The sequence below is a fragment of the Microbulbifer mixtoriginis (SeqCode) genome (assembly GCF_052468275.1).
Genome location: NZ_CP174341.1, coordinates 237,843 through 295,513 on the forward strand (window position 1 = coordinate 237,843; position 57,671 = coordinate 295,513).

52 protein-coding genes (2 of these 52 cut by a window edge) are annotated in these 57,671 nt (G+C 52.2%); 22 read left to right on the forward strand and 30 right to left on the reverse strand.

Going from position 1 to position 57,671, the window contains the following annotated elements; genetic code table 11:
• The 5 genes from alaE to ppc all read left to right on the forward strand — a co-directional run.
• A protein-coding gene (gene alaE / locus ACJJIC_RS01125) for an L-alanine exporter AlaE (RefSeq protein ID WP_252084304.1) crosses the window boundary here: on the forward strand, positions 1-335 show its 3' portion. 160 nt of this gene lie to the left of the window's left edge; only the last 335 of its 495 coding nucleotides appear in the window; its start codon lies off the left edge, out of view; its stop codon occupies positions 333-335.
• Positions 336-374: 39 nt separating this feature from the next.
• Positions 375-1,076: an aspartate/glutamate racemase family protein gene (locus ACJJIC_RS01130; protein WP_445357815.1), complete on the forward strand. Its 702-nt coding sequence runs from the start codon at positions 375-377 to the stop codon at positions 1,074-1,076.
• Between the two features lie 385 nt (positions 1,077-1,461).
• Entirely contained in the window at positions 1,462-2,835 is a 1,374-nt protein-coding gene (locus ACJJIC_RS01135) for an ATP-binding response regulator (protein WP_444908579.1), read from the forward strand.
• Between the two features lie 128 nt (positions 2,836-2,963).
• Complete coding sequence (locus ACJJIC_RS01140; protein WP_252084301.1) at positions 2,964-3,326, forward strand: DUF4870 family protein; 363 nt, start codon at positions 2,964-2,966, stop codon at positions 3,324-3,326.
• Between the two features lie 393 nt (positions 3,327-3,719).
• Positions 3,720-6,383 carry a phosphoenolpyruvate carboxylase gene (gene ppc / locus ACJJIC_RS01145; RefSeq protein WP_444908578.1) on the forward strand — a complete coding sequence of 888 codons (2,664 nt, stop codon included), beginning with the start codon at positions 3,720-3,722 and terminating at the stop codon, positions 6,381-6,383.
• A gap of 273 nt (positions 6,384-6,656) precedes the next feature.
• Here the strand turns inward: ppc and ACJJIC_RS01150 are convergent, their stop codons facing one another.
• Positions 6,657-6,803, reverse strand: coding sequence for a hypothetical protein (locus ACJJIC_RS01150; RefSeq protein ID WP_444883591.1), 147 nt, complete (start codon positions 6,801-6,803; stop codon positions 6,657-6,659).
• A gap of 66 nt (positions 6,804-6,869) precedes the next feature.
• Between ACJJIC_RS01150 and ACJJIC_RS01155 the strand changes: the two genes are divergently transcribed.
• Positions 6,870-8,078, forward strand: a complete 1,209-nt coding sequence (locus ACJJIC_RS01155) for a nitroreductase family protein (protein WP_445357816.1) — start codon at positions 6,870-6,872, stop codon at positions 8,076-8,078.
• 152 nt (positions 8,079-8,230) lie between these two features.
• Here the strand turns inward: ACJJIC_RS01155 and ACJJIC_RS01160 are convergent, their stop codons facing one another.
• Positions 8,231-9,478: a DUF945 family protein gene (locus ACJJIC_RS01160; protein ID WP_444883589.1), complete on the reverse strand. Its 1,248-nt coding sequence runs from the start codon at positions 9,476-9,478 to the stop codon at positions 8,231-8,233.
• Positions 9,479-10,220: 742 nt separating this feature from the next.
• On the opposite strand from ACJJIC_RS01160, the gene ACJJIC_RS01165 reads away from it, so the two are divergent.
• The 3 genes from ACJJIC_RS01165 (at position 10,221) to ACJJIC_RS01175 (ending at position 11,994) form a co-directional block, all read left to right on the forward strand.
• Positions 10,221-10,640: a hypothetical protein gene (locus ACJJIC_RS01165; RefSeq protein WP_444908576.1), complete on the forward strand. Its 420-nt coding sequence runs from the start codon at positions 10,221-10,223 to the stop codon at positions 10,638-10,640.
• Positions 10,641-10,732: 92 nt separating this feature from the next.
• Positions 10,733-11,263: a GNAT family N-acetyltransferase gene (locus ACJJIC_RS01170; RefSeq protein ID WP_444908575.1), complete on the forward strand. Its 531-nt coding sequence runs from the start codon at positions 10,733-10,735 to the stop codon at positions 11,261-11,263.
• A gap of 134 nt (positions 11,264-11,397) precedes the next feature.
• A complete protein-coding gene (locus ACJJIC_RS01175; protein ID WP_444908574.1) occupies positions 11,398-11,994 on the forward strand; it encodes a DUF1287 domain-containing protein in 597 nt (198 codons plus the stop codon).
• 27 nt (positions 11,995-12,021) lie between these two features.
• Here the strand turns inward: ACJJIC_RS01175 and ACJJIC_RS01180 are convergent, their stop codons facing one another.
• The 3 genes from ACJJIC_RS01180 to ACJJIC_RS01190 form a co-directional block, all read right to left on the reverse strand.
• A complete protein-coding gene (locus tag ACJJIC_RS01180) occupies positions 12,022-12,876 on the reverse strand; it encodes an AraC family transcriptional regulator (RefSeq protein WP_444908573.1) in 855 nt (284 codons plus the stop codon).
• 80 nt (positions 12,877-12,956) lie between these two features.
• Entirely contained in the window at positions 12,957-13,259 is a 303-nt protein-coding gene (locus ACJJIC_RS01185) for a DUF1330 domain-containing protein (RefSeq protein WP_444908572.1), read from the reverse strand.
• A gap of 57 nt (positions 13,260-13,316) precedes the next feature.
• Positions 13,317-13,748 (reverse strand): DUF4345 domain-containing protein, encoded by a 432-nt coding sequence (locus tag ACJJIC_RS01190; protein ID WP_444908571.1) that lies wholly within the window; start codon positions 13,746-13,748, stop codon positions 13,317-13,319.
• A 209-nt stretch (positions 13,749-13,957) separates the two neighbouring features.
• Here ACJJIC_RS01190 and ACJJIC_RS01195 point away from each other — a divergent pair, with 209 nt between their 5' ends.
• The 3 genes from ACJJIC_RS01195 (at position 13,958) to ACJJIC_RS01205 (ending at position 17,490) form a co-directional block, all read left to right on the forward strand.
• A complete protein-coding gene (locus ACJJIC_RS01195) occupies positions 13,958-14,872 on the forward strand; it encodes an SDR family NAD(P)-dependent oxidoreductase (RefSeq protein ID WP_444908570.1) in 915 nt (304 codons plus the stop codon).
• A gap of 117 nt (positions 14,873-14,989) precedes the next feature.
• Positions 14,990-16,897, forward strand: coding sequence for a multicopper oxidase family protein (locus ACJJIC_RS01200; protein ID WP_444908569.1), 1,908 nt, complete (start codon positions 14,990-14,992; stop codon positions 16,895-16,897).
• Between the two features lie 182 nt (positions 16,898-17,079).
• Positions 17,080-17,490: a hypothetical protein gene (locus tag ACJJIC_RS01205; protein WP_444908568.1), complete on the forward strand. Its 411-nt coding sequence runs from the start codon at positions 17,080-17,082 to the stop codon at positions 17,488-17,490.
• Between the two features lie 172 nt (positions 17,491-17,662).
• Here the strand turns inward: ACJJIC_RS01205 and ACJJIC_RS01210 are convergent, their stop codons facing one another.
• From ACJJIC_RS01210 to ACJJIC_RS01245, 8 genes are all read right to left on the reverse strand, one after another.
• Positions 17,663-18,511, reverse strand: a complete 849-nt coding sequence (locus ACJJIC_RS01210) for a putative porin (RefSeq protein ID WP_444908567.1) — start codon at positions 18,509-18,511, stop codon at positions 17,663-17,665.
• Positions 18,512-19,379: 868 nt separating this feature from the next.
• The gene (locus ACJJIC_RS01215) at positions 19,380-20,279 is read right to left on the reverse strand and encodes a hydroxymethylglutaryl-CoA lyase (RefSeq protein ID WP_444908566.1); all 900 of its coding nucleotides are present in this window, start codon (positions 20,277-20,279) and stop codon (positions 19,380-19,382) included.
• Positions 20,279-22,279 carry an acetyl/propionyl/methylcrotonyl-CoA carboxylase subunit alpha gene (locus ACJJIC_RS01220; protein WP_445357817.1) on the reverse strand — a complete coding sequence of 667 codons (2,001 nt, stop codon included), beginning with the start codon at positions 22,277-22,279 and terminating at the stop codon, positions 20,279-20,281. The genes ACJJIC_RS01215 and ACJJIC_RS01220 overlap by 1 nt, the downstream gene beginning before the upstream one ends.
• A 4-nt stretch (positions 22,280-22,283) precedes the next feature.
• Positions 22,284-23,081: an enoyl-CoA hydratase/isomerase family protein gene (locus tag ACJJIC_RS01225; protein WP_444883578.1), complete on the reverse strand. Its 798-nt coding sequence runs from the start codon at positions 23,079-23,081 to the stop codon at positions 22,284-22,286.
• Positions 23,082-23,152: 71 nt separating this feature from the next.
• Complete coding sequence (locus ACJJIC_RS01230; protein WP_445357818.1) at positions 23,153-24,760, reverse strand: carboxyl transferase domain-containing protein; 1,608 nt, start codon at positions 24,758-24,760, stop codon at positions 23,153-23,155.
• Positions 24,761-24,876: 116 nt separating this feature from the next.
• Positions 24,877-26,046 carry an isovaleryl-CoA dehydrogenase gene (locus ACJJIC_RS01235; RefSeq protein WP_444908564.1) on the reverse strand — a complete coding sequence of 390 codons (1,170 nt, stop codon included), beginning with the start codon at positions 26,044-26,046 and terminating at the stop codon, positions 24,877-24,879.
• Positions 26,047-26,180: 134 nt separating this feature from the next.
• Entirely contained in the window at positions 26,181-26,597 is a 417-nt protein-coding gene (locus ACJJIC_RS01240; protein ID WP_444887854.1) for a MerR family transcriptional regulator, read from the reverse strand.
• A 129-nt stretch (positions 26,598-26,726) separates the two neighbouring features.
• On the reverse strand, positions 26,727-27,809 hold the full coding sequence (locus ACJJIC_RS01245; RefSeq protein ID WP_445357819.1) for a hypothetical protein: 1,083 nt from the start codon (positions 27,807-27,809) through the stop codon (positions 26,727-26,729).
• 240 nt (positions 27,810-28,049) lie between these two features.
• On the opposite strand from ACJJIC_RS01245, the gene serB reads away from it, so the two are divergent.
• Positions 28,050-29,204, forward strand: coding sequence for a phosphoserine phosphatase SerB (serB, locus tag ACJJIC_RS01250; protein WP_445357820.1), 1,155 nt, complete (start codon positions 28,050-28,052; stop codon positions 29,202-29,204).
• A gap of 125 nt (positions 29,205-29,329) precedes the next feature.
• Here serB and ACJJIC_RS01255 read toward each other — a convergent pair whose 3' ends face one another.
• Both ACJJIC_RS01255 and ACJJIC_RS01260 read right to left on the reverse strand, forming a co-directional pair.
• The gene (locus ACJJIC_RS01255) at positions 29,330-29,569 is read right to left on the reverse strand and encodes a hypothetical protein (RefSeq protein WP_445357821.1); all 240 of its coding nucleotides are present in this window, start codon (positions 29,567-29,569) and stop codon (positions 29,330-29,332) included.
• 144 nt (positions 29,570-29,713) lie between these two features.
• On the reverse strand, positions 29,714-31,657 hold the full coding sequence (locus ACJJIC_RS01260; protein WP_445357822.1) for a M1 family metallopeptidase: 1,944 nt from the start codon (positions 31,655-31,657) through the stop codon (positions 29,714-29,716).
• Between the two features lie 309 nt (positions 31,658-31,966).
• Between ACJJIC_RS01260 and ACJJIC_RS01265 the strand changes: the two genes are divergently transcribed.
• Complete coding sequence (locus ACJJIC_RS01265; RefSeq protein WP_445357823.1) at positions 31,967-33,628, forward strand: alkaline phosphatase D family protein; 1,662 nt, start codon at positions 31,967-31,969, stop codon at positions 33,626-33,628.
• Positions 33,629-33,693: 65 nt separating this feature from the next.
• Here ACJJIC_RS01265 and ACJJIC_RS01270 read toward each other — a convergent pair whose 3' ends face one another.
• Together ACJJIC_RS01270 and epmB are read right to left on the reverse strand one after the other, a co-directional pair.
• Positions 33,694-35,781 (reverse strand): EAL domain-containing protein, encoded by a 2,088-nt coding sequence (locus tag ACJJIC_RS01270; RefSeq protein WP_445357824.1) that lies wholly within the window; start codon positions 35,779-35,781, stop codon positions 33,694-33,696.
• A 311-nt stretch (positions 35,782-36,092) separates the two neighbouring features.
• The gene (gene epmB, locus ACJJIC_RS01275) at positions 36,093-37,145 is read right to left on the reverse strand and encodes an EF-P beta-lysylation protein EpmB (protein ID WP_445357825.1); all 1,053 of its coding nucleotides are present in this window, start codon (positions 37,143-37,145) and stop codon (positions 36,093-36,095) included.
• Positions 37,146-37,838: 693 nt separating this feature from the next.
• Between epmB and ACJJIC_RS01280 the strand changes: the two genes are divergently transcribed.
• The 4 genes from ACJJIC_RS01280 to epmA all read left to right on the forward strand — a co-directional run bounded on the left by ACJJIC_RS01280 (position 37,839) and on the right by epmA (position 41,429).
• Complete coding sequence (locus ACJJIC_RS01280) at positions 37,839-38,549, forward strand: iron-containing redox enzyme family protein (RefSeq protein WP_252084274.1); 711 nt, start codon at positions 37,839-37,841, stop codon at positions 38,547-38,549.
• 173 nt (positions 38,550-38,722) lie between these two features.
• Entirely contained in the window at positions 38,723-39,517 is a 795-nt protein-coding gene (locus ACJJIC_RS01285; protein ID WP_445357826.1) for an aldolase, read from the forward strand.
• A gap of 333 nt (positions 39,518-39,850) precedes the next feature.
• A complete protein-coding gene (gene efp / locus ACJJIC_RS01290) occupies positions 39,851-40,423 on the forward strand; it encodes an elongation factor P (RefSeq protein ID WP_252084272.1) in 573 nt (190 codons plus the stop codon).
• Between the two features lie 52 nt (positions 40,424-40,475).
• Complete coding sequence (epmA, locus tag ACJJIC_RS01295) at positions 40,476-41,429, forward strand: EF-P lysine aminoacylase EpmA (RefSeq protein WP_445357827.1); 954 nt, start codon at positions 40,476-40,478, stop codon at positions 41,427-41,429.
• A 41-nt stretch (positions 41,430-41,470) separates the two neighbouring features.
• Here epmA and ACJJIC_RS01300 read toward each other — a convergent pair whose 3' ends face one another.
• From ACJJIC_RS01300 to ACJJIC_RS01350, 11 genes are all read right to left on the reverse strand, one after another.
• On the reverse strand, positions 41,471-42,265 hold the full coding sequence (locus ACJJIC_RS01300) for a GNAT family N-acetyltransferase (protein WP_444883562.1): 795 nt from the start codon (positions 42,263-42,265) through the stop codon (positions 41,471-41,473).
• Positions 42,266-42,335: 70 nt separating this feature from the next.
• Positions 42,336-43,166 (reverse strand): serine O-acetyltransferase, encoded by an 831-nt coding sequence (gene cysE / locus ACJJIC_RS01305; protein ID WP_445357828.1) that lies wholly within the window; start codon positions 43,164-43,166, stop codon positions 42,336-42,338.
• A 1-nt stretch (position 43,167) separates the two neighbouring features.
• Positions 43,168-44,154, reverse strand: a complete 987-nt coding sequence (locus ACJJIC_RS01310; RefSeq protein WP_445357829.1) for an SrkA family protein kinase — start codon at positions 44,152-44,154, stop codon at positions 43,168-43,170.
• Positions 44,155-44,314: 160 nt separating this feature from the next.
• Positions 44,315-44,797, reverse strand: coding sequence for an ankyrin repeat domain-containing protein (locus ACJJIC_RS01315; protein ID WP_444908555.1), 483 nt, complete (start codon positions 44,795-44,797; stop codon positions 44,315-44,317).
• 55 nt (positions 44,798-44,852) lie between these two features.
• Positions 44,853-46,352 (reverse strand): catalase, encoded by a 1,500-nt coding sequence (locus ACJJIC_RS01320; RefSeq protein WP_445357830.1) that lies wholly within the window; start codon positions 46,350-46,352, stop codon positions 44,853-44,855.
• Between the two features lie 134 nt (positions 46,353-46,486).
• A complete protein-coding gene (locus ACJJIC_RS01325; RefSeq protein WP_445357831.1) occupies positions 46,487-46,885 on the reverse strand; it encodes a DUF6632 domain-containing protein in 399 nt (132 codons plus the stop codon).
• Between the two features lie 39 nt (positions 46,886-46,924).
• Complete coding sequence (locus ACJJIC_RS01330; RefSeq protein ID WP_444908553.1) at positions 46,925-47,302, reverse strand: VOC family protein; 378 nt, start codon at positions 47,300-47,302, stop codon at positions 46,925-46,927.
• Positions 47,303-47,495: 193 nt separating this feature from the next.
• Entirely contained in the window at positions 47,496-47,912 is a 417-nt protein-coding gene (locus tag ACJJIC_RS01335) for a RipA family octameric membrane protein (RefSeq protein WP_252084263.1), read from the reverse strand.
• A 143-nt stretch (positions 47,913-48,055) separates the two neighbouring features.
• Entirely contained in the window at positions 48,056-49,993 is a 1,938-nt protein-coding gene (acs, locus tag ACJJIC_RS01340; RefSeq protein ID WP_444883557.1) for an acetate--CoA ligase, read from the reverse strand.
• Between the two features lie 260 nt (positions 49,994-50,253).
• Entirely contained in the window at positions 50,254-50,619 is a 366-nt protein-coding gene (locus tag ACJJIC_RS01345; RefSeq protein ID WP_444908552.1) for a cupin domain-containing protein, read from the reverse strand.
• Between the two features lie 45 nt (positions 50,620-50,664).
• On the reverse strand, positions 50,665-51,159 hold the full coding sequence (locus ACJJIC_RS01350; RefSeq protein WP_444908551.1) for a 2-thiouracil desulfurase family protein: 495 nt from the start codon (positions 51,157-51,159) through the stop codon (positions 50,665-50,667).
• A gap of 178 nt (positions 51,160-51,337) precedes the next feature.
• Here ACJJIC_RS01350 and ACJJIC_RS01355 point away from each other — a divergent pair, with 178 nt between their 5' ends.
• On the forward strand, positions 51,338-52,255 hold the full coding sequence (locus tag ACJJIC_RS01355; RefSeq protein WP_444908550.1) for a polysaccharide deacetylase family protein: 918 nt from the start codon (positions 51,338-51,340) through the stop codon (positions 52,253-52,255).
• 44 nt (positions 52,256-52,299) lie between these two features.
• Here ACJJIC_RS01355 and panD read toward each other — a convergent pair whose 3' ends face one another.
• Both panD and panC read right to left on the reverse strand, forming a co-directional pair.
• Positions 52,300-52,686, reverse strand: coding sequence for an aspartate 1-decarboxylase (gene panD, locus ACJJIC_RS01360; protein WP_252084259.1), 387 nt, complete (start codon positions 52,684-52,686; stop codon positions 52,300-52,302).
• Positions 52,687-52,699: 13 nt separating this feature from the next.
• Entirely contained in the window at positions 52,700-53,548 is an 849-nt protein-coding gene (panC, locus tag ACJJIC_RS01365) for a pantoate--beta-alanine ligase (protein WP_445357870.1), read from the reverse strand.
• Between the two features lie 305 nt (positions 53,549-53,853).
• Here panC and ACJJIC_RS01370 point away from each other — a divergent pair, with 305 nt between their 5' ends.
• The 3 genes from ACJJIC_RS01370 to ACJJIC_RS01380 all read left to right on the forward strand — a co-directional run.
• Positions 53,854-54,540 carry a DUF6515 family protein gene (locus tag ACJJIC_RS01370; RefSeq protein ID WP_444908549.1) on the forward strand — a complete coding sequence of 229 codons (687 nt, stop codon included), beginning with the start codon at positions 53,854-53,856 and terminating at the stop codon, positions 54,538-54,540.
• A 232-nt stretch (positions 54,541-54,772) separates the two neighbouring features.
• A complete protein-coding gene (speA, locus tag ACJJIC_RS01375) occupies positions 54,773-56,695 on the forward strand; it encodes a biosynthetic arginine decarboxylase (RefSeq protein WP_444885946.1) in 1,923 nt (640 codons plus the stop codon).
• A 70-nt stretch (positions 56,696-56,765) separates the two neighbouring features.
• Positions 56,766-57,671 carry the 5' portion of a saccharopine dehydrogenase family protein gene (locus tag ACJJIC_RS01380; RefSeq protein ID WP_444908548.1) on the forward strand. Its footprint extends 288 nt past the window's final position, so 906 of the gene's 1,194 nt are visible here — the first part of the coding sequence; its start codon is at positions 56,766-56,768; the stop codon falls past the right edge of the window.

Below are 57,671 nucleotides of genomic sequence, written 5' to 3' on the forward strand. Positions count from 1 at the left end.
AGCACCTGAAAGTGCGTCTGATGGCGCTGGTGTTCAATACACTGATCGCTCGCCCCTTCAGCATGTACCGCAGCTGGATTGTGAACCGCTTTGGTGGCGGCGGTTTTGTAAATGCTTACCTGGTAGACACCTTTGTCTTCCTCAGTTTCCAGTTTCCCCTATATATGGCCAATATGCGCCTAGGCGGTGCCAGCTGGGACGAAATTGCCACAGCCAGCATCACTTTTATGCTGATCGCAGGCGCCTTGGGGCGGCCTTATGGAATTTATCTCGACTGGGTGCGCCGAGTGTGGATTAATACGCTGGTTCCCCTGCTGGGCAGACGCGCCATCTAAGGGGCACCAATACTCGATTGAGCATTACGAGAGAGGAGCATGACTGTGTTGACCGATAACGCCATTGAAAAAAGTTCTATGACCATTGGCGTGGTCGCCGGCACCCCCACAGACACCCGCTTTGGCCTGGATTTCCTCGCCGCGCGTCAGCTGCGTGGCGTCGGTATGTCTCTGTCAACATCGCCCCAGGAACAGACGCAACTGCAAGCGCTAGAGCGCGGCGCTCTCACCCAGCAGCTGATCGAAGCGATTGAACAGCTGCATCAGGCCGGCGCCGAAGCCGCCATGATCTACTGCAATTCCCTTTCCGGTGCGGTGGATATGGAAGCGGTCAAATCCACCTCGCCAATTGAGGTGGTTTCTCCCCTTGAGGTATACGCCGAACTCACCCAGCGCTACCGCAACTTTGGCCTGCTCGCCGCCAACTGCCAAAGTTGCGCCAATATTGAGCGCGAAATCCTCGAGCGCAACACAACCGCCAAGGTGATCGGCATCGGCAACCTGCAGATCGTCGAAGATATTGAGGATGGCCTCGCCGCCGAGATGATCGTGCGTCAGCACGCTTTGGATGATCTGGTCGCGGCTCTGGTGAAAAGCGGCGTGCAGATACTGATTCTGGGCTGCACACATTTCGATTATTTTTATCAGGAATTGCTCGCCCATTGCGATGGAATTCGCCTGTTTCTACCTTCTGAGCGCATGTTGCAGTTATTGCAGGAACGCCTACCTCAGGCCGCTTGAATCAACCCTGATATTTTTATTTTTTTGCGTATTTTATCGAGGAACGCTGTGCCACCGATCTCGGTAAAATACGTCAACCTCGTGCAAAACCTCCCGCTATATAAGCCTATGTAATAGCGTGCAATTCTTCAGCATCAAGCCCCCTCAAAAAAACCATACTCTGTTTTTGGCGCAATAACTCTTGGCTAATGGCGATAGCGTTCATGCCTCTGACCGGATTATCCACCGCTTAGCCTGCCAGTCCTATAAAAATATCTCTTGTACGCCGTGCCATATTGCAGTATCAAACGCTCTGATCTTTTCGGGAGTATCGATCAAAACCTACCGCGAAAATCACACTGCGGACTGCAGGATTTAGTCCGCCCTAACACAAGTGGTTATAAGGATGATAAAAGCCATTTCTTCTGGGGGATTGCCCTCTCGTCGTGTTTTTTTTCACGCTCTACTAGCCGGAGCACTACTGTGCGGCTCAGTATTTATCTCCACCACCGCACAAGCCATTGAATTAAATGCTCTGCAGCAACAAATTCCTATTTACTGGTTGATCGCGGCGCTGATTTTTACTGTGCTAATTTGTGCTTTTACACTCAATAGACAACTGAGTCTGCGCAAATTGCGTAAAGAGAGTGCAGAGCGTGTCGATAATATCAGCGCCGAAAACAGTAATTTGTTTCAGCAGGTGCATAGCCGCAACAGTGAATTTCTCGCCCTAGAGAAGCAACTCGAAGAAACTCGTGAAAGCCTCGAATTACTGCGCCAGGAAAAATCCGATCTGCTCACAATAGTACGTCACCAGTTGCACCACCCCCTGGATACATTGATGGGCACCCTCAACCTGATTGGACGCAGCGAGGACAACAATATCAAAGCGCTGGTTGAAATCGGCAAGCGCCAGTTAAACGCCGCTCTCAAATCTCTGGACGATTTACGTCAGATCGGCAAGGTGGAAACCGTGGAGCTGAAACTTCCCAAGGAAGTGCTCGGCAATACCGGCAGCGGCCTCGCCATCCTGTTGGTGGAAAATAATAAACACGAATCCCTGCAAGCGCCGCTGGAAGCCATGGGCCACCATGTACAAAGGGAATGTAACGGTATCGACGGCAGCAGCGCCGCCCTCCAAAAAAACTTTGACTTAATCCTGACCGACACCCATCTACCACTGATGGATGGCGTGGAGGCAGTACGAGAAATTCGCCGCGAACGGGGCAACGATTTACCCATTTTCGCCCTGCTGCAATCTGCCAAAACCGGCGATAAAGAGCGCTATCAGGCCCGAGGTTTTACTGGCGTACTTACCCACCCAATTGCCGATCGCCAGCTAATGCAGCTGATGCAATGGGCTTCACGGCGCACGCAGGGGACGTCACCACAACAAAAAAACCGCCCCACCCAGCTGCTCAACACCAGTGCTCTTTTACGCCAGCAGGACACTCTCGATCACCTGACCTTCGCCGAGCTACTCAGTGACCGCAGCGCCACCCTACCCAAACGAATCACTGCGCTCACCAGCGCCCTCACCGGCCGCCACTGGTTGGATGCAGAAAAACAGGCGCAGGATGTCGCCCGGGCAGCGGCACAGGTGGGGCTCGATAGCGTAGCCAGTCGTCTGCGCAGTCTCGCCGCCAACCTCTCCATCGACAGCGAACGCGAACACTGCCGTCAGCAGCGTACAGAATTACTGCAACTGATGCGGGAATCGGTGCGACAGCTGAAGGCATGGCGCGAGCGCAATGTGCACACCGAGTGGGCACTAAAATAATATGGGACGTTACGACACCCTGGGCTCTTCACCGACTGTCGTGTAAAAATACCATTCCAACGCAGTCAAGTTGAATTGCGCATTGGGGACCACACTATATTTTTCAGAGTCCACAAGAGAATAAAGTTATGTCAGAGCAGTACCCCACACGCTCCCAGGAGGCCCGCGAACAGAGTGGTCGAGATCTGGCCATCATGGTCTACCTGATCCAGGCCATCAGCCTATTTACCGCGGTTCCGTTTTTTGTTGGCGTACTGATTAACTATTTCAAGCGCAGCGATGTACGCGGCACCCTGGCGGAGTCCCATTTCCGCTGGCAGATTCGCACTTTCTGGTTCTGGTTGCTGTGGACTGTGGTTGGTTCTTTGACCTTTTGGGTTTTCGGTCTCGGCTATGTGATTCTCGCCGTAAACTGGATTTGGGTTATTTACCGGGTTATTCGCGGCTGGCTGCGCCTAGTCGATCGCCGCCCCGCCTATGACTACTACTAAAACCCGGCCCGCGTGAAAATCTCGCGCGGGCGCTTCTGCCCTGCGCAAATAGGGGATATTTAAAAATCCCATAAATTTTACGCCTTCCTAACCAATTTACTCTTCGCTTTTTCCAATTTAATTCCCCTCCTGATGACCTCCCGCCTAAAAAAATCTGGTCGAAAGCTCTCTCTAATAGCCGATAAAATACCTGGCATGATATTTATACCTGCTGGATTATAAATTTTCTAAAAACCAACCTTTATCGTAAGACTTTTCCTTTATTTATCATTATTTAAGTAAATTTCTTACTGAAAAAATCTTTTATTTTGGCAGCACAGCCTCCTTACGAAAAAATTATGCGAAGATAAAGCCCGGTACTTTCACCGGATATCGTTAGGGAGATAAAGGCTTGTGAGTCAGGATCAAAACACCCCGTTGCGGGAGGACGTCCGCCTACTCGGCGAGGAGCTCGGTTCGGTATTGCGCGAGCAAGCCGGTGATTCGCTATTTAATACTGTGGAAACCATCCGCCAGGCCGCAGTGGAAAGCCGCAGTAGCGGAGAGATGCAGGTGGATCGCTTACACCAGCTGCTGGACCCTCTCGACGACGATACATTGTTGGAAGTGGCGCGCGCCTTTAGCCAGTTTTTGAATCTCGCCAATATCGCCGAGCAACGCCATCGCGAACGCCTGCACCGGCAGCATCAGCGTTTTTCTGGCGACCCAGATACAGACCGCGGCCTGCGCCAGGTATTGGCAGAGCTAAAGAACATCAATCGCTCAACCGACGATATACACACCGCACTCAGGGATCTCTCCGTGGAGCTGGTCCTCACCGCCCATCCCACCGAGGTCACCCGTCGCACCCTGATCCGCAAGTACGACCACGTCGCCGATCTCCTCGCCGCATTGGACCGACCAGACCTTACCCAGGAAGAGAGCCGCGAGCTGCGACGTCATCTGCACGAGCAAATACTCTCTGCCTGGAGCACCGATGAAATCCGCCGTGAGAGGCCCACGCCGGTAGACGAAGCCAAGTGGGGCTTCGCCACCATTGAACAGTCCCTATGGCAGGCAGTACCCCAGACTATGCGCGCCATCGAGGAGGAACTAACCCTAGCGGGATTACCGCCACTGCCGGATAACTGGGTACCCATACGCTTCGCCTCCTGGATGGGTGGCGACCGCGACGGCAACCCCAATGTCACCGCAGCGGTAACCCGCAAGGTATTACTGCTGGCGCGCTGGATGGCTGCCGACCTTCTCTTGCGCGATGTGGAAAACCTGCTGGCCGATCTATCCATGCACAAGGCCAGCGAAGAATTACTGGCACAAACAGGCCCAAGCCATGAGCCCTACCGGCTCATACTCCGCCGGGTGCGCTACCGCTTGCGCAATACTCGCGCGCAACTGGAGGCCCGCATTAACGAACAGCAGGAACCAGCGGGTGCAGTATTTCACAGCGGTCAACAACTGCTCACTGAGCTGAACCTGATCGACCGCTCTCTGCGCGCGGTGGGGCTCTCGGCGATCGCCGATGGCCAGCTCAAAGACACCCTGCGCCGGCTCAATTGCTTCGGTATCACCCTGTTGCGCCTGGATATTCGTCAGGAATCCACCCGCCATATGGATGCCATCGACGCTATCACACGCTATCTGGGGCTGGGGAATTACGCCACCTGGGATGAGCAGAGCAAACTGGACTTCCTCCTGGCGGAGCTGGATAACCGCCGGCCATTAATCGATGAGGATTTCTACCATACGGATTTCTGCGATGGGGATGTGCGCGAGGTATTAGAAACCTGCAAGGTGGTTGCTGAGCAGGGCCACGAGGGGTTTGGTGCCTATGTGATTTCCATGGCGAAAAAGCCCTCCGATGTGTTGGCGGTCATGTTGCTGCAGAAAATTGCCGGGGTAAACCAACCTATGCGCGTGGTGCCATTGTTTGAAACCTTGGACGACCTCAATAATGCTGCCGACACCATGAGTACCCTGCTCAATATTCCCCAGTACAAACAGCGCGTGCTGGAGGGCCAGGAGGTAATGATCGGCTACTCAGACTCGGCCAAGGATGCCGGCTTCCTCGGCGCGGCCTGGGCACAGTTCAGTACTCAGGAGGCGCTCACCCAAATTTTCCGCAATCACGGCATTCCCCTAACCCTGTTCCACGGCCGTGGCGGCTCTATTTCCCGCGGCGGCTCTCCAACGCGCATGGCACTGTTGTCGCAGCCACCAGGCTCGGTGGCTGGGCGTATCCGCGTTACCGAGCAGGGAGAGATGATCCGCTTCAAATACGGCCGCCCCTCCGTTGCCGCCTACAATTTGGAGCAGTATGTGGCCGCCACACTGGAGGCTACCCTGATGCCACCGGCCCAGCCTCGCCCCGAGTGGCGCAATCAGATGGAACGCCTCACGGAAGTCTCGGTGCAGAGTTACCGCGAAGTGGTGCGTGACGACCCGGCTCTGGTGGCCTACCTGCGCACCGTCACCCCGGAGACGGAACTCCGCCGTCTGGCTCTCGGTAGTCGACCGGCGAAGCGCAAGCCCGGTGGCGGCGTAGAAACACTACGCGCCATTCCCTGGGTGTTCGCCTGGACCCAGATGCGCCTGATGCTACCCGCCTGGCTCGGCACCGGCACCGCACTCGAACAAGCCCTAAAACAGGCAGACGAAGCCGACACCCTGGGAGAAATGAGTCGTGAGTGGCCCTTCTTCCAGGGCGTGGTGGATATGCTGGAGATGGTTTTGGCGAAATCCGATACCCGTGTCGCCTCCTGGTATGAGGAACGCCTTACAGACAACAAGGAGCTGATAGAGCTGGGGGAAAGCCTGCGCGAACGCCTGGCTCATACAGTGAGTGCTTTGCAGCAACTCACCGGTCGCGAAAGTCTGTTGGACAATAACCCAGTGATGCGTTGGTCCATCCGCGTGCGCGATCCCTATACCGATCCACTGCATTTGCTTCAGGCCGAATTAATGGCGCGTCTGCGCGAGCGGGAGAATGACGCTGTGTTGGAGAGTGCCCTAATGGTAACGATCGCCGGTATCGCCGCAGGCATGCGCAATACCGGATAACCGTTGGCGGGCAGAGTCCCCCACTCTGCTCGCCTACACCCTCGCCCCTATAAAAAGCCTGATATATGGCCAATCAAATTAAATCGAGGCACTACCAGATACCAGGGCAACTCCTACACTGCACGATACACCACGCCCCCATACAATCGATAAGTGTCCATATACTCTTCTGCTAGAACCCGTAGATCGTTATTCAGATCTCCCGAAATACAGAATAACTCCAACGGGGTATCAGCCAGCTGATGATCTATCGTCCGTGTGAATAAACCAGTTTTACCGCCAAAGCCGCCGGAACAGCATCGCCTTATTAACACCTGCGATACTGGCCATGTCCCTAGTTGTACAGCACCCATAACCATGAGCCATCCATTCGCTGATAACTACTTTAAACAGCTTGGCTTCATCGATGGTGCACTGCATAGAATCTCCTTTTCGATATAAACAGGCGCATAATGCAAGTGGTCATTTGCATTACAGGAGATGCCGATGAGCGACCCTGAAACCACGGCTAGAACCCGCAAGTCAAAAGTCATTTACGCCAGCTTTGGACCCAACGAGCGGGCCATGGTCGACAAAGTGCATCCCCTTTGGCTTCGCCGCCTGTTTATTCGTCTTTTGGGTATAAAGTTGCAACTTCAATTTACTGGTTGGCTGCAGTACCTAATGCCTGTCCCAATCACTCTGAGCCTCTTCCTGTTGGTGGGACTCATATATCTAGTAGGTTTAACTGGACTGGCCAATATATTGATCTGGCTACCCTTGATACTAACGGCCATTATTCTTTTTGATATTGTGACTTGCCGTTTTTGTATCCGTTTGCCGGAACCGCTACCCAAAGCCCGCAGCCGAGAAGATATTTTCGCGCTGATACGTGACCGTAGATCGTGCCGCGCCTATCAAACCCGTCCCTTAATCCCCATCCATGAGCAAGCACTAAAAGCTCGTATTGCAATTCACCTACAGCAACCACGTCTCGGCAATGCACCGATACGTCTGGAGTGGGTCAAAGCACCCATCACTGTTTGGCCGGTGGTCAATGCCAGATATTTCCTCGTTGCAATAGCCCCAGCGGAATACAATCGAACGGCCATTCTTGATATCGGCAGAACCCTGCAAAAGATTGTTTTAGACGCTACGCGAATGGGTTTAGGGACTTGCTGGATTGGTCCCGGAGCAGATCACCGCAGTGTCAAAACCCACCTCCGCGAGCGCTTTGATAAGAAAAAGGATTCTATTATTTGTCTCTGCGCTGTGGGTTACGAAAGCTGGTACGCACCATTGTTTATCCGTTTTTTTAACAATCAGTTTCATAAGCGTCTGCCGCTGTCCGACCTGTTTTTCGTAGATAACGCCATGAAAGAAGCATTAAAAATAGATAAATCGCCCTGGGAGGCGTTTAATCGATGTTTTGAAAGTTGCCAGTGGGCACCGTCTTCCTATAACGGTCAAACCACACGCTGTATTGCCCACAAGAAAGGCTCTCAAGTGCGCCTTGATTTTTATGCGACAACATCTTCTAGATACTATGCCGCAGTGGCTACTGGCATCTGGTGCGCTAACTGGGAGGTGGGGTGTGAAGCTTTAGGAATACAAGGAGAGTTTCTAAGGTTGCCCCCAAAGGAAAGAAAAAACCTGCCGGACGATGTGCTGCCACCTCACTATGATATTAGCTGGCTCAGTACCCCTTTAATCTAACAGCAAGAGGATTTTTGCATTGTCCGGTCGATATAAATTAGGACGCAATGAGTACCCAAGATACCGTCTTGTTAAAAAATGGATTTACCGGAAAGAGAAAGGAACGATCACATCACTCCTTTCTCCAATCTAACCGTTAAGCCAATCAGATTTTAAAATTGTCCGGTCAGTGCCATTAGGAACAAATCTGGTGGCAACTGCTGGCCATTCACTTCCAGGCGCCCGCGATTCACCTCCAGGTGCATCTGCAGTTCATCGTTTTGCTCAATCAGCAAACCGTATTGTCGCAACATCATTGCCTGGCCTACCAGCGGCGACTGCAGCAACGCCGATTCTGCCGCGCTCAGGGTCATGCTGCCCACCAGAGGATTCAGCCATTGATTTAAAGCGCTGCCGTTGCGATGGCGCGGAGGTCGCTTCATTCCTTTCCAGTCAATATCCGCATCCACCAGAACCGGACCATTGCGAGATTCCACTACCAGCTGTTGTTGCAGGCGCAGGGGTGGACGCATATCACTCGCCCAATTGCGCTCCGCCACCGGCAGTAGTACACGTAAATAGTGGCCCAGATCGGCAGCCTTAATCTTAGGCAGGGTCATCTGTTGGCGCACAGAAGTAATAGGAGTGGCAGACTGCACACTGGGTAGCTGCAGATCACTCACCACTTTGAGGGTCTGCGCCGCGAGCATTTCTATATCCAGTTCCAGGCTAATATCCCGCAGTTCCGCCGGCCCCGAATCACGCTCGGCACGCAACAGTGACAGATATAGCTGTGCCTTACCGCCACGGCGGGGCTCTAACTGAAACTCTCCTTTAAGCGGTTCGGTAAATAATACTTCCACGCCATCGCGCATCTGGGTCAGGCTACCCAGATCGATTACCCCATCCAACACCGCGCCGCTATAATCTGTCGACACTGCAATCTCACCACCTGTAAATGCCAGCTGGCCAAAATCACCTGAACTTTTAAAGGGTTCCAGGCGCAGGGTATTGAGTACCCGGTTATCCGCTAAAACCAGGGTTTCCAAAACCAGGGGGCTGTTCTGCAAGCGGCCATAGATTCCCTCAAGCTGAGCGCGTAGCTGCGGGTTTAATTGCTCTAGATCTAGGCGGGTTTCGCTATAGATAACCCCCAAACGGGGCCCACCAGAAGTTAACAGCAATGGACCATGATGAATTTCAGTGTGCAGCTCAGTGGTGCCATTCTGTAGCGCCACCTCAGTATTGGTTTCAGCTCCAAACCAACCGCGTTGATAGCCGGTAGTGCTTCCCCCCTGCATCCTGCTCAGCTGCTGCTTCCAGACCTCCTCCACCTTGGGACCAATGAATCCTGGCGCCGCCAGGGCTGAAATTACCAGTAAAGCCAGTAGGATTAACAGAAGCCAACGCAAGAGTTTCATAAGAATCGATCTAACAACAGGATTTGCGCTGATGGTAGCAGATTATGAAGTTATTAGTGCGACAGCAGTAACAGGGCTGAACCTCTTTGCCTATTCCATAGCCCCAATGGGCGATTCCCTTTAGCAGGGGCCACGTTAAACAACCAGACATAACGGATTGCCAGGCTTGATATAAAATAACCCCTGAGCCTGTGAGTTAATGATAATACGGCACGAGTGTTCGCTATAAAAAATTAAAAGCTAAAAATATTCTCCCCTTTTATAAGTGCAATAACTCCCACAGATTCCAATAGCTAACTAACCCTCTATAACCCCAATATTTAGAGTACTTTGGCGCAGTCCTGCCGTATAATGGTATTCAAAGTTGTACCAATCAGAGAGATCTAATTTTGAAACCCGAGGTAACGTTACTAACCGTTAACGCTATAATCATCTGCGCCGCCTATCTCTATATCTACCCAAGGCATGCAGGCGCTGACCTTAACAAGATCATAATTAATGACCTCTTAGCAACCGGTATCGCACTACTGATCGCCGGCGCTCTCTTTTGGGATTCTGGATACAAGTTCAATATGCTGCTATTTACTGCTAACTGGTTTGGATTTTCTCTAATCAGCTTTTTACTAATTGAATTACCATTCTTTAAATGGTACTGGGATAAATACAGCGTTAGCTTGAGATAAGTTCTTTTGGCATCATAGCCAAGAAATGAGTAAATAAAGAAAAATATAGAGTACAGGGAATGAGCAACAAACAATTTTTATTAAGGGCGTTACAAATCTCTAGCATCTTTCTTTTAATCTTTTTAATGGCAATTCACTTACCCGAGGATCATCTCATTTGGAGATTGTTTCCTTTTATAACGGCTCTCATTGCCATAAATTACAACCGAAAAAAATTTCAGCAACCAATAATAGAAGATCCAGTTTCCTATGTAAGGTTTGATGGAGAGTTTATCTTCATTGGTGATCATTCAATTAAGAGATCAGAGATAAGGAAAGTTGCTGTCGACTCGGTTAAGGATCGCGGCTACTTTTCTCTCCCTTACAATCAGATATCTCCGGGAGAAATTCCAGAATTTACCTTTCCCTCCAGCAAAATAACCTCTTTTCGTGCACATCTGCAGAAAGAATTTGATACAAACGTGGAATTTATTACATAAAAAACTATGAGAAAACCGTTCCAAAATAACTGAACAATTTCATCAATTAATCGCCATTACTATCCTTACTTATCAAGAAGTAGATAATCACTATGAAAATACGTAAAGCCTCAAAGCATGATGTGCCCACCATCGCTAACATACATAGTGTCAGCTGGCAGGAAAATTATCGTAGCGTGCTTAGCAAACAGTACCTTGAAGATAGGATTCCAATGGAAAGGATGCGACTCTGGAAAGATCGCTTTGAGCACCCTAAATCCAATCAGCAGGTGTTTTTAGCTGAAGTAGAGGGCAATATCGCCGGCTTTATCTGTCTATACATGGATAATCACCCTGACTGGGGTACACACCTGGACAACTTACATGTACGCGAAGGCTACCACTCAATGGGAGTTGGCAAAGCGCTCTTTATAGAGGGCGCGCGCAGGGCTTATCAACAGGCTCCACATAGAGGCATGTGCCTTTTAGTCAACCAGGATAATATTAAAGCGCAATCCTTCTACCAAAAACTGGGCGGGAGACAAGTACAGGAAAGTATTTGGCATGCTCCCGATGGAAGTAAAGTACCAACTTATTGGTATATCTGGGAGCAACTAAACGAACTGGTCGATTTAGACCAATAAAGAATTCAATCTAGACATCATTGAATGCACATCCTCTGACCAATGCACAATAGATAGTATGGAAGAGATTTTTATCTATATTCTTTTTAGCAAAGTGAATCCACAGAGCAAGAAAAAAATAGAAGGATAATAAGGTGAAAAGGTTGATATTCTTTATTGGTATTATTTCATCCAGTAGCTATGCACAAAATATGACTTTGGCCGAAGCTGCTCTGGAGCGAACCTATCATAAGGTACGCTACGATCCTGCTTATGTGTCTATTCCCTATCCAAATGGAGATGTGCCGGCTGATACCGGTGTTTGTACCGACGTAGTGATTCGATCATATAGGAAGCTGGGGATCGATTTGCAAAAAGAAGTTCACGAGGATATATCGGGTCATTTTCAAGCCTACCCATCTAAACGCATTTGGGGACTTTCCAGGCCAGATAAAAATATTGATCACCGGCGAGTACCCAATCTACAGGCTTTTTTTACTCGCAAAGGGCAATCACTCTCAATAAGTAACAAGGCAGAGGATTATCTACCAGGGGACATCGTTACCTGGATGCTGCCCGGTAATTTACCACATATCGGTATTGTGACTGCGAAACGCTCTCTAAAGACCAACCGGTACTTGGTCGCACACAATATCGGGGCTGGACCCGTGCTGGAAGACATGCTGTTTTCCTTTAAAATTACCGGGCATTACCGATACAACGCCAGCCAAGCAACCGAAAAGATTGAGTAGCGAAAAAACTACGCTATTGCCAAGCGATTACGACCTTTCTTTGACCGGGATATGGAGAAACATTTCCGCTGTCGGGCTGGTAACCTGATATCTGGGTGGGTACAGCTCAAAGTCTGGCCTCTCAATATAGTCGTAATTGGACTTTGGCAACCAGCTTCCCCAAATATACTTCAATGTCTGTTCCAGGGTGGTAATAGATCCGCGGTGAACAAATTTTGCATATAGCTGCTCCGGTAGTTCCCGCGCCACCATTCCCTCGGGTACCTGAGTCAGGTCGGCAACCGGCGCACAGCAGACATACTTAAACTGAATTTCATCACCCGCTTCCTCATAACATTCATAGATACCAAAAGATTCATCGCTGATACGATTGGGGATTTTATCCCTGTAGGGCCGAAATGCAGACCAGAGCTTTGGCAAGCTGAGATTTTCATGGTCGTATTCCTGCGCTACCCCCACCAATTGCATCGCTGGCCGCGAAATAATTTGTGGCTCCATGGACAACTCATTTTGCAAGAGGTGCAGCATATGAGGGCTAAATTGATCCTTATACAACAACCGAAAAGGATCCTGCTGCTTTCGATACTGTGCCGGGGTTACGTTAAATAAAGCTTTAAACGCGCGAGTAAACGCTTCTTGGGAGTCAAATTGGCACTCCATGGCAAGCTCAAGAATACCAATATCTTCACTCAACAACCTCTTTGCGGCGACGGTCAATCGGCGCTTACGCAAATACTCTTTCGGTGAGTCCCCCACTAATGCCTTAAAAATACGGCTGAAGTGGTAGGTGGAGTAATGAGAGGCAGCGGCAATTTCGTGAACAGAAATTTTGTCATATAGATGCTGCTCTACGAAGTTAATACTTTTAAAAAATCGCTGCATGAGAGGCTCCTTTACTGCCAGTCTACGTTGGGGCGGTGAAATTTTCGAACAATACCTTCCCGGTTTAGTATGCCTTTAAATTAAATTCGCTCACTAGTGATAAAAAAGCGTAAATGGCTAAATGCCTTGTCCCTCAAAGGAATAATCGCCTGGTAGGCTGGATCATTAAAGAATGCATAGATCGCCTCCCGATCCGAAAAAGATACCACAACAAATGCCCTTGGTGACCGACCCCCGTCCAGGGCCTCTTCCACATCATAAGAGGCAATAGGCACCCCCCCATACTGTTGCATTAATTGCGGTGCCAGACCTATATACTGCTGAAGAGCCTGCGATTCCTGTAAGTTTGGTGAAGACTCTATATGTAAAAATACTGGTAACAAAGTAATAATCTCTTAAGTGTAAATAATTTTAGTTGCTTAACTAAGAGCTTCTAATGACTAACTTTGAGAGGCTACTCGCCTATACCAAAAAACCAGAAGTGGAACTATCGCAAGCTCAATAATCGTAGGCGGTAAGACCTGATCATCCACCAATCCAAATTCCAGAATATTGCTTAAGCGGCCCAGACCGCCAATGAAGAGGGATAAAGCCACGAAGTAAAACAATGCTTTATGTTTTTCGATATTGCTCAGGAAATACAGTAGAACCAACCCCTGGGCAAAGAAAACACCAAAGGCAAATCGATATTGATTATCCCCAAATCCTCTCAAGGGGCTATCCGGGCCAAAAATCATAGCACCACCACTCAGAGCAGCACTGCCATTCAGCCCTCCAAATGCACTGATACCACCGGGTACAAAACAGATCACCGCTAGCGCTACCACTAACAATTGGAAAATTTTTCTTTCTATAGAACTCGCCTGATTCATAGTGTCACCTTAGTTTGCCGTATTTGGAGTGATGACCTAATCATATTGGCCAGTAAGGCCCTATTTTTGATATTTCTTGCGGTCTTGGTATCCCACTAAGACAGCAAGAAATGTCAAAAGACGAGGCGCTTAACCGCTTATCTTTCTCTCCAACAGCCGGGTATATCCATATCCGGGCACCAGTTCCCAATATCCACAGAGACAGAAAGATGATTAAGAGTGTTTTGATTACCGGAGCGAATGCAGGCTTAGGCAGGGAGTGCGCCAAGCAACTGGCGGAATACCAGCAGATTAACAAGATCTATCTCGGCTGCCGCAATCTGCACAAAGCCAAGGAAGCCCAGGCCGAGCTGGTGTCGGAAACAGGCAGGAATATCTTCGAAGTATTGCTGATCGATGTCGCGGATCAACAAGCTGTGAAAGAGGCAGTTAAGAACCTGGACTCCCCAGTTGATGCGCTGGTTATGAATGCTGGCGGTACCGGGGGGAAAGAGTTTTACAACAAGACCCCTGAGGGAGTCACACAAATTTTCGCCGTCAACCTGCTTGGGCATGCTCTACTGACTAACGAGTTACTGAAAGCCAATAAATTAACGCAGGCTGCTATCTATGCCGGCTCCGAGGCCGCTCGCGGCGTAAAAGAGATGGGTATGAAGCGACCAGACCTGAAAAGCGCCTCTGTGGAGGAATTTATGCAGATCTGTGAAGGAAAGCTCTATGCCAGTACCAAAGACGCTACGGTACCCTATGGTCCGATAAAGTATATGGGCGCCCTATGGATGTCTTCCATGGCGCGGGAATTCCCCCATATCCGCTTCGTAACCATGAGTCCCGGGGCTACTATAGGCACAGAGGGCTTCAATACACTGTCGTTATTCAAGCAATATATGATGAAGGGCATGATGCAGATTATGCTGCTACTTGGCAAAGTCCACAAAGTAGAAATAGGCGCCAAGCGCTATATCGATGCCCTACTGGATACAAGATCCTTCCGCACAGGTATTTTTTACGGCAGTGAACGCGGATTGACTGGACCTCTTGGTGAACAGCGGAAGCTTTTCCCGGACCTGGACAATCCTACCTATCAAGACAATGCCAAAATGGCGATCAATCGCTTTATCTAGTGAAGGGTCGCATCAGGGAAGGGCCCTTTGCACCCTTCCCTGCCCCCAAGTTAACGCCACCGAAACCGCTTGTTTACCTATACTTGACTGTTAAATACTTACTGCTAAAAACAGCCAATGTTTCGGGTAATCTTTTCCCTGCTGTTGTTAATTCCCCTTGCCCTGACTGCTGCTGAAGATGTAGCTAAAGCAACTCCCCTGCGGCTGCTGGATCCAGCAACTGTGGATAAGTTCGTCAATGAACTGCCAATACCCGTAGAAATCCACCCTCAGGGCTCAGCCCCGCTTAAACTACCCGCCCGCCCCACTGAAGTTTGGATGGGGCTACGGGATAAGAAAGGCAAACGTTTAATGACAAAGGCCTGGGGTTTTGAATATGCAGGTCGCATCCACTCTCCTGGCCCTACTATTCGCGCCCGAGAAGGCCAACCGGTATTTGTACACTGGGCCAATGAGCTACCGGGTCCGCATCTATTTCCTGTGGATCGATCTATTCACCTCGCCGACGTAAAAGATCCAAAAGCTGTACCTATGATTATCCACCTTCACGGCGGGCATACAGAGTGGAAAAGTGACGGCAACCCCCTCGCTTGGTACACCCGCAATTATCGTGAGACGGGACCATTATTTGAGAAAAAGATTTACGAATACGACAACTCCCAGGATGCCGCCACTATCTGGTATCACGACCACACCCTGGGCATGACGCGCCTTAATGTTTACGCAGGTCTATTCGGTTTTTACCTGGTTGGCGATGACAATGAAGACCATCTGATACAGGAGAAGCTGCTCCCCGCAGAAGAGCGCACTTTTGTAGCCGCTATTACAGACAGCTTGTTTAGCTCCGATGGGCAGCTGTATTTTCCTGGCTGGAGGGACCAGCCTCCATCACCGGTTTCCCATGAGGTGGTTAAGGCCAATTGGCCCAATCCATCCCATCTCGACGAATTTTTTGGCAATTTTATTCTGGTAAACGGTATGACCTGGCCCAAAGTCAGTGTCACTCCACACGTCTATCGATTGCGATTACTCAACGCATCCAATACCCGCACACTGATACTCAGGATCGACGAAAATACACCCTTTGTACAAGTCGGCGGTGACGGCGGATTTCTCGATTACCCTGTAAAATTGAACGAGTTGATATTGGCACCTGCAGAGCGAGCAGATGTTTTAGTAGATTTCAGCGGTTATGAAGGACGTGAACTGACACTGCGGAACTTTGGGCCGGATGTCCCTTTTAAAGGATTTGTAGAGGCTAATGATCCAAAGAGTTCAATTCCACTTGTCTATAACCCGGATGGTAAACGCGTATTAAGCGATGGGCGCGGCGGCATCACACCAGCTACCGATCCAAATACTACAGGCCAGATCCTACAATTTCATATTGCTCCAACACCGATAAACGGCCCTTCTAATAAACAGAAATCAGAGATTCAAAATACCATTGGAGATTTAAAACTCAGCCTAAATACTCCCTTACGCGCCCCACTTAATAGGCTTAACCAAGCCAGCCATACACGACAACTTGCCACCTACCGGTTGGACGATCCCTACGGCCGCAATCTACTCATGTTAGGTCCAGTAAAGGAGGGCTCCCTATTTTTTGAAGACCCTACTACAGAAATAATCCAACACAACGCCGTTGAGATCTGGGAGATATACAACCCCACCGTATCGGCCCACCCTATTCATATTCACTTGGTGGAATTTCAGGTGCTGAACCGCCAGCCTTTTAAAGGAAAGCTAATCCCCAAACCACAGAAATTTATGCACACAGGTGAAGTATTTCAGGGAGCACGACTGGAGATAGAATCTCTACAGGGAAAACCTCTTCCACCACAGCCAGAAGAAAGTGGCCCCAAAGATACAGTCATCGCGCTTCCCGGCCAAGTGACCCGGGTAATTGCGCGCTTTGACCGCGAGGGACTCTATGTATGGCACTGCCATCTACTCTCCCATGAGGATTACGATATGATGAGGCCATTTAGGGTATTGGCGCCAAAACCAATAAACAACCAGTAATCCATTAACTTTTAAGCTCTAATCTAAGATGAAAAGTAAACACCTAGAAACTAATCGATAAGCCGAACAATAAATAAGACAGCAAGAATAAGAATAGAACCAAACAACATCATCAATGGTTACAATCACCCAAGAAAATCAAAAACAACTCGGAATTGAGCTTTACAAAATAAGTAATTACGATGAAAACACTAATAATATTATTATTTTTTACACTGGCATCAGGGGCAATTGCCACTGAAATACCGGAATTAACAAAGGAAAACTTGAAGAAAAAAGCTGCCCTTATCAATGAGCCACAAAACAAAATGCTGATGAAGGGATCGACAATCGAAGATATCGACAAACTATTTTCTCACTACACCGACGACTTTATCTATATCCATGAAGTTTATGGTGGCACCTATACCAAAGAGCATCCATACAACAACTCTATTAAATATTTAAAGGAGGGAGAATATCAAATAACTGACGCCAGATATAAAATTATATCAATCATCGCCGGCTACAAAGCAGTGTCACTTGAGCAGCAACAAGCCTATCAAGGCGTTACTTCTAACCACTCATCAACCTTTGAATTTGAGGGTAATTAGGTTTCAAAAATTATTGAATATTCGAAATAGCAATCACATCAACAACAAAAGATTCAGAATTAAAGCAAAGAAAGTAACACTGAACACCCTGAATATAATTTCTCGCCACTGCAATGACACTAAAACCTGCCTGGAAAGGCTTACTCCAATAAGCCCTTCCAGCAGCCTAAAACTAAAATTGAACAGTGACACCCAATTCAAACTTATCTAAGTTTCTGTCCGTATTCCAAATAGTTTTAAAGACATCACTGCCAAAGCTTGTGTACCTGAAGGTATTTTCTAAAATGGTAGTATAGGAGGCTTTTATCGCAACATTTTTATTGAGAAAGTGAGAGAAACCTACTCGATAATCACTATTTTCATCATAATCGACACCTAAAGAAGAATTTTTAGTAAAATAATAATTTGCAGCCGCTCGCCAATAATTATCCCACTCATTATCATTCAAATAATTAAATTCAAGCGACACATATTTATCACCACCAATTTTAGAAAAGTACTTTGAAGAAAAAATCTGCCAATCAAAAACAATATCAGTAGAAACATCAAACCCGACATAATCAGAATCATTCAATTGATAGTTATAACGAGCTTTTGCATATGTAGCCCCATCAGTATTGTAAATCTTCATTAAGAAATTAGATGTAAACAAATACCCCAGTGAAAATGTATTAAAGTTATCTCGCCCAAAAGTTGTCAGGTTACCACCAAACACAAATCCAGCTTTTGAAAAAAATTCTCCACCCAAGGCAAAGTCATCACTATTACCGTAACCTTTAGCACTATGGAAATAGGCCGCCGACAAACTACTAGCCTTATTAATAAACTCAAACTCGTTAAAAGGTCCCAGAGAGCTTTTTACAGAAAAATAATAAGTGGTTTCTGCAAAAAACTCATCCCTATCACCCTCATCAAAATCCAAGTCAGAGTAGCCGAAATTGGTGATCGAATTGTACTCTTCAGCGACAACGTCTAAAGCCACAAAAAATACAAACAAAAAAATAAAACCATATTTTTTCACACCAAACTCCTTTTTAAGGAAATCCATATTGAAGTCTTCAGCTGAGACCCAAGCTATTTAGAATGGTTCACAACAAATATAACTATCTCCACTGCATGCCACATTAATCAACATAATTTGATTTTTGGCACAAAAAAGTCAATTAGCATGAGGGTTTTAACCACATAAAAAACAAGAAACTTCAAAAATAGAGCCATCTCGGACCAACTCTCAAATCCGACAAAGGTTTAAGGTGACAAACTGACTGACAAAAGCTTATTAGCAAAAATTACCTCAAGGCACTTTGCGAGAACAAGCAACAAGAACTGAATTAAATTGAAATCGACAAATAAAGAATTAATTAATCATGTTTAGCCAGCTGGCACACCCACTATACAAATAATATAGAGCATTCTTTTTAGGTGAGGGTCCAACCAAGGAACTCTTAGAACTATTACAATTTTATAATACACGCAAGCAAACAGCTTAATCAGAACCTATATAAACTTATCGAAGCTCGACCAAAAATTCGAAACTTTGAATGCAGACACCATCACCCCATCCCCACCACACATAAACCTAAGAGGAAAAACGAATCCGCATAAATTCCATGCATCGAAATTAATTAGCACGCTTACTTTATATCAGCACCAATAAAGAAAAATATAATTAGCAAACATTTATATTTTTAAACTTATTATTTTAGAAAAGATCAGGTAGCGACCCTGAGCATTTATTTGACAGCAGAAAAATAGCAATCTGGAAGATTTTTTAATTTAAAAAAAATTTTATTAAATGCAATTTGGCTTCAAGAAATAAGGGTTATTTATAAAAGAAAGTTCACACTAGAAGACAGTCTGATTTTCTAGTGTGAACTAATCATAGCTTTTCAGCAAGGCACGAAAGCCTTAGCCACACGGGAGTTGGTCTCGCGCCCCAGCTGTTCAGAAATAAAGTTCCCAGCCTCTGCCAACAACTGCAAATCCACACCGGTTTCAATACCCATGCCATTGAGCATATAAAGCACATCCTCACTGGCAACATTACCGGAAGCGCCGCGGGCATAGGGGCAGCCGCCCAGGCCAGCTACGGCGGAATCTACTACTGCGACACCCATTTGCAGGGCCGCGTAGATATTGGCCAACGCCTGGCCGTAGGTATCGTGGAAATGCACAGCAAGTTTTTCCACAGGTACACGGGCCATCACCTGCTCCAGCATACGCTTGGCGGCTTCCGGGGTGCCGACACCGATGGTGTCGCCGAGGGAAATTTCGTAGCAACCCATTTCCAATAGAGCGGCACTAACCTCTGCCACTTTGGCCGGGTCAATATCGCCTTCATAGGGGCAACCAAGTACGCAGGATACGTATCCGCGCACGGGTATACCGTCTTGCTTGGCTTTTTCCACCAGTGGACGGAAGCGCTCCAGACTCTCAGCAATACTGCAATTAATATTTTTCTGGGTGAAGGCTTCTGAGGCCGCGCCGAATACGGCGACCTCATCCGCTTTGGCTTCTACTGCACGCTCGTAGCCTTTTAAATTTGGCGTGAGCGCACTGTAGATAACACCGTCTTTGCGCTGAATACCCGCCAGCACTTCCTCGCTGGCGGCCATTTGCGGTACCCACTTGGGGCTGACAAAGCTGCCGGCTTCAATAACCGACAACCCGCTAGCACTGAGTTTGTCTACCAAAGCGATACGGGTCTCCACAGAGATAGGCTGCTTTTCATTTTGCAGCCCATCGCGGGGCCCCACTTCGACGATTTTGACTTGCTTGGGCAATGTCATTATTGCTCCTCCCCGGCAAAATCCACCAACAGGCTGCCGCCATCCACCAGCTCACCTTCGGCGCAGAAGAACTGCTGCACGGTGCCGGCAGCTGGAGCCCGCAGGGTGTGTTCCATTTTCATGGCTTCCATGACCAGTAGCGGCTGGTCTTTTTCCACCGTTGAACCTGGCTCAACCAGCAGCGAAATTATGGTGCCGTTCATGGGGGCATCAAGACCGTGGGCCTGGTCATTGCTCTCGCCGATATCCGGTGGCAGCAACTTAAATTCCACCTGGGTGCCATCGATAAATACAGCACCGCCATCGCGGGTATCCACGGCGGAGAAACTCATGCGGCGGCCATCCACCAGCATCAAGTCGCGTCCCGGCAGCAGGCGAATGTCACCGCTGTTTTGTTCTTCAGGCAAGGCATCGCAAGTCCAGCGCAGGCTATCGCCCTCCGCAACAAAGCGAATTTGAGCGTGCTGACCACGGTAGTCCACCGTCTGGGTGCGACTGCCAGCCAGAGCATTGCGCCAGTTATCACCGTTGTGCCAAGGGGAGAAAGGATCCCGCTGCGGTGCGCTGTTGCGCAGATCGCGTTCTTCACGCTGCTGCAAATAACCTCCAATAGCAGCGCATTTCAGCGGCGTCAGTGTCTGCTCCTGATGCAGTACTTCCGCCTCGTAGTCCTCGATAAAGTGCGTCGAAATACAACCGCTGGCAAATGCCTGATGATTGATCACTCGGCGCAGGAATTCGATATTGTGACGCACACCGGCAATCTGATAATCACGCAATGCGCGATCCAGTTTGGCCAGGGCTTCTTTGCGGGTGCGGCCGTGGCAGATCAATTTGGCGATCATCGGGTCGTAATGCACACTGATTTCATCGCCGGTCTGCACACCGGTGTCCACCCGCACGCCCTCGCCTTCCGCCGGGGGCTGGTGACGCACCAATACGCCGGTTGCCGGCAGGAAATCATTGTCCGGGTCCTCGGCGTAGATACGCACTTCCATGGCGTGGCCGTTGATCTGCAGCTCATCCTGGCTCATGGGCAGGGTATCGCCAGCGGCAACTGACAACTGCCAGGCCACCAGGTCCTGGTCGGTGATCATTTCCGTCACCGGGTGCTCTACCTGCAAACGGGTATTCATTTCCATAAAGTAGAAGGCACCGCTGGCATCCAGCAGGAACTCCACCGTGCCGGCACCCACGTAACCAATCGCGTGGGCCGCGCGCAGGGCCGCTTCACCCATGCGGGCGCGCAGCTCCGGAGTCATGCCCGGTGCGGGAGCTTCTTCCACTACTTTTTGATGGCGGCGCTGCACCGAGCAATCCCGTTCAAACAGGTAGACACCGTTGCCCTGCTGATCGCAGAACACCTGGATTTCCACATGGCGGGGACTCACCACATAGCGCTCCAGCAGCATGATGTCGTCGCCAAAGGCATTCATGGCCTCACGCTTGGCTGCAGCTAATGCTTCGTGGAATTCATCGGCGCTGTCGACACGGCGCATGCCCTTACCACCACCACCGGCAGCGGCTTTCAGCAATACCGGGTAACCGATGCGATTGGCATGGCCTTCCAGCAGCTCTTCATTTTGGTTTGTGCCGTGGTAACCAGGCACCAGGGGCACATTGGCCTCTTCCATAATACGTTTGGCGGCGGACTTGGAGCCCATCGCCTCAATCGCCCCGGTGGGCGGGCCAACAAAAATAATGCCGGCGCTATCGCAAGCGCGGCAAAACTCGGCATTTTCCGACAGGAAGCCGTAACCCGGATGGATGGCATCGGCACCAGTCTGCTTGGCAGCACCCAATACCTTGTCGATATTCAGATACGAATCCCTGGCCGGGGCCGGGCCCAGGTGTACCGCTTCGTCCGCCATCTGCACATGCAGGGCGTCGGCATCCGCATCGGAATAGACAGCAACGGTGGCCACCCCCAGGCGGCGGGCGGTTTTGATAATACGGCAGGCAATTTCGCCGCGATTAGCTATTAACAGTTTGCGAATCATAAAATTATCCTTCGCCACCATTCATCCACTTGGGTGCGCGCTTTTCCAAAAACGCACTCAACCCTTCCTGTCCTTCCGGCGATACACGCACGGCAGCGATCAGCGCGCTGGTCTGGCCCTGCAATTCATCGTTGATAACCCGGTTGGACATGGACATGGCCAGTTGCTTGGCCATGGCGACCGCTTTGGGGCCATTATCGGCAATGGCATTCACTAATTTCTGCACATGCAGGTCCAGGTCGCCCTCGGCGCAGACTTCGGATACCAAGCCCATCTGTTCTGCGCGCTCGGCGGAGAAGCGCTCCGCAGTGACAAAGTAACGGCGCGCGCGGCGGGTGCCGATCGCATTGATGACATAGGGGCTGATGGTAGCGGGCAGCAAGCCAATTTTGACTTCCGACAAACAAAAGCTGGCGCGCTCAGAGGCCACGGCCATATCACAGCAGCTCACCAGGCCCACTGCCCCGCCAAAAGCGGCGCCCTGTACTCGTGCAATAGTGGGAGCAGGGAAAGTGTCAAGCTTGTACAGCATGGCAGCAAGCGCGGCCGCGTCGCGGCGGTTTTCCTCTTCTGAATAAGTCGCCATGCGCTTCATCCAGTTGAGATCAGCTCCGGCAGAAAAGCTCTTGCCATTGGAAGCCAGTACCAACACACGAACAGCGGGATTTTGCGCCAGGGTGTCGAAGGTGGTGGCCAGTTCGTGAATCAGTTCATCATCAAAAGCGTTGTGGATTTCCGGCCGGTTCAGGGTGACCGTGGCCACGCCCTCGCTATCCACTTCGCACAGCAATTTATCGCTCATTGTTATTCCTCGATTGGGGCGTTTCTCTCTAGCGGCATCGGGGTAGCCCGCGGCACCGCAACCACGGTTCCTTACATACGGAACACGCCGAACTTGGTCTCTTCCGGCTCTTTGTGGCTGGCCGCCGCCAGGCACAGACCGAGCACGCGGCGGGTATCCGCCGGATCGATAACGCCGTCATCCCACAAGCGCGCGGAGGCGTAGTAGGGGTGCCCCTGGTGTTCGTAGTTATCCACAATCGGCTGCTTAAACTGGCGCTCTTCCTCTTCGCTCCAGGATTCACCCCGGGCGGCCATCTGGTCGCGCTTCACCTGGGCCAATACGCCAGCAGCCTGTTCACCCCCCATAACCGAGATGCGCGCATTGGGCCACATAAACAGGAAGTTGGGGTCGTAGGCGCGGCCACACATACCGTAGTTACCGGCGCCGAAAGAGCCGCCGATGAGGATGGTAATTTTGGGCACCTTGGCGGTAGCGACAGCGGTCACCATCTTGGCGCCGTGTTTGGCGATGCCGCCCGCCTCATACTGTTTGCCCACCATGAAACCAGTGATATTTTGCAGGAAAACCAATGGAATCTTGCGCTGCGCACACAGCTCAATAAAGTGCGCGCCCTTCTGTGCACTCTCCGCAAAGAGGATGCCGTTGTTGGCAACAATTCCCACCGGATAGCCCTGGATACGGGCAAAACCGGTTACCAGAGTGGTGCCGTACAACGCTTTAAATTCATCGAACTCGGAGCCGTCCACAACCCGCGCGATAATCTCGCGCACGTCAAACGGCTGGCGCGAATCTTTAGGCACCACACCGTAAATATCTTCCGGTGGATAAATCGGCTCCACCGGCTTTTGGATATCCAGGCCGGGATTTTTGATACGATTCAGGCGCGCTACAGAGCGACGCGCCAACTGCAGCGCATGTACATCGTTATTGGCGTAGTGATCGGAAACCCCGGAAGTGCGACAGTGTACCTCGGCACCACCGAGTTCCTCCGCGGAAACCTCTTCACCGGTGGCCGCTTTCACCAGGGGCGGGCCCGCCAAGAAGATGGTGGCCTGCTCTTTCACCATAATGGATTCGTCTGCCATGGCCGGCACATAGGCTCCACCGGCGGTGCAGCTCCCCATAACCACCGCGATCTGCGGAATATTCTGTGCAGACAGGTTGGCTTGGTTAAAGAAGATGCGACCGAAGTGCTCACGGTCTGGGAAAACATCGTCCTGGCGCGGAAGATTGGCACCACCGGAATCCACCAGGTAAATACACGGCAGATTGTTCTGTTCGGCAATGGTCTGCGCGCGCAGATGTTTCTTTACCGTGAGCGGGTAATAGGTACCGCCTTTTACCGTGGCATCGTTGGCGACGATGACACAAGGCTGGCCAGAGACGGTGCCGATGCCGGTAATAATACCCGCAGCCGGGACATCTTCACCGTAAACCTCATGAGCGGCCAACTGGGAAAATTCCAGGAAGGGGCTACCCGGATCGAGCAGCGCATCGATACGGTCCCGCGGCAATAATTTTCCTCGCGCCAGGTGTTTTTCCCGTGCGCGCTCGCCGCCGCCCTGGGCGATGGCTTCCACTTTTTCGCGCAGGTCTGCCACCAGCGCCTGCATCTGCTCGCGGTTTTCGCCAAAGGCGGCATCGCGCGTATTTATTTTGCTCTGCAACTGATTCATAAAGTCCGATTCACTTTCCCGGAGAAAAGACCTCTACGGAGCGCGGCTTACCGCCGTAATGTCCGTGGAGACAGCTGCCGCCGACAGGCGCCGGCAGCGAGAAGAAATGCCCAGCCTTAGCGGGTCTCGTTAAACAGCTCGCGACCAATCAGCATACGACGCACTTCAGAAGTGCCCGCGCCGATTTCGTAGAGCTTGGCATCGCGCAGCAGGCGACCGGTGGCGTACTCGTTGATGTAGCCATTGCCGCCCAGAGTCTGGATAGCCTGCAGGGCCATCTGGGTTGCGCGCTCTGCAGTAAACAGGATTACTGCGGCGGCGTCCTTGCGCGAGTCCTCACCGCGATCACAGGCACGCGCCACGGCGTAGAGGTAAGCACGGCTGGCATTCAGGTCGGCATACATATCGGCGATCTTGCCCTGCATCAGCTGGAATTCACCAATAGCCTTGCCGAACTGCTTGCGCTCGTGAATATAGGGAACCACCACATCCAGGCAGGCCTGCATAATACCGACAGGGCCACCGGAGAGAATGGTGCGCTCGTAGTCGAGACCGCTCATCAAAACGCGTACGCCGCCGTTCAACTCACCGAGAATATTTTCTTCCGGCACTTCACAGTCTTCGAACACCAGCTCACAGGTGTTGGAACCGCGCATACCCAGCTTGTCGAGTTTCTGCGCCTGAGAGAAACCGGCAAAGCCGCGCTCAACGATAAATGCAGTGATACCACCGGAGCTGATGCCCGGCTCAGTGCGCGCGTAGATCACATAGGTATCGGCATCGGGGCCGTTGGTGATCCACATTTTATTGCCGTTCAAAACAAAGCGATCACCGCGCTTTTCCGCGCGCAGCTGTAGGCTCACAACATCGGAACCGGAGTTGGGTTCACTCATGGCCAAGGCGCCTACATGTTCACCGGAACACAGCTTGGGCAGGTACTTGAGCTTCTGCTCGCGGGTACCATTTTTGCGAATCTGGTTTACACACAGGTTGGAGTGGGCACCGTAGGACAAGCCCACAGAAGCGGAGGCGCGAGAGATTTCTTCCATGGCCACAGCGTGTGCCAGGTAACCCATATTAGAACCGCCGAACTCCTCTTCCACGGTCATACCCAGAAGGCCCAGCTCACCGAATTTTTTCCACATATCGGCGGGGAACAGGTTGTCTTCATCAATCTGCGCCGCGCGCGGGGCCAACTCCGCCTGGCAGAACTTGTAGACCATGTCGCGGAGCATATCGATGTCTTCACCGAGACCGAAATTCAGGGTTGGATAGGAGGTATTCATAATGGCTCCAATAATTATTAGAAAAGTCTTTTAAACTGACGGCACCTGCAACCACTCGATACATCGGGTGACACGCTAAACCTCTGCGGGTCACAGGCTTTCGCAAGCGCCTGTCGAAATTTTTAACCGGTGAACTAGGGGCTTTCCTCGTTGCGGCTCTTTACCAAAGCCGCTTGTGCACGGGCTTCGGCTTCACCAAGTTCCCCCATCAGGCTCTCAATATCCCGCAACTGCTGCTGCAACTGTGCCCGCTTCTGCGCTATACGCTCCAGCAGGCGCTGTAACTGCTCTACATTGCCATGAGCGGGGTCGTACATATCGATAATCTCGCGGCTCTCATCGAGGGAAAAACCCAGGCGCTTGCCGCGTAAAATCAGCTTTAAGCGCACCCGTTCTTCGGGGCTGTAGACACGGGTCTGACCATGCCGCTCCGGTTTGAGCAGGCCCTTATCCTCATAGAAACGGATGGCGCGGGTGGTTATCTCAAACTCCCGCGCCAGCTCCGAAATACTGTAACTCTGGGGCTCTACGATGCTGGCTTTGGCTTTCATAAGTACTTCCTCGAGACGCAACAGAGCCTAACAAGAGTTTACGTTGACGTAAACGTAAAGCAAACGCCAAAAAATAACTGCGAGGGGCTATTCAGTCATTAACCCATCGCAGTAATCGTATGGGAGGGATCAGACGCCCAACAGCTGTTGCAACTGATTATCGAGCAGCTTTTGATAGGAGGGTGTAAGGCCTGTGATTTCCAGAGCCCAGCCAGCACCATGGTGCTCAATACGCCCAGCCAGAGAGCTATCCTCCAGCAACTCAGGATGTAAAAACAAACCACGCGATTGGTTTAGTAGCTGTTCAGCAGAAAAATCTGGCGTGCTTGGCTCACAAGGCGCTACCGCCAGGGCCAACTTCAAACCGGTAGCGCGGCTGACACTCTGCATCTCCCGCAGCAACAGGCCACAGCAGACCGCACGAAACGCCGAATCGGCGCCAGAAAACCCCAAACCTACTTGCGGCCCTGCACAACTCAATGGATGGGCACCGTAGATCCTACGCAGCAACTGCATACGCCCATCCAATTCCCGCTGAATGCCTTCGAGCGCACTGCGACTCAATTGGTTGGTCAACTGAGCCCAATTCAATGGCCGCAGGTACAGGCCTATAGAGTCTTGCTTTTGCTCGGGAAGATCCGCAGAGGAAAGAGGCTCTTCCGCTGGCAAACTGCGCTGCGCGGAAAAACCCCCTGTCATCAGTGCCGCCACTGCACTAAATGGCAGGGCAAACACCAGCGTCAGTAATAAGCTGGCCCAGGGAAAGTTGACGTCTGCACCAGGAATCAGGGCTACGGTAACATTGCCAGCGATACTGTCATGCAGCACTACCGGCACACTGATGGTCTCGCCACTCTTCAGATCACCAACTTCCGCCAGGCTATTGGATTCCACATCCTCAACAGCAACACCGCTGATAGCGGGCAATTCCAGCAGCTGCCTGGCCAACAGCTGCATACTGATACGATCATCGGCAACAATACGCTCCAGGCTCTGCCCGGCGAGAAAACTGGCCGCAACCTGCGCAGAGGCCCGGTCTCTCTCCACCGCATCGGCATGGCGCTGCGCATAGTAATGACCGAGAGCCACACTGCAGAACAGCGCCAGTATCAGCCAGATCATCGCAGCCAGCAGACGTTGGCGGGTACGTTTAGATAAACGCGCAAACTGCTCTGGCAACCTGCGCAGAAGGGAAATCATCGATACAGACATAAATACGGCTTTAATACCTTGCCTTGTTTTTTATTACCTTGCGTTTTTGGAACTCTCCACGGCCAAGGGCCCTGGCGCAATTTTATCCTCACAAAGCGCGAATAATACGCAGTGTAATTTCCTGTGCCGTTGGTCGATCCCGCAACAAAATAGTTCCACACAGGATTTTTTAATTTGTAAGTAAATAAGCGGGCCCAACCTGCGGCGCTGATTTTAACGAAGATTCCCGCTAGAGCTATAATGCGTCGCTTATTGAATAAATTGGGGACCTTCGCTATGGGCGTCGAGACTAAAGCACAAGAATTTCATCTGCCCCTGGCGCAAATTACCCAGTCACACTTCGACTGTTCTGTGCGCTACCTCACCTATAGCGGCGGCCATGCACTGCTGGGGTTGGAATACGACAATACAGCCCCCTTTTTGGACGCCGTCAGTTGCCAATTGAATTTACCCAGCGCGATACCATCAGACGTGCAATCGCCCTGGTGCCTGACCTTCCTAAGCCCAGCAGCCACCCTGTCACAACTGCAGCGCCTGCTGGATTTTTGTGCTGAGCAACACTGGCATATTGATGTCATCGACACCCTAGCCCACCGGCACAAGTGCACGGTCATCCGCTTTCAGTTCAGCGCTGAACTGGAGTTTTCCCCGGCACGTTTTGCCTGCCTACAACTGGCCGAAGCAATCGGAGCCGATCTGGTCTTGCAGGCGGGCATCAGTCAGAGAGTACCGGCACTGGCTGGCTTCGATATGGATTCCACTCTGATCGATGCCGAGGTTATCGACGAGCTAGCCAAGATTACCGGAATCGGCGACCAGGTGGCGGCCATCACTGCGGCCGCCATGCGCGGCGAATTGGATTTTCGCGATAGTTTCAAAAAGCGTATGGCGTTGCTAAAAGGTTTTTCCGAACAGCGCCTGGCAGAAATCGCCAGGCAACTGCCACTAAAAGATGGGGCGCAAAACCTGTTGCACTGCCTGCGCAAACTCGGCTGCAAAACGGTCATTTTGTCCGGCGGTTTTACCTACTTCGCCAATTTCCTACAAAGGGAACGCCTGGCTGTTGACCTGATATACGCCAATGAACTGGAGTTTGCCGAAGGCGCGCTCACCGGTGAAGTGATAGAGCCTATCGTGGACGGAATGCGCAAGCGGTTATTGCTGGGGGAAACTGCAAAGGAGATGGGAGTGCCGCTGGAAAAAGTGGTTGCCGTTGGGGATGGGGCAAACGATATCCCCATGTTGAACCTGGGTGCCCTGGGTATCGCCATACATCCGAAACCCAAAGTCCGCAGGGAGGCGCCGCAAGCTATCACTCTATTTGGACTAGATGCGGCGCTTTACCTGTTCGGTCTCAACGACCAGCAAATTGCCGAATTGGGACAGCCTTCTTAAAGGTGTCCCAAAAAAGGTTTATATCACCGCGTGTGGGAAGGGGAATGAGCGCGGCTTAGTGTTATCCGAGCAGGCACTGGGTTCATACTCGCAGCCTGCTGCCAAAAGGCTGAGAAAAGCCAATATTAAAATCCGCCTGTACATAGGTACCTCCCTTTGCCTAAATGGATTTTTATTCGAGCAGCAGGGTACGCAATGGGTTCCGTTTTGAACAGCAGTTTAATGATTTTTATGCCAGAAAATTGACGTAAAATTCTTTCTTTTGTACCAGTTTGTTCAGCTTTGCTACACAACCGATTACACAGGCCTTTTTTAGCATTGCGCGCCAGCCAAACCCAACCCGAAACCAGCTGTAGCAGATTCATTGAGTTAATCTTGGCAAGAGGAAAAACGGGCAGATAAAGCTAGGGAAAGCTTGTAGCTGGCCAGTGTTGCGCTGGCAACAACCAGTATGGAGAGTGGCGATTCTGGTGCACAGCACCAAAATCGCACAAGTGTCTAAGGCCGAGCTAGCCTTCTTTTTTACCGTAGATTACCAGGCTGTTCACTTTTACCGTCAGCGGGTGATACCCCACCTTGGCGCGTTCAAAAATACGCGCTGCCACATCCTGTTTGCCGGTTTCAACCATATTGCGGTATAGCGGGCGCAGGAACTTGTTGCGGCCGATGCTGGTAAGGAAGTTTTCCAGGCGATTGAATGCCGGCTCGTAGTCGTTGCGCACGGCAATCATCAGCCAGCTAAAGGCCACTTCGTTATTGCGGGATTGGGTCAGGCCAAAGGCGCTGTCCAGTTCCTTCAATTGCGTTTCAGTCAACTTTTCCGGCATACCGTCGAGGAAATACTTCCACTGGTGGAAGGTCCAGCCCTTGGTGTCGATATCCTTCGCTGCCAATTTGCCGTCCAACCACTGTTGACGCACTGGGTCCAACTTGCTGAAGGCATCGGACTGCGGGTGCGGCGCACCTTCAGGAATACCCGGCTCGAAAATCCACTGGTGAATGCGCTCGCGATCCAACTTATCGGCGTGCTCAACCAACAAGGTCTTGTCGAGGTACTTAACGAAATCCTCGGTGGTAATGCTCTGGAAGGAGAAGTGGTTGAAGTACTCCATCAGGAAGCGGTCGAAAGCTTCGCGGCCCACTTTCTGTTCCAATTCGTACAGGAACAGAGAGCCTTTTTCATAGGGGATATTGGAGAAGACTTCATCGGGATCACGGCCGCGCAGGTCGATCGCCATAATCTCATCGCGGGGCTCTTTATCGGCCAGATCCGCTTGCAGGTCGTCATAGCCCAGGGCCATTTCCATCTGATAGCGCTCATCGCCGTAGACGAACTGCATGATGCGGTTGGTCAGGTAGGTGGTGAAGCCTTCATTCAGCCACAGGTCGCGCCAGCTGGCATTGGTCACCAGGTTGCCGGACCAGGAGTGGGCCAATTCGTGGGCAATCAGGGCTACCAGGCTCTTATCGCCGGCAATCACCGTCGGAGTGATAAAGCTCAGGCGCGGGTTTTCCATACCGCCGAAGGGGAAGCTGGGCGGCAGAATCAGCAGGTCATAGCGGTCCCAGTGGTAGGGGCCATACGCCTTTTCGGTCACTTCCAGCATGGATTCGGTATCGGCAAACTCCGCCGCTGCAGATTCCAGCATGGAAGGCTCGGCGTAAACACCGGTGCGCTCACCCATGGGCTTAAACTGCAGGTCGCCTACTGCCAGGGCAATCAGATAAGAGGGAATGCGCTGGGGCATTTCAAATTCGTAAACGCCATCTTTAACCGCCTGCGGATCGTTGTTCGCACTCATTACCGCACGCAGTTCTTTCGGGGTGCGAACGGTAGCGTTGTAGGTGATACGAACTTTCGGGGAATCCTGCAGCGGGATAAAGCTGCGCGCGTGAATCGCCTGGGCCTGGGTAAACAGGAACGGATGCTTCTTGCCCGCGGTCTGCTGCGGTTCCAGCCACTGAACGCCAGAGGCGCCCGGCGCTGTACGGTAGCGGATAGTAATGCTGTCGGCCTCTTCCGGCAGCTCGATATTCAGCGGAGTGCCCAGGTGGCTGTCTTTCTCACCCATGGAGAACTTCACCGGCGTGCCATTGGCCGATACAGAAACCACTTCCAGCTCGCGAGTATCGAGCACCATCGGCAGGTTCTTATCGTTGAGGCGTTTGAAGTCCAGCTTGGCTTCGCCCTCGAGTACCTTGCGGGAGAAGTCGACAGTCAGGTCCAGATCCAGGTGCTGCACCTGGTAGTCATTGCTATTGGCGAAGGAGTGATAATCCACACCGGATTGCGGCGCCTTTTCTGCAACGCTTTTCTTCTCGATCACCGCAGCCGCTTTTACCGGCGTATCGGCGCTGTCAGCTTCGACCTTGGTCGGTTCATTCTTGGAACAACCTGAGGCTACGGCGAGGCCGCCGACGATCAGGCTGGTGCATAGTAAACGGGGCAACATGGGTCTACTCCCTGGGTTCAGCTTTTCAATTTGCGCCACAGGATACCCGAGAGTACGCGCTTGCGGAACGACAGCGGGAAAGACCATTGCTGGATACCGGTCACAATGAAGGGGTACAGCGTACCGCCAGTGAAGATCGTACTCTCAGGGGCAATAAAAATAGACATATGTCTCAACTTATCGGTTGGCGGACGAATTTGCCGACTAATCCGCACCTACAACACAAAAATCCCCCCATCAATTAACAAAGCCTTCACTTTCCCTATTCAGACTGCGGGCCCTCTAAAACAAGCACATAAGGAGAGCCCCATGTCACTATCCCGGAGGCGGTTTCTACAATTTTCCGGCGCCGGCCTGGCATCGCTGCCACTGCTGAAAGCCTATGGTGCTGGCCTGCAGCCATTCCAGCACGGCGTAGCCAGCGGAGATCCCCTAGCGGATCGCGTTATTCTGTGGACCAGGATCACCCCCTCCGATGATCCCGCCTTCCAGTCCATGGTGCCCTATAGCTGGCAGATCGCACTGGACCCGGAAATGGTCATGGTGGTTAACAGTGGCAGTGGTCTCACCGGCCCAGAAGTGGATTACACCATCAAGGTGGACGCCTCAGGACTGCAGGCAGGCACTAGTTACTATTACCGTTTCTACTCCAACGGTATCGATTCGCCGATCGGCCGCACCCGCACCCTGCCCACCGGCCATGTAGAGCGCCTGCGCTTCGCCGTTACCAGCTGCTCCAATTACCCGATGGGCTACTTCAATGTGTATCGCGAGATCGCCCTGCACGCCGATCTGGATGTGGTACTGCACCTGGGCGACTACATCTATGAATATGGTCCCGGTGGTTTTGGCACCGGTAGCGGCCTCGGACGCGAGCCAATTCCCGCCAAGGAAATGGTGGATATTCAGGACTATCGCCAGCGCTACGCACAATATCGCTCAGACCCCGATCTACAGGAAGTCCACCGCCAGCACCCGTTTATTTGCGTATGGGACGACCACGAAACCACCAACAATGCCTGGGCCGGTGGTGCGGAGAACCACAACCCCCAAGACGGCGAAGGCGAATGGGCGGTGCGCCGCTCTGTGGCAAACCAGGCCTACTTTGAATGGATGCCAATCCGCGATAACGGCATCCTCGATTTATTTGGTGACAAGGCCATTTACCGCAGCTTCCGCTTTGGCAACCTGATGGATTTGATGATGCTGGATACGCGAATTGCCGCGCGTGACGAGCAGGCCAATTGGTTCGACCAGAAGACCGCCGATAATCCCGATCGCAGTATCCTCGGCGCACAACAGGAGCAATGGTTGCACAGCGGCCTGACGCAATCCCAAGCGGACGGTGTGCGCTGGCGGGTACTGGGGCAGCAAGTGATGATGGCGCAACTGACTCTGGCCAAAGATCTGTCGATCAATATGGACCAATGGGATGGTTACACCGCCTCCCGCGAGCGCCTGTTCAATCACATCAGCAACCACAATATCGACAATTTTGTCGTGCTCACCGGAGATATCCACAGCTCCTGGGCCTGGGACCTGGCCAGTAATCCATTCAATATTCTCGAGTACGGTCGCCTAACCGGCCGCGGTGCCCTGGGCGGCGAGTTTGTCACCCCGGGAGTGACCTCCAGCTTCCTGGACAAGTCCCATTTAACTGATGTAGCCGCCATCGCCATGGATGGACTGATTCCTCATCTGAAGTGGGTTGACGTAACCCAGCGCGGCTACCTGCTGATGGATGTATCCCACTCTCGCACCAAAGCCCACTGGTACCATGTGGATACTGTCACCAGTAAGAGTTACAACACCAACCTGGCGCGAATCTATAAGCAAAAGGCCGGCGCCAACCACATACAAAGAGCCTGGAGTGAGAGTAGTGCTCCCGCGGAAGTGCCTGCACCGGCTCCAGGCTATGCCACTCTGGCGCGCAACGCCATTGCTGCCCTGCGCAGCCGCTATCAGGTTTAAGCGGCATAAAAAAACCGCGCGGCCCATCGAGTCGCGCGGTTTTCTCCCGCCAATTAAGAGCCGGATCAATCCAGGCTAAAGTCGAAATTCATCTCATCTGCCGGAGCCTGCACATAGTAGCCCTGGATATAGTCAGTGCCGGTTTGCCAAAGAGTGGGCAACATGCTGGCCTGCTCGATATGGGGCACGATCACCTTGGTATTCGCCTCACCCAGGCGCTGTACCAACCCTGCAAGGGTGTCGCTACTCTCGCCCTCGTCCTGCACTTCGCGCACAAATGACGGGTCGATCTTGGCGATATCCACCTTCACATGCTCCAGCGCCTTAAACGGATTCAGGCCGGTACCGAAGTGACAGACTGAAACACGACAGCCGATCTGCTGTACCTGGGTCGTGAAGTCCCGCGCAGCGTGTAAATTGCTGGTGATATCCTCCTGGCGCAACTGAAAAACCACCGAGGCGGGTATCAACTTGGCGGCCTTGAAGGCCACCCCCAGCCAGGCCGGCAGGCTGTTGTCGAGTAGTGAGGCGGTAGTGAGGTGCAACAACAGCGACACCTCCTTGCCCTCGGCCCTGGCGGCGGCCGCGGCCTTGATCGCGGTAAGGATCACCCAGCGATCCATCTTTGCCGACAGCCCCGCATCACCCAGTTCCTGCAGAAAAGCCAGCGGCGCCAGTTCCTCTTTTTCATCAAGCATACGTACTAATACCTCGTACATCTGCTCGCCGGTGCCCTGCAGACTCAGGATCGGCTGGTACAGTAGCTTGAGGTTGCCCGCTTCCAGCGCCTGCACCACTCGGGCACGGTGATAGGTACCGGCATCGGCACTGTTTTCGGTATCCGGCTCATAAAGGGCAAAAGCACCGCCCTGAGCGTCTTCGCCGAGGGCCTGTTTATGGGCCGTTTGTGCCTGCTCCAGCACTTGCTGGGAGCCACTGGAAGCCTCGCTCAGTAATGAAATCCCAATCGAGGCGGTCACCTGCTGGGTCTTGCCGGCGGCATCGAAGATAGTGTCTGCAATTCGTTTGAGTATGTCTTTAGCGCGCAGCTCGATACTATCCGGCGTGGTATCGGAGCTCAGCAGGCAGAAACTGTCATCACTGTAACGTGCTAGAGTATCACCGCTGCGCTGGCAGCCCTGTAATAATTCTGCCATGGCTTTCTGCAGTGCGTCGGCACCAGCCACACCCACAACTTTTTGCACCTCCTCAGCAAAGCGATCCACCTGAATAAACATTAAGCCACCGGTGCGATGTGAATCCGCCGAAGCCTTGATGGTGGAGTCCAGTAGCTGCAAAAAATGCTGGCGGTTATATAGGCCAGTGAGAGGGTCCCGATTTTTAATATCGCTGAGCTGGGCTTCCAGCTGTTCAGTATCGCCGCGACGACTGGCAATGCGCACTTGCAAACAGCGCTCATCCTCGTAGGTGGTGCTGAGCACCTCGGCACGGGTGGGCAGGGGATCGCCATTCACTGTTCTGGCGGTAAACCGCCACTCTTTGGCCTCGACCTCATTGTTGTCGATGGCGCAGCGCTTGAGAAATTCCCGTGCGCCTTCCTGCTCATTTTCCGCCAACATATCGATCAGCGGTTGATATTCAATATCCTCACCAGTTTCATAGCCGAAACGCTCGGCAAAGGAATCGTTGGCATATACCAGTAGGCCGTCGGAGACATAGGCTATGGCATCTTTGGAGCTGTCGAGTAATTCTTTAGCCCGCTTGAGTGTGGCGTGATAGCGACGGTCGTGTAGCCGCGCCTGGCGGCGGTTTTCGAGAGCCGACATCTCGCGCTGGATCACCAACAATAGGTGTTGATCTTCATCCACCGTCACCACGTCCCTGGCGCCCAGTTTCAGCCCTTCAACCACCGGCTGAGAGCCACTGCGCTCACTCAGCAGAATCACCGGAATATCTTTTTGCAGTTTACTGATAGTGCGTAGAGTTACTGCTGGAGGAACCTGAGTACTACCTTCTGAGGCAATCACTAGGTCCCAGGTTTTATCTTGCAGCAAGCGGGTAAAAACCGCTTCATTAGCGACATGCTGGGCACGATTGGGCCTGCCTGCATTATGCAACATGCTCACCAGGCGCTGTGCCTCTGAAGGCATATCGTGAATCAGAAGGAGTCGGATAGTGTCGTTGCTATTCATTATTTGCTCTATTTATTCAGGGCAGCGCACCGCAACCCCATGCGGTAGTTTAGGGGGCCCCTGTGGTGGCATACAAGAGCACATCTGGGTGGTACGCGTGATTCAAGTCACACTATTCTTCCTGCCAAAAACACGCCCGAGAGTATTTTTTTGCGAATAAGTAATCACTGAGCAGGCCGGCAGCTGCTTTTCTGGCCCGCGGGCTGTGCGGCGCAATTAATCGGCAGCCACTATATATGTAGGCTCTGCCGTGTATTTAGCACAGATCAATTTGACGCCATTTTTCTAACCTCTGCCCCTCAGGATTTTTATTAATCGACTTTAGAAGGTTTGACGCAAGCCTCTATTGGCGACTTGGAAGCGACACCCGGCACTTCTCGCACCAGCTTCGGCACCAAATAACCCGGTAAGCGCCGGCGCAATTGCTCAACGATTTCCACTGCCACGCTATCACTCACTTCGAAGTGGGCCGCACCGTTGACCCTGTCCAACTGATGCAGGTAATAGGGCAACACACCCGCATCAAACAGGGTTTCGCTGAGGGCCTCCAGGGCTTCGCAGCTATCATTGACGCCGCGCAGCAACACCGCTTGATTTAGCAGAGTCACTCCCGCTTCGCGTAACCTGAGCAGGGCCCCACGCACCTCAGCATCAATTTCGTTAGCGTGATTGCAGTGCATAACCAACACTGGCTTCAGGCGCGACTGGCTGAACCAGGACAGCATCTCATCAGTAATGCGGCTAGGCGCCACAATGGGTACACGACTGTGCACGCGCAATTTATTTAGATGGGGGATCTGTGCCAGCTCACCGGCGAGCCAACCGAGTTGGCGATCATTCAATACCAGTGGATCGCCACCGCTCAAAATCACCTCGCGCAACTCTGTGTGTGCGCGCACATAATCAAGCGCTGCAGACCACTGTTTGCGATTCAAATGGTTATCGCCGTAGGGAAATTCCCGGCGAAAGCAGTAACGACAATTTACCGCGCACTGTCCCGCCGCAATAAACAGCAGGCGACCGTGATATTTATGTACCACCCCCGGCAGTGGATTCGCCTCAGCTTCTTTTAGCGGGTCTGCACTATAACCCGCTACTACTTCCAACTCTGCAGCGCCGGGCAAAACCTGCAACAACAGCGGATCATTTGGGTCGGCAGGGCGTATACGGCGGAGAAACGGGCGCGGTACCCGCAAAGCAAACTTGTCATTGGCCCGTTGCGCCCAAGGCATCTGCGCCGGGTCGAGCTGCAGCAACCGGATCAACTCTTCGGGATCAGTGATCAAGTCTGAAAGTTCATCCTGCCAGCGGCGGGCTTCGGAGATGTCGATCATTTCGCTGTCGACGGCTGGGGATTTCGCCATAGGAATACGCACGGAAGGGAGCAACACTAAAAGAAGCCATTGTACCAGAAGCTGCCCCCAGCACAGACGCTCCAGGTATTCGGCCTACCAAGCCTGATAGCGGTACCCAAAAGGCGGAAAACTGCCGATCTAAGTTACCGAGCCAAAACCAATAAAACCACACAGTCACAATGGCTTTAAAGCCAATTAATATCGGGTTCAGTCAGGCCCACACCCTGAATTTCAGTAACAAGGAGTGTAAACCAAGCCTGTGCCAAATATTTTTTCTCTCACAATTATTCAACTTTGTCACATAAACAACGAAAAAAAATCGACAAAAAAATAAACGCCACACTGATCTTTAGATTAGAAAATCTCAATATCGCCCTTTCAACATAGGCGCACAGCCTGCGCTGTAAGCGAAGTAACGACTTCACTACCACCAAGGTAAAAAATCACTCCGAATCAATAAAAGTTGTTACTAACAAAAAAATAACTGCCAGCATAAAAATATTACTACTCATACAAATTTCCTTAGGAAAATCTTCACAATTCCCCCATTCACAACAGGGTTAATACGGTGTTAATTTAACCAAAGACAAAGCGATAATAACCTTGTCTTTCTTGAATTCAGTGCACTCGAATTTCAATAAAAAAATAAACCGGACATCTTCCTCGTCCAATAAAAATGGAATTACATAAAGGAATAATTCGATGGAAATGCAGCTTGAGTTACTTGAGGCAAATAAAGATTTACTGATTGAGCAAACTCGTGCTCACCCATTCCTCAAGCGCTGCCGCGATGGCTCTATAACCATGGAAGAGCTGAAAATTTTCCTGGTCCAACAGGGAATTTACAGCAGCTACTTCGTGCGTTATCTGTGTGCGATGATGGCCAACCTCCCCAGTAATCAAGAAGTACATGAGCTGGCTGAAAACCTGATGGAAGAACTGGGTTTGGAACCCGACAGCCCCAAGCCCCACGCTGAGATTTACCGCGAGACTCTCGAGCATTTTGGTCTGAGCTTGGAAAATGCAGAAATTCTGCCGGGCACCCAGCACCTGATCGACACTATGTTCCAGCACTGCCGCGACCTGCGTGCCAGCTCGGGACTGGGCGCACTCTGCCTGGGCGCAGAGGCACTGGTACCGGACCTTTATAGCGATATCGTAGCCGGCTTCCGCGCCCGCGGCGTGGCAGACGAACAGTTAACTTTCTTTTTGCTGCATATCGAGTGCGACGACGGCCATGCTGAAACCATCCGCGATATTATGGTCGATATCGGCAGTAAAGATGCCTCCCAGCTTGATGTCATGCTCGATGCGGGACGCCGTCTGGTGCAGGCCCGCCAACAGTTCTTCGATTCTATCGAAACTGCCTACCGCACCTCGAAACAGAGTCAGCCCCAAGCGATCCCCGCCTAAACCGTGTTTGCCCGGCCATTTATTGTGGCTGGGCACAATACAGGGATGTATTTACCACAGTGAAATCACTGTGCTTGCTGCAAAAAATTAAAAAGATTGAACGGCACTTTCCCAGAGTTCCACCGCGCACGGCAACCGGTGAACATTCTGTGCCGTAAATATTGGAGTTAAAAATGGCTGAAACACTATCAATGAATAAAAGCGAGCTGATTGAGCGCGCCAGCAAATCCATGAAGCAGCATCTGGGCGTGCCCGATTGGACTCTGCGTGAAAAACTTGCGCTCACCTGCCGTATTCTTTTTGCCCACGGACACGACTCCGGTCTGGCCGGACAGATCACCGCCCGAGCAGAAACACCAGGAAATTATTACACCCAGCGCCTGGGCCTGGGTTTTGATGAAATTGCCGCGTCCAATTTGCTGGAAGTGAACGAAGATCTCGAAGTCCTTTCCGGCGACGGCATGGCCAACCCTGCCAACCGCTTCCATACTTGGATTTACCGTGCACGTCCGGATGTTAAGTGCATAGTGCACAGCCATCCAATTCATATCTCTGCACTGTCCATGCTGGAGCGCCCACTGAAAATTTCCCACATGGACGCCTGCATGCTGTACGACGACATCGCCTTCCTCAAGGAGTGGCCAGGCGTGCCGGTGGGCAACAGCGAGGGCGAGTTGATTGCTGAAGCGATCGGTGACAAGCGCGCTATTCTGCTCGCCCACCACGGCCTGATCATTGCCTGTCGCTCCGTCGAGGAAGCCTGCTCCATGGCCCTCCAGTGCGAGCGCGCCGCCCAGTTGCAAATGCTGGCGGAGTCCTCTGGCACCATTCAGGATATAAAACCGGAACTCGGCCGCGAAGCCCACGACTGGATCCTGCAGGAAAAACGCAGTCAGGCTACCTTCGCTTACTATGCCAGACGCCTGCTGCGGGATATCGACAAAAGCAACGATAATCCGCTTGGCTAATACACAGCCACCGCTACTTTTTTCAGTCCGCGGGCCCAACACCTGCGGGCTCACAAGCTGCTCCAGCCAAGATCTGTACAAGCGGCCATAACAACTTTTCAAATCGCCGCACGGAGTCGTTCAAGCCGCCGCCCTCCTGTATAATCTCGCCCCAACATTTCAGGGCCGCAGGTAAAGTCTCTACGCCGCGGCCTAACGAGTCGCCTGCAGCTACCATTTTTGGCGGAAGCGCACGGGATTCCCAGGGCTGGAGCGGGCCGCGGCCGGGCTTTTGCGAGGGGAAAACTCGTTAAAAATCATAGAGATACATGACTTATAAGGGCTCTAATTGCTATGGCTAATTACTCTACCAACGAATTCAAGGGCGGCCTCAAGGTAATGCTCGACGGCGATCCCTGCTCGATTGTAGAAAACGAGTTCGTCAAACCTGGCAAGGGCCAGGCATTCAACCGCGTTAAACTGCGCAACCTGAAAACCGGCCGAGTTTGGGAGCGCACCTTCCGCTCCGGCGAAAGCTTGGAAGGCGCAGATGTTATGGACCGCGAGATGGAATACCTCTACAACGATGGAGAGTTCTTCCACTTTATGGAGCCCGAAACCTTCGAACAGCACCAGGCCAGCACCGACGCAGTGGGCGACGCATCCAAATGGCTCAAAGAGCAGGATATCTGCACTGTAACCTTGTACAACGGTTCTCCGCTGGCAGTCACTCCGCCCAACCACGTCATTCTGGAAATCACTGACACCGATCCCGGCCTGCGCGGCGATACCGCCCAGGGCGGCACCAAGCCGGCTACCCTGGCTACCGGCGCTGTGGTAAAAGTGCCGTTGTTCCTGGAAATCGGCGAGACCATCAAAGTAGATACCCGCACCGGTGAATACCTGGGCCGCGCCAAAGAAGATTAATTTCCCACCTCTCGCGGGCGGCCACCGGCCGTCCGCCGCCTGAGCCAATCCCATGACCTCTAACCTCTGGCGTCCTAGCGCCACCATTGAAGCTCTGCGCCATCGCGCCGCGTTACTGGCTGAAATTCGTCAATTTTTTACTGTGCGCAAGGTGCTGGAAACCGAAGTGCCAGTGCTTTCACGCCGCGCTACCAGCGACCCGCATATCGATTCCATTCCCACCCAATGCGGTGGTGACAACGCCTACCTGGCCACCAGTCCAGAGTTTGGGCTGAAGCGCTTGCTGGCCGCCGGTTTCGGCGACTGCTACTACCTGGGCAAGGCGTTTCGCCAAGGTGAAGCAGGCAGCCGCCACAACCCGGAATTCACCATGTTGGAGTGGTATCGTTGCGGCTGGGATGATCGACGCCTGATGGACGAAGTGGCCGATCTACTGAGCGAGGTACTAGAAATCCAACAAGTGCAGTTACTCAGCTATCGGGAGTTGTTCCAGCGCGAATTACAGCTGGACCCCCATAACGCCAGCGATAGTGATTTACACCGCTGTGTCGAGCAGGAGATGGACCTGGCCTTCAGCCCCGCTGATCGCAGCGAATGTCTGGACTTGCTGATGAGCCATCGCCTGGAGCCCACCATGGGTAAGGGTATTACGCTGCTGTACGACTTCCCCGCAGACCAAGCGGCGCTTGCCAAGGTGCTTCCCGACGAAGGTGGCACCCCAGTGGCAAGGCGCTTCGAAGCCTATGTGGGCGGACTGGAGCTAGCCAACGGTTATTGGGAATTGACCGATAGTGCGGAACAGCTGCGCCGTTTCCAAGCGGACCATGCCTATCGCCAAAAGCACGGCCTCAATCTCTATCCCTATGAGGAGCGATTAGTGGAGGCATTGCGGGCGGGGATGCCGGAGTGTGCCGGTGTGGCACTTGGTGTGGATCGTTTATTGATGTTGGCCGGTGGTTACAAAACCATCGAAGAGGTGATCGCCTTTCCTATTGAACGCGCTTGACCCTCGTCAGACTCTATAGAACAACAAACTGATCAGCCCCCTCAAGGCGTGTAAACATAGCGCGCCACCTCGCCCACAGCAAAAAAGCCGCAATCCAATGGCAACTGCTGACGTTCCGCAGGTACCAGCGCCACTAGACTGCGGTGATGACTGCTCTGAGCTTGCTCCAGCAGATAGTGAAACAGAGCCCGACCAATCCCCTGCCCTCGGTAGTCTTGCAGAGTCACCAGATCGTAGAGTCCCAGAGCATCGGCGGAGGCAAACAGGCAGCCCGCCGCCACCGGAGTACCCTGCAACCGTGCCAAAAAGAACCTGAGCCGCGCTCGGCGCTGTTCGGGAATCTCCGCCAGTGCCGTGTAAAATTTTTTTAGCTCCGCGGCTTCCAGGGCACTGCCGCACTCCGCCGCCTGTACTTCTGCATATTCGGGCAGAGCCTCTTTTTTTACCGGGGACAGCACCAACCCATCCACTTTCTGTGCGGCCCCCTGCACTGCCAGGCGTTCAATCTCTGCGGCCATCGCCACCTGCGATTGCTTGCGCTGTAATCCCAGCTGCGCCAGAGCCTCGTCATCGAGCGGCTTGGAGGCGCTGTGCCACAAGGTAAATGCGCTGTGGCGCTCGGCAAAATAGTCCAGCGCGAAGCGCTGCAGTATGCGTGGCTGCATCACTGTATTGGAAACCGCCTGGTTGAGACGGCCCGATAAAAGACCAGTATCACTGCGCACAATACCGGTGATCTCTTTGGTGTGATTGGGATTGAGCAAAGCCGCGCAATAACTGGCGTGAGCCTCTAGATTGCGGCAGACAAGGTTTTTGGCGCTGAGACTGTATTTCATGGGTACAAGGATAGTTCCGTTTATCCAACTCCCTAAAGAACGAAAAACCCCGCACAAGACGGGGTTGCGATCACGACTTTTCCACTTGCGAAAGCGCGCACTGATCCATAGACATTGCCGGCTGGGCACAAGTCGCCGGCCCCACCACCTTGGCCGGCACGCCGGCGACCAGGGTTTTTGCCGGTACTGGCTTTAAGACCACACTGCCAGAGGCCACCTGGGCGCATTCGCCCACTTCGATATTGCCCAGTACCTTGCTGCCGGCGCCAATCAAAACCCCGCAGCGAATCTTGGGATGGCGGTCGCCACTCTCCTTGCCGGTCCCCCCCAAGGTTACCGACTGCATGATAGAAACATTGTCCTCCACTATCGCAGTCTCACCAATCACAATACCGGTAGCGTGGTCCAACAGGATACCCTCCCCCACTTTTGCCGCGGGGTGAATATCCACACTGAACACCACCGAGACCCGATGTTGTAAAAACATGGCCAGCGAACGCCGCTGCTGCCTCCACAACCAGTGCGCCACCCGGTGCACCTGCAGGGCGTGAAACCCTTTGAAGTAGAGGAAGGGCTCGTGCATGGAATTGCATGCGGAGTCCCGTAGGTAAGTGGCATTCAGATCCGCGCGCGCCGCACGACCTATTTCCGGGTCGGCCGCCAGGGCTTCATCGATCACCTCGCGGATCAGTAGTGCCGGCGCCACGGCATTGTCCAACTTGTTAGCCAGGTGAAAGCTGAGGGCCGCCTCCAAGGAGCTGTGATTGAGAATAGTGGCGTGCAGAAAACTGGCCAGGATCGGTTCGCGTTCGACCTGCTGTGCCACTTCGATGCGAATTCGCTCCCATAGTAAATCCGAGTTTGTCTCGGTGCATGAGGCATTCACAGTGGACTCTTCCATATCAAACCGCTCCCAGTGTCAGAGGTGGCTCCAGTAGTGCCGATTGCTGCTCGCGCAGTGCCAGTATATGTTCCGCCCAATAACGAGGCGTGTTAAACCAGGGAAATGCCTGGGGAAAAGCCGGATCCTGCCAGCGGCGCGCCAGCCAGGCAGCGTGGTGCATCTGGCGCAAACAGCGCAATGGTTCCACCAGCTGCAACTGCTGAGGATCAAAACTATAGAAGGTTTCATAACCTTCGAGTACCGCATCAAGGTAGGCGGTTTGCTCGGCGCGATTGCCAGAGATCAGCATCCAGATATCCTGGATGGCCGGGCCCATCAGGCAGTCATCCAGATCCACAAACCAGGGGGTCTCATCGCGCCACAGGAAGTTACCACTGTGACAGTCACCGTGCAGACGCAGTAAGTCCCAGTCACGCTCAAACAACGGGGCGACCTGTTCAATAATATGCCCCGTTACCGAGGCGTAGGCCTCACGGTTTTCCCGCGGTAAAAAATCACCATCCAGGATAAATTCTCGGCTATCAAGGGCAAAGTGCTTTAGAGTCAGAGTCGGGCGATGAATAAAGGGCTTAGCGCCACCCACTGCGTGGATACGCCCGAGCATAGTGCCCACCTGCTCCAGATGATCGAAATTATCCAGCTCCAGCTGGCGCCCCCCGCGGCGGGGAAACAAGGCAAAGCGAAAGCCTGCCGACTCCAGCAGGGTATGCCCATCAAACTGCATCGGCGCCACCACCGGAATCTCCGCTTCGGCCAATTCCAGGGTGAAACGATGCTCTTCCTGAATCTGCTCATCACTCCAGCGGCCGGGGCGGTAAAATTTGGCGATCAATGGCTCCGCGCCCTCAATGCCCACTTGGTAGACCCGGTTTTCATAACTGTTTAAGGGAAAAATGCGCGCATCGGAAATCAGCCCGGTGCTCTCGACACAGTCAATCACCACGTCCGGCGTAAGGGCTTCATAGGGATGGTGGCTCTGGGTCATAGCGGGTACCAACTGAATATCGGTTGGCTATGCTAACGCGCTCGCGGGGGCGGGGACAAACACAGAATAGCCCCGCAGCTTTAGCGACACCCAAAGAGGCTGCAGAAGGGGAAGTGGCGTGCAATAGCACTAACCAGAACCACTCTCTGAATTGCAGTGACTAACCGCCACTTGACCGCTGTTGCTGCAATAGCTGAACCATTTGGTCACGACCAAAGACCTCGGCAAAATCCTCTGCCGAATGGCCGGCCCTATTGACCTGTTGCGAATCACAGTCCTGCTTTAACAAGGTTCTTGCCAAGGCAAACTCACCACGAAAAATTGCCGCCATCAACGCGGTATTGCCGCGACAATCCTGTGCACAGGCGTCCGCACCTCTTTGCAACAAATAATCCACAGCTTCCCTGCGGCCGTTATAGGTGGCAATCATCAGTGCCGTATAGCCTTTTGAATTGCGGGTATTTAGGGGAAATCCGGCTTGCGAGAATTCACGCAGCACCTCGGTATCACCAATCCTGGCAGCGGCAAAAAAATACTGGGAGAGTTCGGTAAAGTCAGAGTCATTTTTTTCCGGCTCCACTGCCTGAGCCATTAGAGTTAGCCCCTGGGCGAGAAAGACGATTGCAAATAGAATTGATCTCATGAGTTCACCTAAACATTTTGGTGGGCGGCAACTGCCGCCCACCAATGGGTCAATATTACTGGGCCAGTTTTTTCACTCGGCTCAGGTTGCCACCAACCGCTTTGGTCAGGCGCTGGCCATAGTCTTTATCGGCGTGGTAGAAATAGCTCAGCATAATGTGTTTGGTGTTGTCATCGCGCACCTTACCCAGATCGCCAGCTAGGTTTTCGATCAGGTTCTGACGCTCTTTCAAACTCAAGCTGCGATAGAAAACACCGGCCTGGGCAAATGGCAGTTTCTTCTCAATCGCCTTTTGCTGGGTACTGCCAGTGAGCAGCTTATTGCTGTACAGGCCTTTGGGATCTTCGCTGCGGGCATCAATACGGCTCGGCTGATAGTTCACATCGGAAGTCTGCTGCCCGTAATTTGCGGCTCCATCTTGGTTCCAGTTATTCACTACTGCGCGGGGACGATTGATCGGCAGCTGCTGATGATTCGCTCCCAAGCGATACATTTGAGTATCGGAGTAGGAGAAAACACGGCCCTGCAGCAGACGGTCTTCAGACGGTTCAATGCCGGGCACAATATTGGCTGGCGCAAATGCGGCTTGCTCAGTTTCCTGGAAGAAATTAGTGGGCACACGGTTGAGCGTCATGGTGCCGACTTTGGTTTCCTCCACCTCCAGCCACATTTTAGTCGCGTCGAGTGGGTTGTAATTAAAGCCATCAAGCTGAGAAGGTTTCAGTACCTTGATATACAAATCCCACTGGGGGTAGTCGCCTTTCTCAATGGCCGCGTACATATCTCGCGTCGCATGACTGAAATCTTTCGACTGGATTTCCGCCGCTTCCTCCGCACTTAAGTTTTTAATACCCTGGCGGGTTTTCCAGTGGAATTTCACATAATGTACTTCGCCCTTATCATTGATAAGTTTATAGGCGTGCACACCCCAACCATCCATTTGACGCAAGTTTGCCGGGGTGCCGTAGTCAGAATAAACCCAGCTGAGCATATGGGTGGCTTCTGGTACATGGCTAAAGAAATCGAAAAAGCGATTCGGATCCTGCTGATTGGTTACCGGAGAGGGTTTCAGGGAATGCACCATATCTGGAAATTTAATCGCATCGCGAATAAAAAATACCGGCAGATTATTGCCTACGAGATCCCAGTTGCCCTCATCGGTATAAAACTTGGTGGCGAAGCCACGGGGATCGCGCAGAGTTTCCGGCGAGCCTTTGGAATGAATTACGGTTGAGAAACGCACGAAGACTGGTGTCTTGCTACCGGGCTCAAATACCACCGCTCGGGTCAGCTCACCAATATCCTTTGTAGCGACAAATTCACCGTGTACTCCTGTGCCGCGCGCATGTACAACCCGCTCTGGAATACGCTCGCGGGCAAAGCGCTGTAATTTCTGGATCAGGTGCACATCCTGCAGTAAATTTCCACCATTTTCTCCCGCAGTTTGTGAGTTCTGATTGTCACCTATCGGTGCGCCATTATCGCGAGTTAATGTCTCAGCATTGGCACCGCCTATCAGGCCGATAGTTAATGCAAATAAAGGAAGATATTTCATCGGCAAGTCCGTCCCTAAAATTGTTTCTATTACAGGGACAGAGCTTATAAGCGAGTATATTTAGTGGGAAATTAGACCTTATTATCGTTCTTATAGTTGGGATTAATAAGCTGCACTGACTATAAAATTCCCCCTCAAGTTTTATCACTTTTTTTAAAGTGACGCTTTGGCATCAGATACCAAAGCACAATTGCCACCAAAAAAAGCGCAGGAATATCTCCCAACAAATTCGCTCGCTCAGTGCGATCGTACAGTGCCTGAAACAGCATAATCGTAGCATGCACCAGGCTGGACCAAACGGTAAACCAAATTAAGCTGGCATTGGCTGCGGGATCTTTTGCCGCGCGAATAAGAAAAACACCCAAAGTTGCATAGATCCCCATAATCATCTGCTCATATTCCGGCTGTCGTGGGGCCCACCCCCACCCAGATGGCCAAACCCACATCATCATCGGATAAATAGCAAATATAAAGATCAGGCCTACGACTACCAGTGCAATAGGTAGGTACTTGGCGCGGACAGCATCATCCATAACAAAGTCTCTATTTTATTAGCTAAGCAACTACCTGAATTATTCCTGCAAATCGCCGGGCAAATGACAAACCACCTCGAGATTGTTGCCATCCGGGTCTAATACATAGGCTGCGAAGTAATCCGGGTGATACTCTTCATAGATATCCGGCACACCATTATCGGTACCACCCGCTGCCAATGCGGCTCGATAGAAATCACGCACTACCTCACGTTCCTCTGCACGAAAGGCAATATGAAGCTGAGAGCTGCTGACTTCCTCGCCGCGAATCCAAAATTCCGGCTTATCCGCCCAACCAAAACCAGCTGAATTATCAAACTCCATCACCAGTTCATACCCCAAACACGCCAGGGCCTGGCGATAAAATTCACGGGAGCGAGTAAAATCTTCGACCGGTATTCTGATGTGATCCAACATGGATTTACTTTCCCTTTCTTAGGCTGGCTTCACCGCCAATCTGCAAGATAGTCCAGGGAAGGGAGTTAGACCTTGCTCGGAATGGAATCGTGACGGGCTTTACTGCGTGAAAAGAACCATTACAGTGTCGAGGCTGATGACAACCCAGCAAATTCTGTCGCCAAGTTGCCATGCCAAAATTTGAGGGGTCGGGTTAAGGAGTGATATACCAGTGATACAACCCATATGCTGCCACACCAAATCCAAAGATAAGCTGGCCGACCAAAAGTACCCGATAGGCAAAGGTGTAACGCGCAATTTCCCCACGACGGATAGCGTCATTGGAAAAAATTCTGGCCTCTTCGGGATACTGCTGCTCGAGGTTTTGCAGGGCGGGTACCGCTAACCTAAGTAGCTCGCGGCTGCGTACATCCATCAACCAAAATACCGTTACCAGGATCATCACAAAACCACCGAGCAGGGCCAATATAAGCGGGTGAAAATTTTTCTCCACCGCAGTAAAAATCCCACCCTCCACAAACATGGTCAGTACAACAAAAAAATTAAAAACCTTGAGGCGCTGGTCAGCTGCAAAGCGATAGTGCTCACAAAGGTACTTTACTTGCTCCAAACTCTTTCTCCTTGAGTCAATTTACTGGCCTTGGACCAGCGCGCGATGGCACCGATAAGAGCAAAAAAACCGGGCGATGCCCGGCTTTTCTACAGTCCCCAACAGCCGCGCCGCCAGGGAATAGTACTTGCGCTAAATTCAGGTCAGCGATTTTCGCGATGTGCCAGTAGATCGTCAACTACTGCAGGGTCCGCCAGGGTGGAGGTATCTCCGAGGTTATCCAACTCATTACAGGCTATCTTACGCAGAATACGCCGCATAATTTTTCCCGAGCGGGTTTTAGGCAGGCCCGGCGCCCATTGAATAACATCCGGCTTGGCAATAGGCCCTATCTCTTTGGAGCAGAGTTCAATTAACGCCTGCCGCAAGGCTTCACTGGGTTCCCGCCCTGATTTCAGGGTAACAAACGCATAGATACCCTGCCCCTTAATATCATGCGGATAACCCACCACTGCGGCCTCTGCGGTGTCCGGGTGCAATACCAGAGCACTCTCGATCTCAGCGGTACCTAGGCGGTGGCCGGAAACATTCAACACATCGTCGATACGCCCAGTGATCCAGTAGTAACCATCCGCATCCCTGCGCGCACCATCGCCAGTAAAGTAATAACCGGGATAAGTAGAAAAGTAGGTATCGATCATACGTTGACGATCGCCATATACTCCGCGAATCATTGAGGGCCAGCTTTTTTTAATCGCCAGAGCGCCTTCTCCTGCACCTTCGATTTCTTTGCCGTCCCCATCCAACAACACCGGCTGCACACCAAAGAAAGGCTTTGTGGCGGAACCCGGTTTAAGCGCCATAGCACCGGGTAGCGGTGTGATCATATGAGCGCCGGTTTCCGTCTGCCACCAGGTATCCACAATAGGACAGCGCTCATCACCGACCACCTTGTAATACCACTCCCAGGCCTCTGGATTAATTGGCTCACCCACTGTCCCCAATAGTCGCAAGGAGCTGCGTTCTGTACTGGTGACAAACGCATCCCCCGCTCCCATTAGTGCACGGATCGCCGTGGGCGCAGTGTAAAAGCTGTTGACCTGATGTTTATCCACAACCTGCCAAAAACGTGAGGCATCCGGATAGGTGGGCACGCCTTCAAACATTAACGTGGTGGCTCCTGCAGCCAGGGGACCGTAAACGATATAGCTGTGTCCGGTAATCCAACCGACATCCGCGGTGCACCAGAAAACCTCACCCTCCCGGTAATCAAATACATATTTGAAAGTCATGGTGGCCATCAGCAAATAACCAGCGGTGGTATGTAGCACCCCTTTTGGTTTGCCGGTGGAACCGGAGGTATAGAGGATGAACAGCGGATCTTCAGCGCTGACGACTTCTGGTGCACAGTCGCCATCCATTTCTGCGATGGCATCCGCATACCAGATATCCCGTTTACTATCCCAGTCCACTGGGGCGCCGATATGCTTTACCACAATGGCCGTATGAACGCTGGGGCACTCAGACAAGGCCTGATCTACATTAGCCTTGAGGGGAATATGCTTACCCCCTCGAATCGCTTCATCGGCGGTAATCACCAAGCGACAATCAGAGTCGAGTATGCGATCCCTTAGCGAAACCGGCGAGAAACCGCCAAACACCACCGAGTGCACCGCACCAATACGGGCACAGGCGAGCATGGCATAGGCCGCCTCGGGAATCATGGGCATATAAATGCAAACCCGATCCCCTTTCTTCACTCCACGAGACTTCAACAGGTTCGCCAAGCGGCACACATTGTCATACAGAGTGCGATAGGTAATCGCCACACTATCCGCAGGGTCGTCTCCCTCCCACAAAATGGCGGTTTGCTCACTGCGGCTAGCTAAGTGTCTGTCGATGCAATTCACCGTGACATTGAGTTGACCATCGGCAAACCAAGCCGTATGCCCTCGGTGCATATCCTCCTCCAGCACCTGGGTAAAAGATTTTTCCCACTGCAGAAAATCCTTGGCCTGCTGAGCCCAGAATGCCTCTGGATCTTGCACCGATTGTCGATACATTTTTTCGTAGTCTTCAGCGCCAATCAGAGCATTGGCAGCAAACTTGGCAGGTATGGGGCGGGTATGCACATCTGACATCATCTTCTCCCTTATTATTAGCGTGGCACCTTGGCCTAGAGAATTCTGAATTTATGGGGTCTTATTCGACTCACTTTATAGCATTGCCTGGGTGAAACAATCCCCCCACCGCTGGCAGAGTTGAAAAGTAGGAAACATTCACACGGTACAAGATAATTCGTCCATTCCTCACCCACTGGGGACGGCTAAAACAACAAGGGGCCAGAGGGTTGACTAACAACAGAAAATTATCGATTAAGCCCTGGGCAATTTACCGGATATTAAATCCAGATATTATTATCCGCGGTCAGTTCAACTCCGGCATCACCAGTATTCACAACACCTCTGGGCTCAACCAGTAAAATCTCGCACTCCTGTTCAGCCCTTGGCTTGTGCTCCACGCCTTTGGGCACCACAGTCATCTCCCCAGGGCCTAAACAGATCGTATTATCCCGAAACTCAATTTCCATTTGTCCTGAGATAACGATAAAAACCTCATCCGTATCGGGATGATCATGCCAGGTAAACTCTCCTTGTATCTTTACCAGCTTGAACTGGTAATCATTCATCTCCGCGATGACCTTAGGGGACCAATGGTCCGAGACCTTTGCTAGCTTTTCTCTGAAATTAATGACTTCATAACTCATTACCTAATCCTTTCTCCCAAGCAAAAAAGCACTTACTAATTAAAACTATATCGAGCGTGAAATCTCAACTAAGTCTCTGAGCCTTCCAACCCTATGCTGGCTAAAAACCAACACTCCCGACTCTCTTAAACGGGCAGCCACTATTCCAATCCCTTTTTTCTTCACTCCAGAAAAACTGCCATCGTAAATAAAGTTCGAACCACAGGATGGGCTGTTTTCTGTGAGCACCGCAAACTTGATATCCTGATCACGACACAGGCGCAGGGCTAAATCCGCTCCCAATATAAATTGATTAGTTAGATCCTCCCTGTCGCTTCCTATAACTCTGGCCGTGCCCGCTAAAACCTCAGTTCCGCTACCGCCGCAAATCTCTGCCGGCGCCCTGGGGATAGGTAAACCTGCCGACACCTCTGGACAGAGGGGAACAATCTCCTGGGTATCCACAAGCCAATCAAAATCGCTGTTATGGACCCCAACATCGCTACCGTTATAGCGCACCGCACATCCCAGAAGACAAGAGCTTACCAATATTTTTGCCATATACACCTTCACCTAAAATGGACACAATAGGATAACAAGTTCATGGATCATTGAAATTCCCAATACACAGTTTTTCGGCTTGCATTAAAAGCGAATTAAGCCAGAAAGTCGGGGTCACAGGACAGATCCCCCAGGCATACCGAGAAATCCATAAATAAACTTATTCGAGACAGAAACAATGCGACTTTCAATATTGCTTTTGATCATCTGCCTGATAATCAGCCCCGCGCTTAATGCCAAACAACTGGCCATTACTTTTGATGATGCTCCCCGCAAAGCCGATGGCTACTTTGACGGACCAACTCGAGCAAAAACACTAATTGAGAACCTGGAAAAGCACAAAATTGGACAAGTAACCTTCTTTGCCACCACGCAATCACTGAATCAGGAAGGCCTAGAGAGAATAGGCACATACAACAAGGCCGGGCATACTATTGGCAATCACACCCATAGCCATCCCAACTTTCTTGAGACAGAGCTATCCGTCTATCAGTCAGATTTTTTACAAGCCCATCATCTACTGCAACAATTTGACAATTTTAAACCCTATTTCCGCTTTCCCTACCTGCGCGAGGGAGAAACTATTGAAAAACGGGATGGCATGCGAAATCTATTACAGAAAAATAATTACCAAAATGCCTATATCACCTTAAATAATTACGACTGGTATATCGAAGAGCTTTTCCAAGCGGCAGTGAAAGTCGGGAAACCGGTTGATATGGAGAGACTCTCAAAGTTTTATGTCGACGTTCTTATGGCGAGTATTAATTACTATGACGATATGGCAAGCAAATATCTTGGGCGTTCACCCAAGCACGTCCTACTGTTACACGAAATGGACATTACGGCGTTGTTTATTGGCGATTTAGCTCGTCGCCTGCAGCGGGAAGGCTGGGAAATAATTTCTTTGCAGGAGGCTTATCAAGATCCCATCGCCAAATACCAACTCGACCAACCGATTAAATACAATCCTGGCAGAATCGGCGAAATCGCCCTTGCTAAAGGGCAAAAGAAAAATCTCTGGCATTACACCCTGGATGAGTCCTACCTGGAAAAGAGATTCAATCAGGAAGTGTTATTGATGTCTAATCACTAAATGGCAGGGGTGCTACAGGGCACAAAGCCCTGTAACGGAGAGAATCAGGCTTCAGCGAGCTGAACCGGAATGGTATTAGTGCTGCGCTCTACCTTGTTGCTTTCATCCAGGTAGACCAGCTTGGGCTTATGGCTATCGGCCTCTGCCTCTGTCATCTGGGCATAGGAAGCGATAATAATACGATCGCCAACTTGTACACGGCGGGCAGCGGCACCATTCATGGAGATAATACCCGAGCCGCGCTCGGCCAGAATCACATAGGTGTGAAAGCGCTCACCGTTGCTCACGTTGTAAATATCGATTTTTTCGAATTCGCGCAGACCGGCCAGCTCTACCAGATCTTCATCAATTGCGCAGGAGCCGTCATACCAGAGTTCGGCCTGGGTCACCGCGGCCATATGCAGTTTGCACTTCAACATTTCAATTTGCATGGTTGGATGCCCCTCAGAGTTCCAGGGATACGTTGTCGATCAGGCGCGCGGCACTGGTGTACATCGCCCCCAGAATCGTAATTTGTTTATCGTCATCAGCTGCCGGCTGTAAGTCCTTGCTGTAACAGATGGAGAAATAGTCGACGCGGAAGCCAGTGTCTTCGATACGCTGGCGCGCCTCTTTTTCCAGGTCGGCAAAGTCCCGGCGCCCACCCACGATTTCATCTTTAACCCAATTCAGCGACTGGTTGAGCACCGCCACTTTGGGGCGCTCATCGGCAGTGATATAGCCATTGCGCGAGCTCAGGGCCAGACCGTCGCTCTCGCGGTGTACCGGCGCAGCAATGATTTCCACCGGAATACACAGGTCCTCGGCCATACGGCGAATCACCGCCAATTGCTGGAAGTCCTTGATGCCAAATACGGCCTTGTCCGGCTGCACAATATTAAACAGCTTGGAGACTACCGTCGTCACCCCTTCGAAGTGACCGGGGCGACTCGCGCCACAAAGCACATCGGTCATGGCCGGGCAAACTACGCGGGTCTGCTGGTCCATACCGTTGGGATAAATCTCGTTCTCATCCGGGTGGAACAGGAAATCGCACTCGGCTTCGCGCAACCGGGCCATATCCCGCTCCATAGTGCGCGGATATTTGTCCCAATCCTCATTCAGGCCAAACTGCAGGCGGTTGACGAAGATCGATACCACTACTAGGTCGCAGTGCTGCTGGGCCAACTTGACCAGCTCGATATGGGCGTCGTGCAGATTGCCCATGGTGGGCACGAAGCCCACGGTCTTGCCGTCTGCTCGGGCTCTGGCCAGCGCCTCGCGCAGGCTGGCTACGTGGTGGAAGACTTGCATCTCTCTACCGCTCACTATGTATCAGCGCGGCATCATACTCGCTGAGACGAGGCGTCTCAACTTAGCAAAAGTGCCGCTATCCCCAGGTTTTTTCCACGACATCTCTGATAGCTTACAGACCACGTCTAGGTCATATCAGCCGGATTCCAAGTCACTTACAAATTATCCCACCACACCTCTCCCCCACCTCAGGTTATCGCACAGAGTTCAGGAAGTGTTCATACCCGCCAGGGCAAACTGCCCGCCAAGATCCACAAACGACTTTAAACGACATCAAAGAGCCATCCGTGCTCGGGAGCGCTGCCATGAGACACCTCACTACTGCCATCGCCGCCGCGGGCCTATTGCTCCTGGCAACCCCTGCCATATCCGAAGTACATAGGGGACACCAGCGGGCAATGGACCACGATCACCACGGACAGGGAAGAGCCCATCGCGAGCAGCGTCACATGGAACGCGACAGACATCATAATCGCAAGCACGAGAGAGAACATCGTAGAGAAGAGCGCAGACAGCGCAAGGAAGCACGCAGAGAGCGTAGAGAGGAGCGCAGACATCGCCGAGAAGTCCGCCACGCTTACAAAGATGGTTACTCCGATGGCTATAGCCGCGGCCACCGCACAGGCCACCGGCACGAGCACCGCGCGGTGCACAGACCCCATTATCGCCGTGGCCACCATGGGCATCGTCCTCGCTGGCGCCCAGCACATTACGGCTACGGCTACAGCTGGCGCCACCTACCGCAAAATTTTGTCAGTATCAGCATCGGCGCCACCGGCTTCTACTATAGCGAAGGTATTTTCTACCGCCCGGCTTCTCACGGCTATGTGGTAACCCGTCCGCCCCACGGCGCCATCGTGCATAGCCTACCGGCCTCGGCCCTGACAGTGGTTGTCGGTGGTTACAACTACTACGTAGCCTACGACACCTATTACCGCTGGGATGACCGACGACGCGGCTACCGCGTTGTGCCCAATCCCGGACTGTTTTAACCGCCCTATTCCATCCCCCCAAGCTTCAGCGGTCTTCGGACCGCTTTTTTATTTCGCGGCTAAATTTCCACAACAATTCCTCATCGTAAAGCGCGCTGAAGCCAGAAAAAAACCGAATAAATATTTAGTTTTTTACAGGGAAAAAAATCAACGTTTTTTTATCTATAGTTATTGCTTTCCAGCACTGCTGGGCCCAAGATTCGCGCCCGCCACAGATCAACGGAAAGGCGCCATGAAACAGCAACAAGTAAAAAACTGGACCTGCGACGATTCTGCCGAACTTTACGGCATCCGCAACTGGGGCGCCGGCTATTTCGATTTAAATGAAGACGGTGAAGTTTCGGTCCTGGTCGAGGGTCCCAACGGGGAATCCCAAAGTGTCTCTCTGATGGAGATCGCCCGCGGCGCCACCGAGCGCGGCCTGGGCATGCCCTTACTACTGCGCATTGAAAATCTGCTCGATGCACAGATCGCCCGCATTAATGAATCCTTTGCCCGCGCCATCGAAGATTGCGGCTACGGCAATGTTTTTCGCGGGGTCTTCCCGATCAAAGTCAACCAGCAATGCCAGGTGATTGAGGAGATCGCCAGCGCCGGCCGCCGTTTTAACCACGGCCTGGAGGCTGGCAGCAAGGCGGAGCTGATCGCTGCACTGTCCATTCTGGACAACACCGAATCTCTGATCATCTGTAACGGCTACAAGGACGAGGAATTTATCAACCTCGGCCTGCAGGCGCAGCGCCTGGGTGTACAGATTTTCTTCGTGGTAGAAACGCCCTCGGAAGTGGAAACCATCATCCGCTGCGCAGAGCGCGAGCAGGTGCGCCCCAATATCGGCGCGCGGGTGAAACTCGCCTCCAAGGTGGGCGGCTACTGGAACGCCACCAGTGGCGACCGCAGCATTTTCGGCCTGGGCAGTAACGACCTGATTGCCATGGTCGACCAGCTGCGCAGCCACAATATGCTCGACTGCCTCAAGCTGCTGCACTACCACCTGGGCTCACAGGTACCGAATATTCGCGATATTCGCACCGGAGTGTTGGAAGCTTGCCGCTACTACGCCGATCTGGTGGAAGAAGGCGCTCCCATGGGCTATCTGGACTTGGGCGGTGGCCTGGCGGTGGACTACGACGGCACCAAGACCAACTACACCCACTCCAAGAACTATTCCCTTGACGAGTATTGCGTGGATGTCGTGGAAGCCATTATGGGGACTCTCGACAGTGAAGGGGTTGCCCACCCGGTGATTATCACCGAGTCCGGCCGCGCTACCGTGGCCTACTCCTCCGTGCTTTTGTTCGATGTGCTCGACACCACCCGCTTCGAACCGGTGGAACTGGAGCACACCAAGATCAGCGATGGCGACCACCAGATGTTGCTCAATCTGCAGGATGCGGTGAGTAGTATCACCCCCAAAAACCTGCAGGAGAGCTACAACGACGCCCTTTATTATCGCGACGAAGTGCGCTCCCTGTACCTGCACGGCCAGGTGAGCCTGCGCGAGCGCGCCAATGCGGAGAACCTGTTCCTGCAGGGTGCCCAGGAGATTCGCGCACTCCTCGACGAAGCCGAAGTAATACCCGCTGACCTGCAGGCCCTGCCAGAGGTGCTGTCGGATATCTACTACGCCAATGTGAGCGTCTTCCAGTCGATCCCGGATATGTGGGCCATCGACCAGGTATTCCCGCTACTGCCGATCCATCGCCTGGATGAGGCGCCGACCCGCTCGGGTATCATCGCCGACATCACTTGCGACTGCGACGGTAAGATCGACCGCTTTATCGGTCGCGAGAAGGAGCAGAAAACCCTGCCCCTGCACGAACTGAAAGACGGCGAGGACTATATCCTCGGCACCTTCCTGGTGGGGGCCTACCAGGAAACGCTGGGCGATTTGCACAACCTGTTTGGCGATACCAACGTGGTGAGTGTACGTATCCAGGAGGACGGCAGTATCGACTTCAGCCATGAGATTCACGGCGACAGTATTTCCGACGTGCTGAGTTACGTAGAATATCAACCCAAAGAACTGTTCGAGCGTTTCCGCCGCCTGGCGGAGCGCGCTGTGAAACAGGGGTTGATCACCGCTGCCCAGCGCAAGCAGATTCTGCATACCTATACCGCCAGCATGAGCGGTTACACCTACTTCGAAAAGTAAGTTTAAAAAATAAGGCGGTAAGCCTTTAAGAAGATAGCGGCGGCCAACGTCGCAGACTAAGGAGATCTTTATGGCCAACGTACTGATCATCGGCGCCGGCGGCGTCGGCCAGGTAGTTGCGCACAAGTGCGCACAAGTTCCTGAAGTATTTGAAAACATCACTCTCGCCAGCCGCACCAAGAGCAAGTGCGACAAGATCGCGGAGATGTTGCCGCGGAAAATTGATACCGCCGAAGTCGATGCGGATAACGTACCCGAACTGGTCAAGCTGATCGAAAAAGTGAAGCCGGACATGATCATCAATGTGGCCCTGCCCTACCAGGACCTACACATCATGGATGCCTGCCTGGAAACCGGCGTGCACTACCTGGACACCGCCAACTACGAGCCGCCAGAAGAGGCCAAGTTCGAGTACAAGTGGCAGTGGGCCTACCAGGAGAAGTTCGAGAAAGCCGGCCTGATGGCCCTGCTCGGCAGCGGTTTTGACCCCGGTGTGACCAGCGTATTTACCGCCTACGCCAAGAAGCATCACTTCGATCGTATCCACACCTTGGATATTCTCGACTGCAACGCCGGCGACCACGGCCTGCCTTTCGCCACCAACTTCAACCCGGAAATCAATATCCGCGAGATTACCGCCAACGGCCGCTATTGGGAAAATGGCCAGTGGATAACCACCAAGCCGATGGAAGAGAAGCGTGTCTTCAATTTCCCCGAAGGCATCGGCGACAAAGACATCTACCTGCTGTACCACGAAGAGCTGGAATCCCTGTCCAAGCACTTCCCGGAAATCGAGCGCGCGCGCTTCTGGATGACTTTTGGTGACAGCTACCTGAAGCATCTCGAAGTACTGCAAAACGTCGGTATGACCGGCATCGAACCGGTGCAATTCCAAGGCCAGGAAATTGTGCCCATTCAGTTCCTCAAGGCGATGCTGCCAGACCCCGCCAGCCTGGGCCCGCTGACCAAAGGCAAG

Bases quoted from the DNA above. Each gene is read 5' to 3' on its own strand.
- ACJJIC_RS01180 (WP_444908573.1), bottom strand. From the start codon at position 12,876: ATGCAGCGATTTTTTAAAAGTATTAACTTCGTAGAGCAGCATCTATAT.
- panC (WP_445357870.1), bottom strand. From the start codon at position 53,548: ATGCAAGTCTTCCACCACGTAGCCAGCCTGCGCGAGGCGCTGGCCAGA.
- ACJJIC_RS01240 (WP_444887854.1), bottom strand. From the start codon at position 26,597: ATGAAAGCCAAAGCCAGCATCGTAGAGCCCCAGAGTTACAGTATTTCG.
- ACJJIC_RS01315 (WP_444908555.1), bottom strand. From the start codon at position 44,797: ATGAGATCAATTCTATTTGCAATCGTCTTTCTCGCCCAGGGGCTAACT.
- ACJJIC_RS01190 (WP_444908571.1), bottom strand. From the start codon at position 13,748: ATGAATCAGGCGAGTTCTATAGAAAGAAAAATTTTCCAATTGTTAGTG.
- ACJJIC_RS01310 (WP_445357829.1), bottom strand. From the start codon at position 44,154: ATGACCCAGAGCCACCATCCCTATGAAGCCCTTACGCCGGACGTGGTG.
- ACJJIC_RS01230 (WP_445357818.1), bottom strand. From the start codon at position 24,760: ATGAATCAGTTGCAGAGCAAAATAAATACGCGCGATGCCGCCTTTGGC.
- ACJJIC_RS01200 (WP_444908569.1), top strand. From the start codon at position 14,990: ATGTTTCGGGTAATCTTTTCCCTGCTGTTGTTAATTCCCCTTGCCCTG.
- ACJJIC_RS01355 (WP_444908550.1), top strand. From the start codon at position 51,338: ATGCGACTTTCAATATTGCTTTTGATCATCTGCCTGATAATCAGCCCC.
- ACJJIC_RS01160 (WP_444883589.1), bottom strand. From the start codon at position 9,478: ATGAAACTCTTGCGTTGGCTTCTGTTAATCCTACTGGCTTTACTGGTA.
- cysE (WP_445357828.1), bottom strand. From the start codon at position 43,166: ATGGAAGAGTCCACTGTGAATGCCTCATGCACCGAGACAAACTCGGAT.
- acs (WP_444883557.1), bottom strand. From the start codon at position 49,993: ATGTCAGATGTGCATACCCGCCCCATACCTGCCAAGTTTGCTGCCAAT.
- speA (WP_444885946.1), top strand. From the start codon at position 54,773: ATGAAACAGCAACAAGTAAAAAACTGGACCTGCGACGATTCTGCCGAA.
- ACJJIC_RS01330 (WP_444908553.1), bottom strand. From the start codon at position 47,302: ATGTTGGATCACATCAGAATACCGGTCGAAGATTTTACTCGCTCCCGT.
- ACJJIC_RS01320 (WP_445357830.1), bottom strand. From the start codon at position 46,352: ATGAAATATCTTCCTTTATTTGCATTAACTATCGGCCTGATAGGCGGT.
- ACJJIC_RS01155 (WP_445357816.1), top strand. From the start codon at position 6,870: ATGAGCGACCCTGAAACCACGGCTAGAACCCGCAAGTCAAAAGTCATT.
- ACJJIC_RS01225 (WP_444883578.1), bottom strand. From the start codon at position 23,081: ATGAGCGATAAATTGCTGTGCGAAGTGGATAGCGAGGGCGTGGCCACG.
- ACJJIC_RS01300 (WP_444883562.1), bottom strand. From the start codon at position 42,265: ATGAAATACAGTCTCAGCGCCAAAAACCTTGTCTGCCGCAATCTAGAG.
- ACJJIC_RS01170 (WP_444908575.1), top strand. From the start codon at position 10,733: ATGAAAATACGTAAAGCCTCAAAGCATGATGTGCCCACCATCGCTAAC.
- efp (WP_252084272.1), top strand. From the start codon at position 39,851: ATGGCTAATTACTCTACCAACGAATTCAAGGGCGGCCTCAAGGTAATG.
- ACJJIC_RS01265 (WP_445357823.1), top strand. From the start codon at position 31,967: ATGTCACTATCCCGGAGGCGGTTTCTACAATTTTCCGGCGCCGGCCTG.
- ACJJIC_RS01140 (WP_252084301.1), top strand. From the start codon at position 2,964: ATGTCAGAGCAGTACCCCACACGCTCCCAGGAGGCCCGCGAACAGAGT.
- panD (WP_252084259.1), bottom strand. From the start codon at position 52,686: ATGCAAATTGAAATGTTGAAGTGCAAACTGCATATGGCCGCGGTGACC.
- ACJJIC_RS01345 (WP_444908552.1), bottom strand. From the start codon at position 50,619: ATGAGTTATGAAGTCATTAATTTCAGAGAAAAGCTAGCAAAGGTCTCG.
- ACJJIC_RS01245 (WP_445357819.1), bottom strand. From the start codon at position 27,809: ATGTCTGTATCGATGATTTCCCTTCTGCGCAGGTTGCCAGAGCAGTTT.
- ACJJIC_RS01235 (WP_444908564.1), bottom strand. From the start codon at position 26,046: ATGAATACCTCCTATCCAACCCTGAATTTCGGTCTCGGTGAAGACATC.
- ACJJIC_RS01255 (WP_445357821.1), bottom strand. From the start codon at position 29,569: ATGAATCTGCTACAGCTGGTTTCGGGTTGGGTTTGGCTGGCGCGCAAT.
- serB (WP_445357820.1), top strand. From the start codon at position 28,050: ATGCGTCGCTTATTGAATAAATTGGGGACCTTCGCTATGGGCGTCGAG.
- ACJJIC_RS01195 (WP_444908570.1), top strand. From the start codon at position 13,958: ATGATTAAGAGTGTTTTGATTACCGGAGCGAATGCAGGCTTAGGCAGG.
- ACJJIC_RS01280 (WP_252084274.1), top strand. From the start codon at position 37,839: ATGGAAATGCAGCTTGAGTTACTTGAGGCAAATAAAGATTTACTGATT.
- epmB (WP_445357825.1), bottom strand. From the start codon at position 37,145: ATGGCGAAATCCCCAGCCGTCGACAGCGAAATGATCGACATCTCCGAA.
- ACJJIC_RS01220 (WP_445357817.1), bottom strand. From the start codon at position 22,279: ATGATTCGCAAACTGTTAATAGCTAATCGCGGCGAAATTGCCTGCCGT.
- ACJJIC_RS01325 (WP_445357831.1), bottom strand. From the start codon at position 46,885: ATGGATGATGCTGTCCGCGCCAAGTACCTACCTATTGCACTGGTAGTC.
- ACJJIC_RS01285 (WP_445357826.1), top strand. From the start codon at position 38,723: ATGGCTGAAACACTATCAATGAATAAAAGCGAGCTGATTGAGCGCGCC.
- ACJJIC_RS01150 (WP_444883591.1), bottom strand. From the start codon at position 6,803: ATGCAGTGCACCATCGATGAAGCCAAGCTGTTTAAAGTAGTTATCAGC.
- ACJJIC_RS01350 (WP_444908551.1), bottom strand. From the start codon at position 51,159: ATGGCAAAAATATTGGTAAGCTCTTGTCTTCTGGGATGTGCGGTGCGC.
- ACJJIC_RS01370 (WP_444908549.1), top strand. From the start codon at position 53,854: ATGAGACACCTCACTACTGCCATCGCCGCCGCGGGCCTATTGCTCCTG.
- ACJJIC_RS01165 (WP_444908576.1), top strand. From the start codon at position 10,221: ATGAGCAACAAACAATTTTTATTAAGGGCGTTACAAATCTCTAGCATC.
- ACJJIC_RS01260 (WP_445357822.1), bottom strand. From the start codon at position 31,657: ATGTTGCCCCGTTTACTATGCACCAGCCTGATCGTCGGCGGCCTCGCC.
- epmA (WP_445357827.1), top strand. From the start codon at position 40,476: ATGACCTCTAACCTCTGGCGTCCTAGCGCCACCATTGAAGCTCTGCGC.
- ACJJIC_RS01135 (WP_444908579.1), top strand. From the start codon at position 1,462: ATGATAAAAGCCATTTCTTCTGGGGGATTGCCCTCTCGTCGTGTTTTT.
- ACJJIC_RS01215 (WP_444908566.1), bottom strand. From the start codon at position 20,279: ATGACATTGCCCAAGCAAGTCAAAATCGTCGAAGTGGGGCCCCGCGAT.
- ACJJIC_RS01130 (WP_445357815.1), top strand. From the start codon at position 375: ATGACTGTGTTGACCGATAACGCCATTGAAAAAAGTTCTATGACCATT.
- ACJJIC_RS01270 (WP_445357824.1), bottom strand. From the start codon at position 35,781: ATGAATAGCAACGACACTATCCGACTCCTTCTGATTCACGATATGCCT.
- ACJJIC_RS01205 (WP_444908568.1), top strand. From the start codon at position 17,080: ATGAAAACACTAATAATATTATTATTTTTTACACTGGCATCAGGGGCA.